Raw genomic sequence first — 57,671 nt, forward strand, 5'->3', positions numbered from 1 at the left:
TCGCCAGGATCAGCGCTTTGATCTCGGCGTCGAGCCAGGCAATATGATCCTCGATACCCTGGCGTACCGCCGCGCGCGCCACTTCAAGCCGGTTGCTTTCCTGCTGGCGCATCGCTTGCAAGGCATCCAGGCGCAGCACCAGCGCGCGCAGCGATTGCTCGGCCGGCGATGGCGCCTGCCAGGGCTCTGGCTGGCGTTCATGGGCGAAGTCGGCGATCAGCTGTGCGTCGGCCTTGTCGGTCTTGGTGCGCACCAGGCGCGAAGCGCTGAAGGCCTTGATCTGGGCCGGATTGATGACACTGACCACCATGCCAAGTCCAGCGAGATATTCGGCAACCCCTTCCCAATACGTGCCCGTCGCTTCCATGCACACCTTGGGGCTGCCGGCAGCATGCTTCAGCAGCCATGCGTGGAGCGCGGTGAATCCTTGGTGGTTGTTCTCGACAACCTTGTTACGATGCTTGCCGTTGGGCAGGCGCAGCGCGCAGTCGAGCTTGGCCTTGGCAACGTCGATTCCTAAATTAAACATGCTGTGGTCCTCTTGCGATCTACCTTGCAAATGCGGGCTAACCGGCATGCCGGTGCCAAAGATACTGTCCGATCTTGACATGGAGGATGGGTAACTGGTGCGAGATCTACGGAGCTGGCTCGGGGCCTAAGGGCGGATACGGCATCCAGTTACCCGGTCTTGATATGCCTACCAAGATTTTGACAGCGGTCGATACCGTTCGCAATACCACGAACGGCATGAGGGGAATAATACAAGGTCGGATTAGCGGGGCATCGCCCCGCGTAATCCGACAACATTGTTAGCGCCGGCGGTGGTGTCGGATTACGCGGCGTAGCCGCTAATCCGACCTACCTCGTTGATTCAAATCGCCATGATGCGTTTCAGGTCGACGAATGCCGTCTCGTACAGGTGCTGGAACGCGCCCACCATGACCTCTTCCACGCCTTCGGCCGCGTCGAACTCGCTCGACCATTCGGCCACACAGGAAGCGGCGCCCGGTTCGCCCGTGACGCGCAATGTGGAACGGTAGTTCTTGACGGGGATCGGGCCCGAGACGATGGTGTAGCTGTAGCTCTTGTCCGCTTCGCTGTAGCTTTGCAGGCGTTCGGCGATGATGGCGCCGTCCGTGGTTTTCAGGCGGCGCACGCGGCCGCCATGCTCGGACAAACTGGTCTTGATGGAGCTCGACCATTCAGCAAGCGACTGGAAGCCGCCGATAAAATCCCACACTCTTTCGGCGCTTGCCGCCAATGTTACAGAAACAATTACTTGGGCCATCTTTAATTCGGTTCCTCATCCAGGTTTGCCGGGCGCCGCGCCCGGCCGGCCGGAGTTGCCCGGCACAGCCGCTATTTTAGCGCCCATGCGGCTTTGCTGCTGAGCAAACCATGGCCACTGGCCAGGCTGGGATGGCTGCCTTATAGATTTTCCGCCAAGAAAATCAGCGAATTACCGTGCGCGTGGGCAGCGGCGCGCTGCTGGTAGCTGTCGCGGTGGGTGCAATTGAAACCGTGCTCGGCACCCGGGTAGATATGGATTTCCACGTCTTGCCGGTCTTCGAAGCGCTCGGCGATCTTTTGCACGGCTTCCGGCGGGATATGGCTGTCCTGGCCGCCGAAATGCATGAGCAGCGGCACCTGGATCTTGTCGGCCAGGTCCAGCTTGTTCTGGATGCCGCCGCCGTAATAGGCGATGGCGGCATCGACCAGGCCGGCCGCGGCCGCCTGGAACGACAGGCGGCCGCCGAAGCAGTAGCCGACCGAAGCGAGCTTGCCCGTCGCTTCCGGACGCGCGCGCAGGACGGCGACGGTGGCGGCGATATCGGCGTCGGCGTGCGGATTGTCGGTGGCCTGCATCAGTTCGACGGCGCGCTTCCAGCCATCCGCGTCATAGCCGAGTTCAATGTGCGCGCCGGCGCGCCAGAACAGGTCCGGCACCAGCACCACATAGCCATCGGCCGCGTACTGGTCGGCCACGGCACGGATGTGCTCGTTGACGCCGAAAATTTCCTGCAACAGGATGATGGCGGGGCCCTTGCCCACGTGCGGCACGGCCAGGTAAGCCTGGAAGCTGCCGTCCGGGCCGGCGATATCGATCCACTGCGAAGTTGTGCTCATAGAAACTCCAGTCTGAGGTTGGGGAGGATGTCACAAGCAGGCATGTTACTGGTTTTTCGCCGTGTCTGCGCCCGCCCTTGGTCCAGGCTCAATACATCTCGCGCAGGTAAATCACGGGACCCGATCTGAGGATGCCAAAGACGACGTGCCCCAGGGTGCTGGGCAGGTAATGCAAGCCGCTGACAGACACGTCGACGCTACCCGCCACGCCGGGTGCCAGCAAGACCAGTTGCCCATTGGGTGGAGGCAAGGCGCCTTGCTTGAATGCATAGGTGCCGCCCTGCACTTTCAGAACGCCATTGCACGCGCCAGCGCCTGAGGTAAATCCCTTGCCGCAGTTGGCTAGCGTGACCCCGGCACTCCCGAACTGCGTGACGCTATCGGACACATTGCCCAGCCAGCCGCTATTCCAGTATTGCACCTGTACGGGCAGGCGTATCGGCAGGCGCTCGGAACCGTAGCTATGGGGCACCATGATGCGGCCCGTAAGCACGGTCAGCTTCGCTTCCGTGCCGGCATCGGACGGCGCCGACGTCACGGCGGTGCCGCCGGCATAGGTAGTGGTGGCACGGAACAGCACGTCGGTCGGCGGCGCCAGCGCGACCGTACCGGCCGGTACCGCAAATGCGCCGGGAAAGCGGTAGGCGATCTGGCTGCTGGCCACGCCCGCCGTGAAGCTGGAGGGCGCGATGCCCGTCACGCTGGTTTGCGCGGCGCTCCCGTCGCTCAGCCGGCTGCCCGACGGCGCCGCCGGCGGAAAGGCCGTCAGGCCCGTGGCGGCATCGTAGGCGCGCAAGGCCACCTGGGCCGTCAAGTCCGTGTCGCGCCCGTCGAAGTTGAGCGTCGTCCCGTTCGCGGCATTCTGCGCCGTGACGCGCAGCTTGAACGGCTGCTGCGCATAGATGAAACTGCCCGCCGCGCAGGACAATGGCGCCTTGCAAGGCATGGGCTCAGTGCCAGGCACCTCCGTGACGAAGTGGTGCGGGATGAATTGCACGCTGTTGCTGGCGCCCGTGGTGAACGGCGGGATGACGCCGTTGACGGCGGGCGGCGGGGCCCCGAGGTAGGTGGCCATCGTCGCCGTAAATTGGACGGTGCCCGCTTCCGCCCAGCTCAGGTTGCTGGCGGTGCCGATGCCGTTGTTAAAAGCCAGGCTGCCCGCGACTGCGGGGTTGGCGGCGCCGGAAAAGGTGGGCGCGACGAGACTACTGCCCAGCAGCACCGTCTGCGCCGTCGTTTCCCTGCCAAAATTGGCCGTCACGGCGTCGGCCACGTTCACGGCCGATACGCTGATGCGGGTGGCGGGCGCCACGGGCAACGCGGCCAGGCCCGCCCGCTGCGGCGTGGCGATGGCGCTGAACACGAAACGCAGGGGCCCCACGATGACAGTGCCGCTGCCCGTCATGGTCAGGCCGCTGTCGCTGCCGCTGGCCGAGGCATACGTGGCCGTCAGGCCCAGCGCGCCCGCATCGGCGTACAGCATGTTCGGCGTGGCCAGGCCGTTGGCATCGAAGGCCAGCTGCACGGCGGTACCGTTCGCGCTGCAGGCGCTGCCCGCGTTGGCGGCCAGGGGTTTATACGTGCCATCCTTGTCCTGTATGCGCGCGGGCAAGGTGCCCGTGCCGGGATTGGCGTAGTTGCAGCGCAGCTGCAAGGTCTTGTTCTGGTTGGAAAACAGGGGCACGCAGGCGCGCGGGTTCGATGCCGACGCCTGCAGCGCGCTGATGGCGATGGGGCCCTCGGCCTCGGCATAACGGGGGAGGCCGCTCACCTGCAGCGCGCTGCTGACAAATGCCATCTGACAATTGGTCACGCTGCCGTCGATGCTGCTCTTGCAGACCAGCGCCCCCGTCGTCGCCGGCGTGCTGCTCAGGCCCAAGGGAACGTTGCTGGCCGGCGTGGTCTGCGCCACGCTGGACGCGGCCGTGCCTGTCGCCGGTAGGGTCGCGTTGAGTTGTGCCACGGCGCCGCCCGGCGTCAGCGTGACCTGGGCCGCGCCCGTGTAGACGGTGCTGCAGGCCGCGTCGGCGCAGGCCGTCACGGTCACGGGCGCGGGCGCACAGCTGAGCGCCGAGGGCGGATGCGTGATCTGGAAGTGATCCGGCCCGGCCTGGGTGCCCGGGCCGCACTTCGGCCCCATCGGCTCATTGAAAGCCCAGCCGCTGTTGTTCGTCACGCAACTGCACGGGTTCGACGGCGTGTAGGCCTTGCAGGTGATCGTCTGCTGCACGCGGCCCTGCCAGCCCAGGGTGATGTGGTCGACCTTGGCGTTGCCCGTGATATAGGCGTTGGACGAGTCGAGCGTCACCTCGCCGGCGTCCACATTGCCCTTGATGCCATTGCCGGAAGCGATCGACAAGGAATTGCTGGCGTCCACGTCGCCCGTGACGAGCAGGCCCGATGCCTTCAAGTCGATCGTCGGCGATTTCAGATTGCCCGTCACCTGGCTGCCGGAACCGATGGTCAGCGAGGTGGTCGCCGTGATATCGCCCTGGATGCGGGTACTGGCAGCCAGGATATTGACGACGGTGCCGCTGATGGGACCGTTGATGACGGAACCCGAGGCGATTTCCACCGGGCCCTTGGCGCTGATCTTGCCCGTCACCTTGACGTTGTTCGAGCCCATCTTGATGGTGGTGGCGGAAATATTCGCCGTAATGGTCTGTTCCTGCGCGCCCATGAGGAAAGTGCCGCCCTCGGCGCTCAAGCTGCCCCCCGTCACTTTCAGGTTCGACGGATTGATGTCCTTGATGTCGAGATTGCCCTTGACCGTCAGCGCGGCATTGCCGCTCATCGTCAAGCCCTGGTTGTAGCTCATCGCCAGGGAACTGTTGACCGTCACGCCATACGCGCTGCCGATGACGATGACGTCGGTGGAGCCCGGCGCCAGCGAGGCGCACGTGTATTGCAAGCCGTCCGTGCTCAGGCTGCAGCCGCTGACGGCGCCGCCATTGAAGTTGAGCGTGGCCGCGTGGGCAAGCGAGGAGCCCAGCAGCAATGTCAGGGCGGAAAAAAAGTGAAGTAAGCGCACGATATCGAGGAATCCGGTGGGTGGGGAGCCAGCGGGCGCGCGGATTATTCCATGCTAATCTACGCCATCGCTGTTATTGCATTATGGCAGTATTTATCTCCTTCACGCATATCGCATGATCAAGCAAAGCCCCAAAGAATTCCCCCTGCGTACCGTCGACATCATCGTCTATCCCGGCTTCAAGGCGCTCGAAGCCATCGGCGCCATGAAAGTGTTTGATTACGCCAACACGCATTTGCGCCTGCGTAATCTGCCTGGCGGCTACGACGTGCGCATCGCCTCGACGGCCATCGGCCCCGTCGAGTCGGACACCCTGATGTCGCTGCACGCGAGCAAGGCGCTCGATGCGCACCGCTTGCCCGACCTGGCCGTCATCGTCGGCTGCCACCACGTCGAGCAGGTGCTGCAGGACATTCCCGCTCTCGCCGCCTGGGTGGCCGAGGCGGCGCCCCGCATCGATACGCTGGCGGCCCTGTGCACGGGCTGCTTCTTCCTGGCCGAGGCCGGTGTACTCGACGGCAAGAGCGCCGCCACGCACTGGAGCGCCGTGGACAGCCTGCGCCAGCGCTATCCATTAATACAGGTCAATGCCGACGCGATTTTCGTGCGGGAAGGGAAATTCTGGACGTCGGCCGGCGTGACGGCCGGCATCGATCTGGCGCTGGCCCTGGTGGAAGACGATTTCAGCCGCGATATCGCGCTCGAAGTGGCGCGCGACCTGGTCGTGTATCTGAAGCGGCCCGGCGGCCAGTCGCAGTTTTCCGTGCACCTGTCGAGCCAGATGACGACGCATCCCACCATCCGGCAATTGCAGGGCTGGATCATGGAACACCTGGCCGACGAGCTCACGGTGCCGCTGCTGGCAGCCAGGCTGGCCATGAGCGAGCGCAATTTTACACGCGTCTTCCAGCGCGAAACGGGCACCAGTCCCACGGAATTCATCGACACGGCGCGCTTCGAAGTGGCGCGCCGTTTACTGGAAGACAATGTGTCTTCCTTAAAACAGGTGGCCGTGCAGGCGGGTCTGCACAGCGAGGACAGGCTGCGGCGCCTGTTTCAAAAGAAACTCGCCATCACGCCGCGCGATTACCGCGAACGCTTTTCCAGCACGGCGCGTTAAGTAATCCTCAGGAAATTATTGTGAATTTATGACGAACAGAACCGGATGCTATGCAAGGCGCCTGCTGCGACGCAGTGCGAGCACTGCTAGCAGAGGGCAACGCCGCAGAGGGCCGGTTATGGAAGTCAGAAATCACAATAATTTATTGGGGGTTACTTAGGATTTCAGCGCGGCTTGCCGTGCCGCACGTGGCGCGTGGCCACTTGGCGGCTTTGCCGGGCCAGCGGCGTAAACAGGAGTGCGCACAGCAGATAGGTGGCCAGCAGCGCCAGCCAGATGGCGGGCGTGGCGAGGATGGCGACATTGCTCCACCACAAGGCCAGCAAGGAAGACAGGGCCGCGCCGAGGAAGACGGGCAGCATGCGGCGCAAGGTCGCGAGATAGGCAGTGGCAAACATGGACGGCTCCCAAAGCAAGACATGATGTCTTCACACTAGCAGGGGCAGGCAGCGAAGTACAGCCTGCCGCCCAGCCCCGTCCGTCAAGTGTTGCGCAATGAGTACATCCGATAAGATTAGTACAACACGACGGAACGGATCGATTCGCCGCTCTTCATCAGGTCGAAGCCTTCGTTGATGCGTTCGAGCGGCAAGCGGTGCGTGATCAGGTCGTCAATGTTGAGCTTGCCTTCCATATACCAGTCGACGATCTTCGGCACGTCCGTGCGGCCGCGTGCACCGCCGAAGGCCGAACCGCGCCATTCGCGCCCCGTCACCAGCTGGAACGGACGCGTGGAGATTTCCTGGCCCGCTGCCGCCACGCCGATGATGAACGATTTGCCCCAGCCCTTGTGCGTGCACTCGAGCGCCTGGCGCATCAGGGTCGTGTTGCCCACGCATTCGAACGAATAATCGGCGCCGCCATCCGTCAGCTGCACGATGGCGTCGACCACGTTGTCCACTTCGTTCGGGTTGATGAAATGCGTCATGCCGAACTTGCGCGCGATGGCCTGGCGCGCCGGGTTGATGTCGATGCCGATGATCTTGTCGGCGCCGACCATCTTCGCGGCCTGGATCACGTTCAGGCCGATGCCGCCCAGGCCGAACACGGCCACGTTGGCGCCCGCTTCCACCTTGGCCGAGAACAGCACGGCGCCCACGCCCGTCGTCACGCCGCAGCCGATATAGCAGACCTTGTCGAACGGCGCGTCTTCGCGGATCTTGGCCAGGGCGATTTCCGGCACGACGATGTAATTGGAAAAGGTGGACGTGCCCATGTAATGGAACAGCGGCTGGCCATTCAGCGAAAAGCGGCTGGTGGCGTCCGGCATCAGGCCGCGGCCCTGGGTCGAACGGATGGCCTGGCACAGATTCGTCTTTTGCGACAGGCAGAATTTGCACTGGCGGCATTCCGGCGTGTACAGGGGAATGACGTGGTCGTCCTTTTTCAGGGTCGTCACGCCCGGGCCCACGTCGACGACGACGCCGGCGCCCTCATGGCCGAGGATGGCAGGAAAAATACCTTCCGGATCGGCGCCGGACAAGGTGTAGTAATCGGTATGGCAAATGCCCGTGGCTTTCAGCTCGACCAGTACTTCGCCGGCGCGCGGGCCGGCCAGGTCGACTTCTTCGATGGTCAGCGGGGCGCCCGCCTTCCAGGCAATCGCGGCTTTGGTTTTCATGGGGTGTCTTCCTGCTCGGTTTCAGATGCGCCATTATCGGACGCCGGCGAGCGTGGCGGCGCAAGGGACCCCGCGCTTGTCTGAAAACGCGGCGCATTTGTCCGATGGCGCCGCACGTTTGTGCCAGCTCAATCTTCCCGCCCTACAGACGCGCATTCTTGGCACAAGCCCAGCACCGATCGAGCAGCCATTGCCGCGTTCCCGCAGGAGACTGACATGCGCCCTTTCCTTCACCGCTCTGCCCGCCCCTGGCTGGCCCTGCTGCTGACCTGCTGCCTGGCCCTGCTGGCCGCCTGCGGCGGCGGCCATCACCACCCTGTGCCCGGCGCGACCACGGGCGATCTGACCGTCGCCATCGGCGGCTTGCCGGCCGGCGTGGCGGGCGCCGTCACGGTCACGGGGCCTGCGTCGTACAGCAAGACGCTGACGGCCACCACCACGCTCACCAGCCTGGCGCCCGGCGCCTACGCCATCAATGCCGCCAGCGTGGCGCAAGGCACGGGAAGCCTGGCGCCCACGCCCGTCACGCAACAGGTGCAAGTCAATGCGGGCACCACGGCCAGCGCCAGCGTCCTGTATGCGGCGGCCGCGCCGCTGGCCCTGCGCCTGCAGGAAGTGGCCAGCGGCTTGAGCGCGCCCATCTTCCTCACGGCACCGCCCGGCGACAGCCGCCTTTTCATCGTGGAGCGTCCCGGCCGCATCCGCGTGGTGCAGAACGGCAACCTGCTGGCCACGCCCTTCCTCGACATCAGCACGCTCACCACCACCAGCGGCGAACGGGGCTTGCTGTCGATGGCCTTCCATCCGCAGTACGCCAGCAATGGCTATTTTTTCATCTACTACACCAACCTGGCCGGCGATATCGTCATCGAGCGCAGGCAAGTGTCGGCCGGCAACGCCAACGTGGCCGATCCCCTGTCCGCGCTGACCATCCTCACGATTGCCCACCCCACGTTCAGCAACCACTATGGCGGCTTGCTCAGTTTTGGGCCGGACGGCTATCTGTATGCGGGCACGGGCGACGGCGGCGGTGGCGGCGACCCGCCCCGCAATGCGCAAAACACGAATGTGCTGCTGGGCAAGCTGCTGCGCCTGGATGTCAACGCCAGCACGGTAGCCCAGCCTTACGCCATTCCGCCCGGCAACCCATTTGCCGGCACGGCGGGCGGGCGCGGGGAAATCTGGGCCTACGGCTTGCGCAACCCCTGGCGCTACGCCTTCGACGTGCCGGCCCAGCTGCTGTACATCGCCGACGTGGGCCAGGCCAACTGGGAGGAAGTCGACGTGCGTCCCGTGGGCCAGGCGGGCAACAACTATGGCTGGAACACCATGGAAGGCGCGCACTGTTACAACAGCGCCAGTTGCAACCAGGCGGGTCTGGTATTGCCCGTTATCGAATACGACACCGGCAGTGCGGGCAACTGTTCCATCACGGGCGGCTATGTGTACCGGGGCATGGCCTTGCCGGAACTGGCGGGACAATACCTGTATTCCGACTACTGCGGCGGCTGGCTGAAAAGTTTCAGCTACAGCAATGGCGCCGCCTCCGCTGTGACGGACTGGGGCATCACGAACGTGGGCAACATCCTGTCCTTTGGCCAGGATGCGCAAAACGAGCTGTACATGCTGAGCGGCACGGGCAAGGTGTACCGGATTGTCCGTAAATAAGCATAGGCCAGTCAGCGTGCGCAAGCAGTCATGGCAGCGCACGCCTGAGGCGGCGTTTTTCGACGGGGCACGGCGAACCGGCTAGAATTGGATTTTTTCGCCGCGCCCTGCGCACCAGCCCAAGAGAACACCATGGCCCGTTTGAAACTTGAATTCCCCGAAGACCAGTACTGCTATTCCTCGCAACTGACGGTACGCACGACGGACATCAACGCCGGCAACCATCTCGGCAACGATTCCATGATTTCCATGATTTCCGAGGCGCGCGCCCGCTTCCTGTTCGAATATGGCGTGCGCGACATCGAAGCGGACGGCACCGGCATCATCGTCACCGACCTGGCCACCACCTACCGCGCCGAAGCCCATGCGCGCGACCAGCTGCTGTTCGAAGTGGGCGTCATGGATTTCAACAAGTATGGCGGCGACATCACCTTCCGCATCACTCGTCCGCGCGACAACACCCTGATCGCGATGGCCAAGTCCGGCTTTGTCTTCTTCAACTACAAGCGCAGCCAGGTCGTGCCCATGGCGGAAGAGTTCGCAAGCAAGTTTCCACAGGTAAACTGGATCGATTGAAGGATCGATTAAACGGGCCGTCATGCCGCCATGCTGTATGCTTATCAGGAAGACATTAAATCTGGAGCGGCATGCAATCAGCAATCACGGCAAGACTGTGCCTGGCCTTGGCGCTGCTGGGCATGTTGCCGCCCGTCCTGGCCGCGCCGCAAACCGTCATCCTGTACGGCGACGATGACTATGCGCCGTACAGCTATGTGGAAAACGGCGCCTTCAAGGGCATGTACATCGATATCCTGCGCCAGGCGGCCAGCCGGATGCCCGGGTACCGGCTGGAACTGCAGCCGCGCCCCTGGAAACGGGGGCTCGATGCGCTGGAAAAAGGCAAGGTTTTCGGCTTGTTCCCGCCCGGACGCAAGACGGAACGGCCATACGTGCAGCCGTACTCGGCCATGCTGCACCGCGAATCGGTGGTGCTGTTTTGCCATGACGCCGTCATGCGCACGCCGCGCACGCACTTCCCGGCCGACTTTGCGGGCCTGACCATCGGCGTCAACACAGGATTTTTACTGTCGGAAAAGTTAATGGCGCCCGCCCGCCAGGGGCTGCTGCGCCTGGATGCGGCCAAGGGCAATGAGGCGAATCTAAAGAAACTGGCCCTGCGGCGCATCGATTGCTACGCCAGCGACCGCGGCGCGGCACGCCATACGGCGCGCCGGCTGCAAGGCGAACTGGCGGGCTACGGTTTTCACTTGCGCGAAGTGCTGGAACTGTCGTCCGAAGCCACCTACATCGCCTACAGCGCGCACAACACGCCTTCCTACAAGACCGATTTCATCGAGAAAATGAATGCCGCCCTGCTTGCCATGCGGCAGAACGGCCAGCTGGCGCACATCGAAGACGCTTATTTGCGTTGATTACCTGCGCTGAACGTCGCGCGGCTGCAAGGTCAGGACGGGACTGCTGCGGCCCTGGGGCTTGACGCCGAAGGTATTCTTGAACCACTCGTCGATCATGCGCTTTTCATAGCGCAAGGCATCGTTGCTGGAATAACGGTTGATATGTTGCAAATAAGACATATCCGACAGATAAGCGTTGCCGCTGGCAATGACTTTGCCATGCTGCTCGAGCGTATAGCGCAAGCGCAGACGGGGCCAGTCAGCACGGCCCGTCATCACGCGCACATCGAAGGCACCGCGGCGCGCCGGGTCTTCGCGTCCCGCCAGGTCGACATCGGTGATTTGGATCCTGAGGTCCTGACCGGGGGGCAAGCTCTTGCCCAGCCAGCTGAAGTGATCCGCCAGGCCCGCCAGCACCTGCTCCCGGTCGCGCGAGCTGAACGGCACGTCGGAATAGTCATCGGGTTTCTCGAACGTCACCTGGACGCCCGCCCAGGCACTGCTGCCCGCAGCCAGCGCCAAGGCGGCTATCCATGTTTTCGTCATCGTGGAAATACGCATATGCCTTCCCTCCAGAAAGTTCACGGCCCGGCGGCAGCTCCATGCCGGCCTCTGCCTACCCTGCCTGACTATAGCCTGAAGTGAACATTTCCGGAGCGCAATACGTTTCGCGTGGCGCCACGCGGCCGACCGGGCCGCTTACTTGCGCGCGTGGCGCTTTACCTTGATGCCAAAGGTATCGGCATACCAGTCATCGATCATCAACTTTTCATAGCGCAACTTTTCATTGCTGAAGTAAGGATTGAGACGGGTCAGGTACGACATGTCGGACAAGGCCGCATTGCCGCTGTTGATGACCTTGCCATCCTGTTCCAGCACATAGTGCAGGCGCATGCGCGGCCAGTCGACCCGGCCGTTCATGACGCGGATATCCTGGCCGGCACGCAGCGATGGATTTTCACGTCCCGCCAGGTCCACGTCCGTGACGTCGATTTTCAAGGTTTGCCCGGGCGGCAGCGAGGCGCCCAGTTTCTCGAAATGCCGGCTCAATTCCTTCAATACGTCGTCGCGGTCCTGCGGGTTGAACGGGACGTCCGTGAATTGATCCGGTTTGCTGAACCGCACTTCGGTTCCGGCCCAGGCCGCGCTGCTGGCCAGCAAGGCCAGGCCGGCGATCAGGGCGCGCGTCGTTTGCTTTTGCATGATGTACCCTTTCAGGAAATGTGAGTGGCATGGAGCCACCTCTTATGCCTGTCTAATATAGCGCGCTCCAGTCCATTCTGACGCGGAATTCATACCTTGTTACTTTTCTGCTTTTCCGCCGGGAAGGAAAGGCGCCGTCTTTTTTTGCAGATTCATTGGCAATATTAATTAAAACAAAGTATTGTCTTGAAAATATAGTTGCCTAAGCGATAAAGTATAGATAGTGTTGACAGCATGGATTTAAAGTGCTTTTTTAGCACGTGTGTTGCATGATTTTAGTCAATTGTTCTTGCTTATTGTTAATACTTAGCGGTCGGTCTACAATCGACAGAATGCGCCCGAAAAACGCGCAACGCCGGTCATGGCGCACAGGAATTCCTGGCGCGGGCGTCTCAGCATTGCGTCAGTTATGCCTTTTAGCGGAACTCGCCCTTATGTCATTTTTGTCATCTGCATCGCCCAAGTTACCTCCCTGGAAAGTCCTGCTCGTCGATGATGAACCCGACATCCACGACATCACCGAACTCACGCTGAGCCGTTTCCGTCTCGAGGGCCGCGCCCTGAGCTTTGTGCATGCGTACAGCGGCGCCGAGGCCAAGCAGGTGCTGGCGCGCGAAGAAGGCATCGCGCTCGTCTTCCTCGACGTGGTGATGGAACGCGAAGACAGCGGCCTGGAGGTGGCGCGCTGGATGCGCGAAGACCTGGGCAACCAGTTTACGCGCATCGTGCTGCGCACGGGGCAGCCGGGACAGGCGCCGGAAGAACGGGTGATCGTCAACTACGACATCAACGACTACAAGGAAAAAACCGAGCTCGACCGCACCAAGCTGTTTACCACCACCTTTGCCGCCCTGCGCGCCTACCGCGACATCATGAAGGTGGAAGAGGCGCGCCAGGCCCAGCTGCACTACCGCGAAGGCCTCGAGCGCGTCATCGCCGCCTCGGCGCACATTTTCAAGCAGCGCAACCTGCGCGACTTCGCCAGCGGCCTGCTGCAGCAAGTCGTCGCCCTGCTGCGCCTGGAAACGAGCATGCTGCTGCGCCTGCGCGGCGCCAGCGCCATCACGGGCGAGCAGGACTATGAAATCCTCGCGCAGATCGGCGACCATGAAGCCGATGGCGGCATCCTCAGCCCGTCCCTGCTGTCGCAGCTGGACGACGCCAAGAGCAATAAAATTTCGCGCCTGCATGGCGACACCTATGTCGGCTATTTCCCCAACAGCAGCGGCAAGGCCTCCCTGCTGGTGCTCAAGGGCGTGGAAGAGATTTCCGACCTCGACGCGCAATTGCTGGAAGTATTTTGTTCCGGCGTGGCGATCGCTTTCGACAACATCCTGCTGACGCAGGAAATCACCGACACCCAGGCCGAGCTGATCCTGCGCCTGGGCGACGTGGTCGAATCGCGCTCGCACGAAGGCGGCAACCACGTGCGCCGCATGGCCGAAGTGTGCCAGCTGCTGGCGCAGGCCTCCGGCATGTCGGAAGAGGAAACCATGGTGCTGCGCCACGCGGCGCCCATGCACGACATCGGCAAGATTTCCACGCCCGATGCCGTGCTGCTGAAACCTGGCAAGCTCGACGCGGCCGAGTGGGAAATCATGAAGCAGCATCCGACGGTGGGCATGTCCATCCTCGACGGCTCGCAGCGCCCGCTCTTGAAGGCGGCCGCCGTGATCGCCCACCAGCACCATGAAAAATTCGACGGCAGCGGCTACCCGCAAGGGCTGGTGGGCGAAAACATCCACAAATACGCGCGCATCGCCGCCGTCGCCGACGTCTTCGACGCCCTCATGCACAAGCGCTGCTACAAGGACGCCTGGCCCCTCGAGCGCGTGGTCAGCTACCTGCGCGAAGTGAGCGGCAGCCATTTGGACCCGCAGTATGTGGAGTTGCTGATTGCGAATCTCGATGAAGCGCTTGCGCTGAATCAACGTTTCCCCGATTAAAAGCTGGCGGTGGTGTCGGATTACGCGGCCTTGCCGCTAATCCGACCTACCTGGCATGCCTTGAACCAACGCTTCCCCGATTAAAAGCCGGCGGAGGTCGGATTAGGCCGCAGGCCGTAATCCGACACCACCACCGGCCACGCCAACGATGTTTTCGGATTACCCGATACGCACACCAACAAACCACGCGTCGGCCCAAGCCCCCAACACAGGTATTCCGGGCCAAGCGGGCCTGAAAAATGTCGAGGGCAAGGCGCAGCGACGCAGACAGTACGCACGTACGGCAAGGAGCTGCAACGCCGCCATCGGCATTTTCTCAGGCCCGCATCTCCGGCCCGCCGTTTTTAACCTAGCCGCCGGCGTCGGATTACGCGGCCTTGCCGCTAATCCGACCTACGTGGCTCCGGCGGGAAGCGGATCTTGTAGTGCAACCCCATCCCCGGCGCGCTGACCACCTTCACCGTGCCGCCCAGCGGCCCCGTCACCAGGTTGTACAGGATGTGCGCACCGAGGCCGCTGCCGCCCGAGCCCCGCTTGGTCGTGAAGAAGGGATCGAACAGCTGGCCCAGGGTAGCGCTGTCCATGCCCATGCCGTCGTCGCTGTAGTCGAGTTCCAGCATGTCGCCGGCCGTCCTGGCGGACAACTTGATCCTGCCCGGCTCGCCTTCCGCAAAGCCATGCACCAGTGAATTGACCACCATGTTCGTGACGATCTGCGAGACGGCGCCCGGATAGCTGCGCAGCTGCACCTCGGGCGCGCAGTCGATCTCCACCTTGACCGGCTTGCCCTTGAGCTTGGGTTGCAAGGACAGCAGGATTTCATCGAGGTATTTGCGCAAGTTAAAGCTGCGCAGCTCATCCGAGGACTGGTCCACGGCCACCTGCTTGAAGCTGCGCACCAGCGCCGCGGCGCGCTGCGTGTTGGTCGTCATGATGCGCAGGGTCTGGTCGATGATGTCGAAAAATTGCCGCAAGCCGTCTTCATCGAGCTGGCCGCCGTCCAGGTCTTCGCGCGTGAGCTTCAATTCCTGCACCAGGTGGCTGGTGGCCGTCACGCAGATGCCCAGCGGCGTATTGATTTCATGCGCCACGCCCGCCACCAGGCGTCCCAGGGATGCCAGCTTTTCCTGGCGCACCAGTTCCGACTGCGCTTCCTGCAAGGCGCTCAAGGCGCTGTTCAGGGCCGCATTCTGCTCTTCCAGCGCTTCCTTGGCCTGGCGCATGGCGCTGTCGGCCTGGATGCGGGCCATCGCCACGGCCACATGGCTGGCCATGAAGGCCAGCACGTCCAGTTCCGCCTGCCCATACACGACGGATTCGTCGTAGCTTTGCACGATGATCACGCCATACTTTCTCTCGCCCAGCAGCATGGGCGCGCCCATCCAACTGGCGATGCCCACATTGCCCAGCGGCTCGTCCATCTCGCCGCTGGCCACCAGCGCCGCATAGCTGTCCGCATCCAGCAGGCACGCCTGCCGGCGCGCCAGCACATAGGAACTCATGCCGATGCCGTAATGAAAGCGTTTTACGGGCGCCTGCGCATCTTTCTCGTCGACGAAATACGGGATCGTGATGTCCTTGTTGTCCGGGTGGTACAGGGCGATGAGGAAATTCTTTGCCGTCACCAGTTCGCTGATGATGGCGTGCAGGCGCGCATACAGGGTCGTCGCGTCGGCCGCCTGCGCCGACAGGTTGGCAATTTCATACAGCGCGTGCTGCAGATTTTCCGCGCGCCGGCGCTCGGCCACCTCGTGCGCCAGCAGGGCCGTGCGCTCCTGCACCGCCTTTTCCAGCCGGTCCATGCTTTGCATGCCTTGCAGGGCGCTCGACACGTGCGTGGCGATCAGCGCGAACAGGGCCTGGTCTTCCAGGCTGAAGCGGTGCTGGGCGTCGTAGCTCTGGATGACGATGGCGCCGAGCACCTGGTGCTGCTGGTCCAGCAGCGGGCAGCCTATCCAATGCTCGGCCGCCGTGCCGCCGCCCCAGGCGCCGCCGCCGATGGCGCGCATGGCGTCGTCGTCGGCCGTCATCACCAGCTGCTTGCGGTTGACGATGACCCATGCCGTGGGCGACTGCGCGGCGCTGGCCAGGCGCACGCCCTCGTCCGGATCGGGCGCGGCGTCGAATTCGTCGACAAAATACGGGAAGCGCACGAGGCCGTCGTCGCGGTCGCTGAGCGCCACGTAAAAGTTCGCCGCATACATGATGCGCCCCAGCGCCGCATGCACCGCCTGCAGGAATTCGCTGATATCGCTGCAGGTGCTCGAGCGCTGCCCGATTTCCAGCAACACGGTTTGAACGGCTTCCAGGCGGCTGAGACGGCTTTCCATGGGTGACTATGTACCTTGTGCAAGTATATGTTCTGAAAATCAATATTATCAGTTCAGCCCAGCCTTGGCACGGCATAAAACGCAGAATCTTGCCTTAAGCGATAGCAACACTCGCCACGCGCGCATTTGCCACCTGGCCGATACAGTGGCAGACTAGGCCCCTTCCTACAGACCAGACCGTCCTCATGACTGCCACGCTACGCGCCTCGCTTCGCCCCTACACCCTCGCCGGCCTGCTGGCCTTTGCCGCGCTGGGCATGCCGCCCCTGTGCGCCGCGCCAGCCAAGGTGCCGGCGGCGGAAACGGCCGATGGCGGACGCTATTTCGGCCCCCTCGTCGCGGGCAAGATGCACGGCCAGGGCCGGCTCGAATACGCGAGCGGCGCGTTTTACGAAGGGGGCTTCGCGCGCGGCGTGTTTTCCGGCCAGGGCAAGCTGCGCCAGGCGTCCGGCGTCGAATACACGGGCGCCTTCCGCCAGGGCGCCTTCGACGGCATCGGCCGCTACACCTCGCCCAAGGGCGAAATCTATGCGGGCAGCTTCGTCAACGGCAGCTTCGAGGGGCAAGGCCGCTTCCAGGGCGCCGACGGCGCCACCTTCGAGGGCCATTTCAAGCACTGGCGCCCGCACGGCGCCGGCAAGCTGACCGACACGGACGGCACCGTCTTCGAAGGCGAATTCGTCCAGGGCCAGGTGCAGGGCAAGGCGAAGGTCACCACCAGCGACGGCATCCATTACGAAGGCGAGCTGAAAGACTGGAAATTCGAGGGCGAAGGCGTGCTGCGCACGGCCGACGGCGACGAGTACCGGGGCGGCTTCAAGAATGGCCAGTTCGACGGCAAGGGCGTGCTGCGCTACGCCGTGGCGCAGCCGGACGGCCGGCGCGAAGACAGCGGCAACTGGACGGAAGGCCAGCTCGACGACCCGGCCGCAGACAAGCTCACGCGCGACAATATCGAGCTGGCCCTGTACAACCAGCGCAGCCTGCTCGACGGCGCCCTGGCACGGATCGCGCCGCGCGACGGGGCGAAAAAGATCAATCTCTATCTGCTGGGCGTGGCCGGCGACGGCGCGCAGGAAGTGTTTCACCGCGAAACGGCCTTCGTGCAGCGCCAGTTCGACCGCGATTACGGCACCGTGGGCCGCTCCTTGATGCTCGTCAATAGCCGCAACACGGTGGCGCAGCAGCCGATGGCCACGCGCACCAGCATCGCCGCCAGCCTCGACGCCCTGGGCGCGAAGATGGACAAGGCCAACGACATCCTGTTTTTATTTCTCACCAGCCACGGTTCGCCCGAGCACGAACTGGCGCTGGCGCAAAACGGCATGGATTTGCACAGCCTGCCCGCGCAGGAGCTGGCGGGCATGCTCAAGCACAGCGGCATCCGCTGGAAAGTCATCGTGATCTCGGCCTGCTACGCGGGCGGCTTCATTGCACCATTGAAAGATGACAATACCCTCATCATCGCGGCCGCGCGCAGCGACCGCACCTCGTTCGGCTGCGACGACCAGAACGATTTTACTTACTTCAGCGAAGCGTATTTCAAGGAAGCCTTGCCCAAGAGCGCCGGCTTTGCCGAGGCGTTCGACAAGGCCAAGGTGCTGGTGCAGGCGCGCGAGGCGGCCGATTTCCTCGAAGGCGGCATGGAGGCGGAAGAGCATTCCGAGCCGCAGCTATTCCAGGGCAAGGCCATCGCCGCGCAGCTGAAGGCGTGGCGCGCCCAGCCACGCTAAGCACGGCACGGCCGCCCGCCTTTCTGTACAATAGGCGTCACCATGCGTAAATTCTTCCTCATTTTGCTGCTGTTCGTGCTTCCGCTCCAGATGTCCTGGGCTGCGGCGAGCGCGTATTGCCTGCACGAGGAAGGCAAGGCGGCGCAGCACCTGGGCCACCACAGCCACCAGCACAAGGCCGATGCGGATAAAAAACCCGCCGGCGATAAAGCTGAGCAGCAGAAAAAAGGCCAGCCGCACAGCGATTGCAATGTCTGCCATGGCATCGGCCACGCATGGCTGCCGGCCGGCTCCAGCCTGCCCGTCGGCGACATGGCGTCCGTCAACGCGGACACGTCCCCCTTCTTTTACGCTTCCCACATCCCGGACGCTCCCAAGCGCCCTGACTGGTCGTCGGCCATCTAGGCCGACGGGACGTTTCTTTCACTGATCGCAATATGCGGGCCTGACTAAAGCAGGCGCCAGCCTGCGCGTCCCGTCGAATTCTTTTTCCATTCCCTGGAGAATTCGATGTACCAAATCATCTTGTTACTTTCCGCTGGCCTGCTGGCCGGCAACTTTGCCCATGCGCAAACACCTGCGGAACCCGCCGGTCCCCTGACCCTGCCCGCCGCGCTGCTGCTGGCCGAAGGCGGCAACGCCACCCTGTCGGCCGCCCGCCATGAACTGGCGGCGCAGGGAGGCGCCCTGCAGCAGGCGCGCGCCCTGCCCAACCCGGAACTGCAAACCGTGCTGGAAGACACGCGGCGCGCCACGCGCAGCACCACCGTGCAACTCAACCAGTTGATCGAGCTGGGCGGCAAACGCGGTGCGCGCGCCGCCGTCGCGCAGCAGGGCCAGGAACTGGCGCAGGCCGGCCTGTCACTGCAGCAAGCCGACACGCGCGCGCTAGTGACCACCGCCTTTGTCGACGTGCTGGCGGCGCAGGAAGGCTTGCGCCTGGCCGACAGCGCGCAAGCCTTGGCCGCGCGCGCCAGCGACATCACGGCGCGCCGGGTGACGGCCGGCAAGGCCTCGCCCGTCGAGGAAACCCGCGCCAGGGTTGCCGAAGCGAGCGTGCGGCTGGAACTGAACCTGGCCCGCAGCACGCTGACCAGCGCCCGCAAGCGCCTGGCCGCCCTGTGGGGCAATGCCGCGCCCCGCTTTAGCGTAGCCGAGGGTCGCCTGGAAACCTTGCCCGAGCTGCCGCCACGCAGCGAACTGGCGGCGCGCCTGGAGCAGGCGCCGGCCGTGCGCCAGGCGCGCAGCGCGCTGGCGCAACGGCAAGCCATGCTGGACGTGGAACAGCGGCGCGCCACGCCCGATGTCACGGTGAGCATCGGCATGAAGCGCTCGGAAGAACTGGGCCGCAACCAGGCCATCATCGGCCTGGCCCTGCCGCTGCCGTTGTTCGACCGCAATGCGGGCAACAAGCTCGACGCCCTGCGCCGCAGCGACAAGGCCAGCGACGAGCTGGCCGCCGCCCGCATCGCCGTGCAGACGGACGTGGCCGCCGCCAGCGAACGCCTGGCCACGGCCCGGCTCGACGTGGAAAGCTTGCGCCTGGACATCTTGCCCGGCGCGCAAAGCGCCTACGACGCGGCCAGCAAGGGCTTTGAGTTCGGCAAGTTCGCCTTCCTCGACGTGCTCGATGCCCAGCGCACCTTGCTGCAAGCCAAAAACCAATACCTGCGCGCGCTGACGGAAGCGCAGCACGCCGCCGCCGAGATCGAGCGCCTGCTGGGCACACCAGCTCCCCTGTAAGGAATACCCTCCATGAACATCACATTGAACAAAAAGCAGGCGATCGCCATCGCCTCCATCGCGGCCGCCGGCATTGTGCTGGCCATCCTCATCCTCGGCACGGGCAATTCCAAGACCGCGCCGTCCACCGCCGTCAAGGTGGAAGCACATGCTGAAAAGAAAGACGAACACGGCCACGAGGAAGTGGAAGGCAGGCTGGAATTGACGGCGGCGCAAAGCCGCGCGGCCGGCGTCGTCATCGCCACGGCCGCGCCCGGCCGCATCAAGACGACGGTCGCCCTGCCCGGCGAAATCCGTTTCAACGAAGACCGCACGGCCCACGTCGTGCCGCGCCTGGCCGGCGTGGTGGAAGCCGTGCAGGCGGACCTGGGCCAGCTGGTGAAAAAGGGGCAGGTACTGGCCGTCATCGCCAGCACGGAACTGTCGGAACAGCGCAGCGCACTGCTGTCGGCGCAGCGGCGGCTGTCGCTGGCCCGCTCTACATATGAGCGCGAAGAAAAACTGTGGCGCGAAAAGATTTCGGCCGAACAGGATTACCTGCAGGCGCAGCAGGCGTGGCGCGAGGCGGAAATCGCCGTGCAGAACGCGCAGCAAAAACTCAGCGCGCTGGGCGCCAGCGGCGCCGGGACCGGGGCCAGCAAAGGGCCGCTGAACCGCTACGAGATCCGCGCGCCGTTCGACGGCATGGTGCTGGAAAAGCACATCACCCTGGGTGAAGCCGTCAAGGAAGACGCGAACATCTTCGTCATTTCCGACCTGTCGACCGTGTGGGCGGAAATCGCCGTGCCGGCGAAGGACCTGGCCACCGTGCGCATGGGTGGCAAGGCAGAAGTCAAAGCCAGCGCTTTCGATGCCAGCGCGCAAGGCACGATCACCTACGTGGGCGCGCTGCTGGGCGAGCAGACGCGCACGGCCAAGGCACGCATCAGCTTGCAGAACCCGGACATGGCCTGGCGCCCGGGCCTGTTCGTCACGGTGGAAGTGGTGTCCGGCGAAGCGGACGCGCCCGTTACCGTGCAGAGCACGGCCATCCAGACGGTGGAAGACAAGCCCGTCGTCTTCGTGCAGGTCAAGGAGGGCTACCAGGCCACGCCCGTGGTGCTGGGCCGCAGCGATGGCAATCTGACGCACATCAAGCAGGGCCTGGCCGCCGGCACGCCGTACGCGGCGCAAGGCAGTTTTGTCCTGAAGTCCGAGCTGGGCAAAGATTCTGCCGGCCACGAACATTGATCACGTCAAAGCTAAGGAAACCATCATGTTTGAACGCTTGATCCGCTTTGCCATCGACCAGCGCTGGCTGGTGATGCTGGTCGTGGCCGCGATGGCCGGCCTGGGCATCTACAGCTATCAAAAGCTGCCCATCGACGCCGTGCCCGACATCACCAACGTGCAGGTGCAAATCAATACCCAGTCCGCCGGCTATTCGCCGCTGGAAACCGAGCAGCGAGTCACTTTCCCCATCGAGACGGCCATGGCCGGCTTGCCCAACCTGGAGCAGACGCGTTCGCTGTCGCGCTATGGTTTGTCGCAAGTGACCGTGATCTTCAAGGATGGCACGGACATCTATTTTGCCCGCCAGATGATCAACGAGCGCCTGCAGGAAGCCAAGGAAAGCTTGCCGGCTGGCATCACACCGAAGATGGGGCCCGTCTCCACGGGCCTCGGTGAAATCTATTTGTGGACGGTGGAAACGCAGGACGGCGCGAAAAAGCCGGACGGCACGCCCTACACGCCGACGGACTTGCGCGAAATCCAGGACTGGATCATCAAGCCGCAGTTGCGCAATGTCACGGGCGTCACGGAAATCAATGCCATCGGCGGTTACGCCAAGCAATACCAGGTGGCGCCGTACCCGGAAAAACTGGCCGCCTACGGCATCAGCCTGCAAGACGTGGTGACGGCGCTCGAGCGCAACAACAGCAACGTGGGCGCCGGCTACATCGAAAGGCAGGGCGAGCAGCTGCTGATACGCGCGCCGGGCCAGGTGGCGTCCAAGGACGATATCGGCAACATCGTCGTCGCCAATGTGCAGGGCGTGGCCATCCGCATCCGCGACGTGGCCGACGTGGTGCTGGGGCGCGAGCTGCGCACGGGCGCGGCCACGGAAAACGGCCGCGAAGTGGTGCTCGGTACCGTCTTCATGCTGATCGGGCAGAACAGCCGCGCCGTCTCGCAAGCCGTCGACAAAAAGATGATCGAGATCAACCGCAGCCTGCCGAAAGGCGTGCACGCCGTCACCGTGTATGACCGCACGGTGCTGGTCGACAAGGCCATCAATACGGTGAAGAAAAACCTGCTGGAAGGCGCCGTGCTGGTGATCGCCATTTTGTTTTTATTCCTCGGCAACATCCGCGCGGCCGTCATCACGGCCATGGTGATACCGCTGGCCATGCTGTTCACGTTTACGGGCATGGTGCAATACCATGTGAGCGCCAACCTGATGAGTCTGGGGGCGCTCGATTTCGGCATCATCATCGATGGCGCCGTGGTGATCGTGGAAAACTGCGTGCGTCGCCTGGCCCATGCGCAGCAGAAACTGGGACGGCCGCTGACCTTGCAGGAACGTTTTCATGAAGTGTTTGCGGCATCGCAAGAGGCGCGCCGGCCCCTGCTGTACGGGCAGCTGATCATCATGGTCGTGTACCTGCCCATCTTCGCGCTGACGGGCGTGGAGGGCCGCATGTTTACGCCGATGGCCCTGACGGTGGTGATTGCCTTGCTGGGTGCCATGCTGCTGTCGATCACCTTCATTCCCGCCGCCGTCGCGCTGTTTATCGGCGACAAGGTGGCGGAGAAGGAAAACGCCATCATGCGCGCCGCCAAGCGCTGGTATGCGCCGCTGCTGGACCAGGTGATGCGCAACACGCCCGTCGTGTTGACGGGCGCGGCGGTAGCCGTCGTGCTGTCCGGCTTGCTGGCCACGCGCATGGGCAGCGAATTCGTGCCCAGCCTGAACGAGGGCGACATCGCCATCCAGGCCCTGCGCATCCCCGGCACCAGCTTGACGCAATCGCTGGCCATGCAGCAGCAGCTGGAAAGCAAGCTGATGGCAAACCACAAGGAAATCGCACGCGTGTTCGCCCGCACTGGAACGGCCGAGATCGCCTCTGACCCCATGCCGCCGAATATCTCCGACGGTTACATCATGCTGAAACCCCGCGACGCATGGCCGGAACCGAAGAAGTCGCGCGAGCAATTGCTGGCGGAAATCGAAGCGACGGCCACGAGCTTGCCGGGCAATAACTATGAGTTTTCGCAGCCGATCCAGCTGCGCTTCAATGAACTGATTTCCGGCGTGCGCAGCGACGTGGCCGTGAAACTGTTCGGCGACGATATGAGCGTGCTCGACAGCACGGCGGCGAAGATTGCGGGCGTGCTGGGCAAGATTCCGGGCGCAACAGAGGTAAAAGTCGAGCAGACGACGGGCCTGCCCATGCTGACGGTGCAGATCGACCGCGAGCAGACGGCCCGCTACGGCCTCAATATTGCCGACGTGCAAGCGGCGATCGCCACGGCCATCGGCGGGCAAGAGGCGGGCACCCTGTTCCAGGGCGACCGCCGCTTCGACATCGTCGTGCGCCTGCCCGACAGCCTGCGCAGCGACCTGGAGCAACTCAAACGCCTGCCCATCGCCCTGCCCCTGGGCGCGGCGGCGGAAGGCCGTGCCCGCTTCATCCCGCTCGGTGAAGTGGCCAGCCTGCAAGTGGCGCCGGGGCCGAACCAGATCAGCCGCGAAGACGGCAAGCGCCGCATCGTCATCAGCGCCAACGTGCGCGGGCGCGATATCGGCTCGTTTGTTGCGGACGCCACGCAGCAGCTGCAGGCGCAGGTGGCCATTCCCGCAGGCTACTGGACCAGCTGGGGCGGCCAGTTCGAGCAGCTGCAATCGGCCACGAAACGCCTGGAACTGGTCGTGCCCGTAGCCTTGGCCCTCGTGTTTGTGTTGCTGTTCGCCATGTTCGGCAACGTGAAGGATGGACTATTGGTCTTCAGCGGCATCCCGTTCGCCTTGACGGGCGGCATCGTCGCCCTGTGGCTGCGCGACATTCCCATGTCGATTTCGGCCGCAGTCGGCTTCATCGCCCTGTCCGGCGTGGCCGTGCTGAACGGCCTGGTGATGATCGCCTACATCCGCCAGCTGCGCGAACAAGGCATGCCCTTGCAGGATGCGATACGCGAGGGGGCCATCACGCGTTTGCGGCCCGTCTTGATGACGGCGTTGGTGGCGTCGCTCGGTTTCGTGCCGATGGCCATTGCCACGGGCACGGGCGCCGAAGTGCAGCGTCCGCTGGCCACCGTGGTGATCGGCGGCATTTTATCGTCGACAGCATTGACGCTGCTGGTGCTGCCGCTGTTGTACCGGCTGGCGTATGCCGTAAGAGGCAGGTCGGATTAGCGGGGGCCGCCGAGGTCGCAAGCGCGTCATCCGACACATTATTGACGCTGGCGGTAACGTCGGATGACGGCCTTTCAGGCCTGATCCGACCTACCTGGCCATGCGTCGGTTCCACGGACGCAGGTCGGATTAGCTCCGAAGGAGCGTCATCCGACACCAGCACCGGCGCCAACAATATGCAGCTTAGGGCCGGCGGTAGCCGCCTTCGATCCAGTTCGCGGCGGACGTGGCGTTGAACTTGAACGCGGCCGAGGTGCGCACCTTGGCGATCTGTTCGCCGTCGGCGTCGTAGGCGCTCAGTTCCGCGTACGGGTGGTCTTCGTCGGGCACGATGTCGAACATCACCTTGATCTGCCCCTCGTCGGTGGCGACGAACACATTCTTGTGCAGTTGCGCATGCAGCTGCTGCTCGTGGCGGCGCAGCACCTCGGACGCCGTCTTGACCAGGGTATTGAAGGCGTTGACGTCGAGCGGCTTCGGGTTTTTCTTGTCGCGGCCCATGGTCCACGGGCCCACGAGGGCCGGCTCCGGTTCGCCATCCTTGATCATGGCCACGGCCCAGCCTTCATCTTCCTCGTTCTTGATCACGCGCGCCGTCCAGCCATTGCCTACCCACAGGCGCGGCTCCTGGATCGGGGCGTCATTGTCCTGCTCGGCTGCTTCGTCGGGAAAGTCGGGGAAATCGGTACTCATGGCGGTGCTCGTGATGGAAGGTCGGGGCTAGCATGATAGTCGAAAACGCCCGCCCGTGCCGCCTTCACGGCGGCATGGGTGAACGTTCAATGCTTCCGTCCGGCATCTTCCCAGGCAACTGTCAGCACATGGACATGGCAGGCCGGTTGGGCCAGGTCAGCGGCGGGCCGGGCGGTATCCAGCGCGGGTCGATGGCCGGCAGCGGCGCATGATAATTAAAAGGATTGATGATGATCGGCGGTATCGCCGATGGCGCGCCGACAGGCTCGGCGCAGGACTGCGTGGCGCTACGCTGGCGCGTGGTTCGATGGTGAAAAAGGGATAGCGATTGATCCCCGGTATCTGCAAACAAAAGCATGTTGCCCTCCTTGCGAGACTGAGGTGTTCAGTATAGGACGGCTTGCGCACATTACAAGAAAAGAAATCTTGTTCCAAATCAGTGTTTTCTGGCCGCCAGCGCCTTCCATACCGTGAAAATGACGGCCTGTCGCACGCCGCTGGCGGCAAGCGGGGCGCGCGCCTACAGTGTGACCATGCAATACCCGATCACCCACACACCGAGGCTTACCATGAAAAAATTGCTCACCTTCGTCCTCATCGTCATGCTCGCCTGCCTGTTCCTCGACAAGATCGGCGGCAGCGACATGCACATGCAGCTCAACGGCGACGAGATCGACGGACCGCTGGAGTGGCTGTTCGGCCTGGTGTTTGCCGGCGGCGGCTTGCTGATCGCCGCCATTGCGCTGGTGTGCGGCGCCGTCGTCACGGGCGTGGTACTGGCCGGCGTGGGCGTGGTGCTGATCGCCGTCGTGGCCCTGTGCGTGGCGCTGGCACTGGCGCTGAGCACGCCCGTGCTGCTGCCGCTCTTGATTCCCGTCGCCATCGTCTGGCTGATCGTCAGCCGCAACCGCAAGCAGGCGCAGACGCGTCAGCACAGCCTGTAATCACTGCGCCATGAACTTGCTGAGCACGCCGTCGCCGCCGCCGTCATTCTGTTCGATGCGGTTGCGCCCGCCCCGCTTGGCTCGGTACAGCGCCTCGTCGGCGCGCGCCAGCACGGCGTCGCAATCGGCATCGGTACCGACCATGGCGGCCATGCCGATGCTCACCGTGATGGTGAGCACAATGCCGCCATCGATGGTCAGCGAACTTTCCGCCACGCGCCGGCGCAGCCGTTCGGCAAACACGGCGGCGGCGCTCAGATCCGTGCCCGGCAGCAAGATGGCGAATTCCTCGCCGCCCACGCGGCCCGGCACGTCGACCTTGCGCAGCGCCTGGCACATCAGCGCGCCCAGGTGGCGCAGCACGGCATCGCCCACGGCGTGGCCATGCTCGTCGTTGACGCGCTTGAAGTGATCGATGTCGAGCATCAGCACGCTGGCGCAGCTGGCCAGCTCGCGCTGCAAGCGGGCATGTTCGTTTTCCAGCGACGCCATGAAGTGACGGCGGTTCGGCAAGCCGGTCAGGAAATCCGTGGTGGCCAGCTGCAGCAGTTCCGCGTTCATGCGCTTGCGCTCGGTGATATCGAGCGAAGACACCATGACGAAATCGAGGCTGTCCGCATGCCCGGGCATCACCAGCAGGCTCAATTCATTTTGCCGCGCCGCGCCGTCGAGACGCACGAAGCTGCTTTCGCACTCGTACAGGTGGGCGCCGCCAGCCAGCGCCAGCAACGCATCGCCGAAACGGGGCAAGGCGCTGTCATCGAAATTCTGTGCCAGGCTCAGCGCGCCGCGGCGCTGGTCGTCCTCGTTGGCGCGCACCTGCGCCAGCGCGGCGCCGTTCGCATCGATGATGCGCACCAGGCCCGCCAGCTTCCGCAGCGCATCCGGATTGGCCTGGAAATGGGCGCCCAGGTCGCGCACGCCCGCCTGCTCGAGCGCGTCGAGCGCGGCGCGCACGGCCGACCAGTCCTGTTCCCACAGGGCCACGGGCGCATGGTCGTACAGGCTGCGGAAACGCGCTTCGCCGGCGCGCAGGGCCAGCGCCACCTGCGCCTGCTCGATGGCCATGCCGGCCAGGTGCGCCGCCTCGCTGAGCCGCGCCAGATGCGCCGCTCCCGGCAAGGCCGGCTGGCGGTGATACGCCATCAGCACGCCGAGCAGCTTGCCCGAGCCGCCACGCACGGGCTCGGCCCAGCATGATTGCAGCTGGGCCCGGTACGCCAGTTCCATCGTTTCCTGCACATTGGCATGCAAGTCGCCCACGATCACGCGCTGGCCGTCGCGCACGGCTTGCGCGGCGATGCCATGCACGCCCTGCAGGGTGTCGAGGTCGTGGCCATGGCTGGACAGGTTGAAGAACGCGGGCAAGCTCGGCGCCGCGCCCAGCACCAGGCGGTGGCGGCTTTCATCGAGCAGCAAGATGCTGCACAGCATGGCCGGATGGTCGGCTTGCACGCTGAGCACGACGCTTTCCAGCACCCGTTCCAGCGGCGCGCCCGTGGCCAGCATTTCCAGCACTTGCCGCCGCGTATGCTCGCGCCGTTCCATCTGGCTGCGCTCGCTGATATCGCGGAAGGTCCACAGGCGCGCCTGCTCATTGCCCAGCTGCATGCTGCGCACATATTGTTCGACCACCCGTCCATCGCGCAGATGCAGCACGTCGCGCCGCTCGCGATGGCCGTGCGGCGCATGGGCGCGTGCTCCCAGGAAAGGTGCAGCCTGCTCCAGCTGGCTTTCCACATGGCGCACCAGCGCCGCGCCATCGGCTTGCCAGTCGAGCGCGTCGGGCACTTGCCACAGGTCGCGGAAACGCCGGTTCGAGGTAAAGATACGGCCATTGATGTTGTCGACCAGAATGCCGTCGATGGTCGAATCGAGGATGCTGCGCAGCATGGCCTGGCTCCGTTGCGCCGCCTCGGCCATCGCCAGCACGCTCGCCTGCCCCTGCTCCAGCTGGCCGGTCAGCTCGCTCGAGCGCGCCAGCGCCGCCTGGGCGCGGGCGCGGCCCGCCGCCAGCAGCCAGGCCGCCAGCGCCAGCACGATGCTGGCCAGCAAACCGGTCCAGGCCACCAGACGGGGCCGCGCCAGCAGCTCGCCATCGAAGCCCGGCATGGCGCGCACGCGCAAGGTCCAGGCGCGCCCGGCGATGGTGATCGCCTGCAGCGACACCAGGCTGTCCGAGGCGGCAGAGGACAAGCCGCCCGGCAGGCTGTCATACATCAGGGCCGCCTCGGCCAGTTGCGCGCCGTCATAGATTTCCAGGTCCAGCTGGCGCGCCGCCTCGCCGCCCACGCCCGCCATCAGATCGCCCATGCGGAACGGCGCAAACACCCAGGCGCGCAAGGCGGCGCGCCGCTGCTCCACGCTGGCATGCGGCAAGCCGTTGTCATACACGGGCAGCACAACCAGGAAACCATGCGCCTGGTCGCTGCCGCCATCTTGCACCAGGTGGATCTTGCCCGTCATGGCGGCCTGGCCCGTGTCGCGCGCCTGCTCGAGCGCGGTGCGGCGCACGGATTCGGACCAGATGTCATAGCCGAATGCCAGCAGGTTGCTGTCGCTTAAAGGTTCCAGATACGTGATGGGCGCATGCCAGGCCCGCTGGCCGAACGGACGCACGGCATAGCCGGGATAGCCTTCCGCGCGTACGCTGGCCTCGTGCCGCGCCAGGGCGGCGCCGGGCACCAGCGGCAGGTAGCCGATGCCGTGAATGCCGGGAAAGTTTCGGTCGACCTGCTGCACCGCCAGATAGGCATGGAATTCGCGGCGCGTGACTTCCTGCGAACTGGCATACAGTCCCTGCACCCCGTGCAGCACCTGGATATAGGTCCGCATGCGGCCGGCGATGTTGTTCACCAGTTCGCGCACGCGGAAATCGAAATCGGCCTGCACCTGCTGTTCGCTGGCGTCGTGGGCATTGCGCCAGGCGCCATACGTCAATCCCAGGCACAGCGCCAGCACCAGCGTGGCCAAGGCACGCGGCCCCACCCAGTGCGACACTGGCCGGGCAAACCACGACGAAGACGCGCGTGTAGACATGGCAGGCTGACAGGCAGGACGACATCAAACCGCGACACTGCCGGCAACATGGCTGGCAGCGGGCTGCACGATTACCATCGGTAGTCGATGAGAATGATAGTACGTTACAGCGGGCGCCCTTGCAATGCCGAATATTGTATTAAAAAGACCACATATTTCATCGATGCAATGATGTGTACTCCAGGAAAATTCAATGCCATGAAAACCATTCCCGCCGGCTGCTATGATCGCCCCGTCATCCATCATCAGGGAGCCGCGTTTGCAGCACGATAGCTGGCAGGGAACACTATGGCTGGCGCCGGATTTTGCCATCTTGCATGGCGCAGCGGGCGCCACGGACAATCACGCCCATTATGCGCACCAGCTGATGCTGAGCACGGGCGCGCCCTTCACGGTCGAGCTCGACGGCATCGTCCACACGGCGCGGCACTTGCTGGTCGAGAGCCTGCGCCCGCACGCCATCGTCGCCGCACCGGCGCCCATGCTGACCATCTATGCGGAACCGCAGCGCCTGTGCGGTGGAGCTTTGCTGGCCGCCGCCGCCCATGCTGGCGCGCCCACGCTGGAGCATGTCGCCGCCGCATTGCAGGCCCAGCCGCGCGAGCCCTTGCCCGATCCCCGCTTGCGGCGCGCGCTGGAACAGGTCGACATATTGTTGTCGGGCAAGGTCAGCGCGGCGGCCGTGGCCGGGGCCGCGCATTTGTCGCTGAGCCAGCTGGAACGCCTGTTCAGCGCCCAGCTGGGCTTGCCCGTGCGGCGGCTGGTGCTGTGGCGCCGCTTGCGCCTGGCCATCCGTTTCATCTTGCTCGGCAGCACTCTGACGGACGCGGCCCACGGCGCCGGCTTTGCCGATGCCGCGCATTTTTCGCGCACCATGCGCAGCCTGTTCGGCGTGCGCGCCGACCGCAGCTTGCGCCAGCTCGACGTCAAGCTGCTCGATTGACCTGCCGGCTACGACCCGTTGCGCAAGCCGGCCGGCAGCTCGGGCGCGCGCACGCCCTCTTCCGCGCGGAACGGCTCGATCAATTGCGCCCCATATGCGACGGGGTAGTCGGGCCGGCTGCCGATGCCCAGGTCCTCGCCCCGCATGCGGTAGCCCGGGGCGTCGAAACAGGTGCCCAGCAGGCGGTCCCAGCACGTAAAAAACAGGCCGAAATTCACGTCGCCGGCCGTGCCGTATTTCATGTGATGAAAACGGTGCAGCGGCGCCCAGGCAAACACGTGGCGCAGCGGCCCCATGCGCATGTCGACATTCGCGTGCTGCAGCAACAGCTGGATCGCCACGGCAAACGCCAGCACGGCCATGACACGCTCAGGTATGCCCAGCAGCAGCAAGGGCAGCATGCCGCCCGCCGCTTCCAGCAGAAGATGCAAGGGGTGTTTCATCCAGCCATTGAAACCATACAGGCGCTGCACGCTGTGGTGCACGGCATGCAGTTTCCACAGAAAATAAAAACGGTGGCTCAGGTAATGCACCAGGGTAATGCCGCAGTCGGCGATAAGGATGGCCAGCAGCAGTTGCGCCCCGAACGGCAGCTGGACTGGCCAGAATGCACCCAGCGCCAGGTGTCCTGCCAGCAAGGGAAAGGCAGCCAGGCCCAGCAGGTACAGCGCCTCGTTGACGAGCGCATGCACGACATCGCGCCAGCCGTCGCCGTGCGCGTGGTTCCACGCGCCGTCATACGGCAGGTAGCGTTCGGCAAGAAAGGAAGTGAGCAGCGCCAGCAGCAAGGGCGGCAAGACCCAGAGGGAGTAGTGGCACGCCGCGATCAGGCAAGCGGCGGCGCCGATGAAGCCGGCCCAGAAGACGGGGCCGTACAGCGCGGCAAAGAGGGATGTCATGGCAAGGCGCTCCTGTGGCAAAAACCACAGCATGGCTTGTCCTCCTGCCGCGCCGCTTGAAGAAACGGCGCAACTGACTTACAACGTGCTTACTTTGCAGCTTTCCTCGCCGCGTATTGCTGGTAGCCGTTCGCGCGCAGGGCGCAGGCGGGGCAAGTGCCGCAGCCATAGCCCCAGTCGTGCAATTCGCCACGCTCACCCAGGTAGCAGGTGTGTGTGCCGCTGCGGATCAGGTCGACCAGCGGCTGGCCGCCCAGGTCTTCCGCCAGGTCCCAGCTTTGCGCCTTGTCCAGCCACATCAGCGGTGTTTCCAGTTTCAAACGCGTGTTCATGCCCAGGTTCAGGGCCACTTGCAGCGCCTTCATCGTGTCGTCGCGGCAATCCGGGTAGCCGGAAAAATCCGTCTCGCACATGCCGCCCACCAGCACCGTCAAGCCGCGGCGGTAAGCCACGGTGGCGGCTACCGTCATGAACAGCAAGTTGCGGCCGGGCACGAAGGTGTTCGGCAAGCCGTTTTCCTGCATGACGATCTCGACGTTCTGCGTCATGGCCGTATCGGAAATGGCGGAAATCAGGGACAGATCGATCATGTGATCCTGACCCAGGCGGCTGTCCCACTCGGGCGACTGCCGGCGCATCTGTTCCAGCACGCCGGGACGCACGGTCAGTTCGATCGCATGGCGCTGTCCATAGTCAAAACCGATGGTTTCGACGCGGCTATAGTGCTTGAGAGCCCAGGCCAGGCAGGTGGTGGAATCTTGTCCACCGCTAAAGAGCACCAGTGCGGAGTCCGTTGCTAGCATAATTTCTTTCTTTTCAGTTTGATTCTGTTCCAATTGTGCGCGGAGAAACATGATTCCCAGCGCAAAAAATACTTATTCGTCCGCCATCAGTTTACCTATTCCGGTAACATGCAGTCAGCATTTACTCATCTGGAGCACCATGTTTTCTGCACGACCCATACGGCATACGGCTGCCGGCAAGGCGATACGACCACGAATTTTGGCACAAGTAGTGACAAAAGCAATGGGTCAACTGACACTGGCGGCCGCCGGCAGTGTCATCTCGCTGTTTCCCATCGCCCATGCCGGCGCGCAGGAGGGTACGCAGGAACGCACGCAAGATGCCGTTGCGGACAGCCCCGCCACGGAAACGGCGCCCGCCCCGCTGCAGTACGAGGTCAAGGTCAACGCGCCCGGCGACCTCGATGAGTTGCTGGAAAAAAACCTGGACCTGGAACGCTTCCGCGGCAACCCGCGCATGGACCGCGAGCAATTGCAGCGCCTCGTGCGCGATACGCCCGAGCAAGCCAAAAACCTCATCGCCACGGCCGGCTACTACACGCCCGTCGTCACGGTGCGCGTCGACACGACGGGCGCCAAACCCGTCGTCATCGTCGACGTCGATCCGGGCCAGCCGGTGACCATCGACAAGGTCGAGCTGGAATTGCGCGGCTTCGATCCCACGCCGCCGCTGGCCGCTTCCGAACCCTACGATACGGAAGCGCTGAAACGCAGCTGGGCCCTGAAGACGGGCAGCGTGTTCCGCCAGGCGGAATGGGAAGCGGCCAAGCGCGCGCTACTGCGCGAAGTGGTGCAGACGCGCTACCCGCGCGCCCAGCTGGTCGATACGCAAGCCGTGGTCGACCCGGAAACACACAAGGTCTCCTTGCTGGTGGTGCTCGACAGCGGCCCCGAGCTGCGCTTCGGCGAGCTGCGCATCGAAGGCTTGAAACGCTACGATGCCAGCATCATCCGCAACCTCGACAAGATACGCCCGGGCGACTATTACAGCGAATCGGCGCTGCAATCGTTCCAGGCGCGCCTGCAGGACACGGGCTACTTTGCCAGCGTGGAAGTCAGTGCCGACATGAGCAGCATCCTGGGCGAGCAGATCGAGGCAGGCCAGGAAAGCCAGCAAGCCGAGGCCGCCGGCGCCGCGCCAGAAGCCAGGCCCGCCAACCGCGGCCCCGCGCCGCTGTTGCCGCTGGTGGTGCGCGTGACGGAAAACAAGCAGCAGAACGTCAGCGCCGGTCTCGGTTTCAGTACGAATACGGGGAACCGTGCCCAGCTCAACTATGACAACCTCAACGTGTGGGGCACGCGCTTCAAGAGCGCGATCACCATGGAAACGAAAAAACAGGCGGCGCACGCCAATTTTTACTTTCCGACCACCGAGCGCGGCTACAACGACAGCGCGGGCGCCTCGTTCGAGCGCAGCGACATTTCCAACGAAATCACGGCCGTCACCACCATCTCGGCCAAGCGCAACTGGGGCGGTACCAACCTCGAGCGCAGCCTGACGTTCGAGTTCCTCAGCGAAGACAAGACGGTGGTGGGCCTGGAACAGACGCGCAGCAAGAGCTTGCCGCTGACCTATGCCATCACCAAGCGCAGCCTCGACAGCCTGCTGTTCCCCACCAAGGGCTATGTCATCAATGCCCAGGTGGGCGGCGCCCTGCTGCCCCTGCTGACGGACGAGCGCTTCGTGCGCGTGGCCGGCAAGGCCGTGTATTACCGTCCGCTCGGCGAAAAGGGCGAGCTGATCGTGCGCGGCGAAATGGGCGCGCTGGGCTCGAAGGAAAAACGCGGCGTGCCGGCCGTCTACCTGTTCCGCGCGGGCGGCGACCAGTCGGTGCGCGGCTATGGCTACCAGGAGCTGGGCGTGAAGGAAGGCGACGCCACCATCGGCGGGCGCTACATGCTCACCGGCAGCGCCGAATACCAGTACTGGTTCAAGCCGAAGTGGGCCGTTGCCGCCTTCTATGACGCCGGCAACGCGGCCGACACGGTCAAAGCGGCCATGACGCCGAAATCGGGCTATGGCCTGGGCGGGCGCTACAAGAGCCCCGTCGGCCCCATCAATGTCGACGTGGCGTATGGCCACGCCGTCCACGCCTACCGTTTGCACTTTTCTCTGGGATTCACTTTCTGATGTCCGATATTTCTACCGAGTCCCCCAACGGCGCCGCGCCGCCACCGCCGGCGAAAAAACCGCGCCGCTGGGTGCGCTATGTGCTGATCGCCGTCGCCAGCCTGGCCGTGCTGCTGGGCGCCGGCTTCTGGTTCCTGGGCCGCGAATCGACCTTGCAGATGCTGGTGCAAAAAGTGGCCAGCGCCAGCGGCGGCGACATCGCAGTGTCGGGCGTGTCCGGCTCGCTGTACAACCGCATGCACCTGGGCCACGTCAGCTACCGCAGCAAGACGCAGCACATCACGGCCGACAACATCGACATCAACTGGTCGCCGTTCCAGTTCTTCTCGGAAGGCATCGCCATCAGCGAACTGCACGTGGCCAGCCTGGCCGTGGAAAGCACGGCGCCGTCCGAGGAACCGTCGACCATGCCCGCCAGCCTGGCCTCGCCGTTCAAGATCGGCATTGCCGACGCGCGCCTGGACAAGGTGACCCTCGTCAGCGCGGGCGGCAACACGGTATTTGAAAAGATCCATTTCACCTTGTCGGGCGACAAGTCGCAATGGCAGCTGGAAGACGCCTCGGCCCTGACGCCGTTCGGCCAGGCCACGGCCAGCGCGACGATTGCCGCCACGCAGCCGTTCAAGCTCAGCGGCAAGGCGGGCTTGACGCAGATCAACCCTGCCGCCGGCGAAAAACCAGCCGCCCTGGCGCTGCAGCTGGGCGGCGACCTGAACGTGCTGAACGTCACGGCCAAGGGCAGCGCGGGCGCGGCCACGGCCGACGCCCAGCTGGCGCTGGCGCCGTTCGACCCCGTCATCATCCTGCACTCGGCCAACATCCGTGGCCGCAACATCAATCCGGGCAAGTTCGACGCTACCCTGCCGCAGGCGGACCTGAGCCTGGAACTCGATGCCGCCATCGATACGCGGCCCAACGCGCAAACCGTGTCGGGCAAGCTGGCCATCCTCAACCACGCCACGCCTGGCCCCATCGACCAGCAAAAGCTGCCGCTGCGCCAGTTCGAAGCGCGCCTGGGCGGCACCCTGACGGCCACGACTTTGGAGTCGGCCATCATCGATTTCGGCAACGCGGGCAAGTTCACGGGCGGCGGCAAGCTCAACCGCGACGCCGTCGATGGCCCCATCGGCAATGCGCAATTGACCTTGCACACGGACAAGATCGACTTGCAGCACATTTACAGCAGCATCAACAGCACCAAGATCGTCGGTGACATCGTGCTCGACAGCGACGGCAAGACGCAAACCCTGCGCGCCAAGCTGGGCGAAGCGAAACTGCGCCTGGACATGGAAGCCACGCTGGCCGATTCCCTGGTGCAATTGCGCAAGGCAACCTTGCAGGCAGGCAAGAGCAGCGTCAACGCGACGGGCCAGATCAGCCTGAAGGATGAGCAACCGTTCAAGGCCGTGGCCAGCACCAGCCGCCTCAATCCCGCCGACTTCGGCGCCTTCCCCGTGGCCGACCTGAACCTCGACGTGCGCGCCCATGGCCACGTGGCCCCCAAGTGGCTGGCGAACGCGGACTTCACCGTGCGCCCCAGCAAGCTGCTCGACCAGCCCCTGTCCGGCAAGGGCAAGCTGACGGCCGATGCGGCCCATTTCAGCGGCATCGACGTGCAATTGGCGCTGGGCAAGAACAACGTGACGGCCAAGGGCAACTTTGGCGGCGCCGGCGAAAAGCTCAACTGGAATGTCGATGCACGGCAGCTCTCCGCCCTGCAGGGCGACTTGCTGGGCACGGTGCTGGCCAGCGGCGTGGTGCAGGGCACGCTGCAACAGCCGCGCACGAGCTTTGTGGCCGACGCGAAAGGACTGGGCCTCACCAGCGGCAAGCGCCCCGCACCCGACAGCGCCATCCACGCCAGCGGCGAAGTGGGCTTGACGGGGCCGAAGCAGCAAGCGGAATTGAAAATGACGGGTTCCTTGCAAAAGATCAACCCGGCCGCGTTTGGCGCTTCACTGCCCAACGGCAACGTGAATGCGGATTTCAACGGCAGCGGCCGCCTGACGAGCGACTGGCAAGTGGCCCTCAACCTGGCCTTGCGCGAATCGACCTTACAAAATGCGCCGCTGGCCGGCTATGCCAAGCTGTCGGCCAACGCGAAACGCATCGACAGCGTGGATACGGAACTGCGCCTGGGGCCGAACAGCCTGCTGGCCAAGGGCGCGCTGGGCGGCGCCTCCGACCATCTGACGTGGAAACTCGATGCGCCGCAACTGTCGACCCTGGGCCCCAAGTTTGCCGGCGTGCTGCATGCGGCCGGTTCCGTCTCGGGCAAGATGGACGCGCCCGCCGCGCAGCTGACGCTCGATGGCAAGGATCTGACCTTCTTTGGCGACCAGCAATTGAAAGCCGTGAAAGGCAGCGCCAGCGTGGGCGCCGGCCAAGGCGCGCTCGACCCCATGGTCAGCAGCCTGGAGATCACGGACTACAGCACGCCCACCTTCAAGCTGGCCAGCGCCCGCCTGGGCACGACGGGCACGCGCGGCAGCCATACGGTCAGTTTGACGGCGCGCAATGACGATTTCGATGCTACCGTGCAAATCCGCGGCAGCCAGAGCGGCGCCGCCTGGACGGGCAGCATCGACAGCCTGCAAAACAAGGGGCGCTATGCGCTCGTGCTGCAAGCGCCCGTGCCCGTGAAAGTGGCGGGACCGGCCGGCAGCGGCGTGGCGGGCCTGGGCCAGCCCGAGCAGATCAGCGTGGGCAACACCGTCATCAAATTGCCGGCAGGCAGCATCACCATGCAAAACCTGGTCAAGAACGGCCCCCGCTGGACCAGTTCCGGCCAGGCGGCCGGCGTGGCCCTGACCTATCTGGCGCAAGTGATCCCGTCGCTGCAAGCCAATGCGCGCAGCGACCTGACCCTGGGCGCGCAATGGTCGCTCGACATGCAGGTGCCGACGGCGAAACAGAAAGATCCCTCGCTGGCCGGCATGCTGCACATCTACCGCGAAAAAGGCGACGTGACGGTGGGCGTGGAACAGCCGCTGGCGCTGGGCTTGCGCACCTTCGATGCCCGCATCGATGTGGCCAACCAGCAGCTGCGCCTGGCCGTGAAACTCGATGGCGCACGCGCGGGCCAGAGCGATATCAATGCCACCGTGCAAATGCTGAACGGACGCATCAGCAACGACAGCGCCCTCTCCCTGACGGGCACCACCAGCATCGATTCGCTGGCGTGGCTGGCGCCGCTGACGGGGCAGCCGGGCCTGGAACTGGGCGGCGCCTTGAAGGTGGCCCTGTCCGGCAGCGGCACCATCGGCGCGCCGCAATTGAATGGCGACATCAACGGCAGCAAGCTGCTGGTGAACTGGGCCGACCAGGGCTTGAAATTGCGCAATGGCGTGCTGCAAGCCAAGCTGGCCGGCGATCAATTGCAATTGCAGCGTTTGAGCTTTGACGGCGGCGACGGCAAGGTGCAGGCCGATGGCTGGGTACGCTTTGCGAATGGCGAAGCGAGCCTGGAACTGAAACTGATGGCCGACCGCCTGCAGGCGCTGTCGCGTCCGGACCGCACTTTGGTCCTGTCGGGCAACAGCACCCTGGTGCGCAACGACAAGCGCTTCAGCTTCGAGGGCAAGTTCAAGGCCAACCGCGCGCTGATCGAACTGGCGCCGCAGGATACCCCCACACAAAGCAGCGACGTGGTGGTGTTGGGCAAGGAAATCAAGGGCAGCAAGGAAGCGCCTTCGCTGCCCCTGAATATCGACCTCGAGTTTGACCTGGGCAACGCTTTCCACCTGCGCGGCATGGGGCTCGATGCCGACCTGGCGGGCAATGTGCGCGCCAGAGTCATCAACCGCGCCGCGCCGCGCGTGACGGGCAGCATCAAGGTTGTCACAGGTCAATACGCGGCCTACGGGCAGAAACTGTCGATCGAGCGTGGCCTGATCGCCTTCACGGGCGCCTACGACAACCCGTCACTGAATATCCTGGCCGTGCGCAAGCGTCCCGAAGGCGAAGCGCTGTCGGAAACAAACGTGGAAGCGGGCGTGGAAGTGCGCGGCACGGCACAGGCGCCGACGGCCAAGCTGGTGTCCACGCCGAGCGTGTCAGACAGCGACAAGCTGGCCTGGCTGATCCTCGGTCACGGCGCGGAAACGGCGGCCGGCGATGAAATGGCGCTCTTGACGACGGCCGCAGGCGCCCTCTTCGGCGGCTCCGGCGGCGGCTTGCAGGGCAAGCTGGCCAATTCGCTGGGCCTCGACGAAGTGGGCCTGTCGCAGGCGCAAGGACTGGAAAGCACGGTCGTCACCGTCGGCAAGCGGCTGTCGTCGCGCGCCTACCTGACGTTCGAGCAAGGCACGAGCACGGCGACGAGCCTGGTCAAGCTGCGCTACAAACTGAACCGCCGCATCACTTTGCAGTTCCAGACGGGCACGAACAATGCGCTGGACGTGTTGTATACGTGGGCGTTTGATTAGAGTGGCGGCCAACAATGTTGTCGGATTACGCGGGGCGTGCCCCCGCTAATCCGACCTACGGCCCATGTGCCTCCACGTAGGTCGGATTAGCGGCGCAGCCGCGTAATCCGACACCACCAGAAACAGCAAAGGGCGCCTCGGCGCCCTTTTTCTTGATCTGCCGCAAAGGCGATCTTACTCGGCCACGTCGAGCCCCCGCTCGATCATGCCTTCGACATACGCGCGCAGATATTGCTCCAGCGCGGGGCCGGACAGCACATTGGCCGTCAGCGCGCCGTGCGGCGAGCCTTTCAGCACGCCGTCGTGGTACACGCGCGCAATCCAGGCCACGTCCGCGCCCTGGGTGTAATCGAGTTCATAGTCGAACGATTCTCCGCTGACTTTGCGTGTGTAGACTTCCTTGACAATTGCCATCTAAAACAGCCTTTCTTGACGAGATTAGGATGCGGGTGCGGCACGGGATCGTCCTGCGGCACCGGGTGCACGGGCCCCGGATGGTGCCCGGGCGCTTCTTGCGGCTCCGGCGCCGGCATGGGTTCATCGACGGGCGCCGGGTCGGGCGCGCGGTGGGCATGGATGACGGTCATGGCTGGCCTCCCTGCAGACAAAAGAAGACCATACCACGAGTTGCGCACCGCCGCCCTTATTTGCCGGCAGGCTTGACGTCGGCGGCCGGCGGCGCCGCGTTCTTCACATATTTCTCCAGCCAGTTGTTGCTTTCATACAGCATCTGCATGATCGATTCGCGCGCGCGGTAGCCGTGGCTCTCGTTCGGCAGCATCACCAGGCGCGCCGTGCCGCCCAGTCCCTTGACGGCCTGGAACATGCGCTCGCTCTGGATGGGGAAGGTCCCCGAATTATTGTCCTGCTCGCCATGGATCATCAACAGCGCATCCTTGATCTTGTCCGCGTAATTAAACGGCGACATGGTCTGGTAGACGGCCGGCGCCTGCCAGAACGGGCGCTCTTCGGCCTGGAAGCCGAATGGCGTCAAGGTCCGGTTGTAGGCGCCGCTGCGGGCGATGCCGGCGCGGAACAGCCGCGTGTGGGCCAGCAGGTTGCCCGTCATAAAGGCGCCATACGAGTGGCCGCCGATGGCGATGCGGTTGCGGTCCGACACGCCCCGCTTGACCACTTCCTCGACGGCCGCCTCGGCATCGGCCACCAGCTGCGGCAGATACGTGTCGTTCGGCTCCTGCTCGCCATTGCCGACGATGGGGAACGATGGATTGTCGAGCACGGCGTAGCCCATGGACAGGAAGGCGGCCGGGCCCCAGTAGCTGACGGCATTGAATTTGTAGGGCGAGCCCTTGGTCTGGCTGGCGGCGCTGGCCGTCTTAAATTCCTGCGGATACGCCCACATCAGGGTCGGCAGCGGGCCGTCGCGCTTGACGTCGTAGTTCGGCGGCAGCATCAATGTCGCCGTCAAGTCCACGCCGTCGGCGCGCTTGTAGCGGATCAGCTCTTTCTGCACGTCCTTCAGTTGCGGCAGCGGATGGGGGAAATGCGTGAGCGCCGTCAATTGCGCCGCGCCCTGCTGCTTCAAGTTGCGCACATAGTAATTCGGCTGCTCGGTCGGCGATTCGCGCGTGGACAGCAAACGGCTGCCCTCCTCGTCCAGCACGGCCACCACGTTTTCATAGTAGGGGGCGGCGCTCTGGAACAGGCGCTCCTTCTGCTTCGTCGCCAGGTTCAGGCGGTCGATGAACGGCCGGTCGCCCTCCTTCGATGCGCCCTGGCCGTCGAGCAGGATGGAACCGTCAGCGGCGATGAGCAAACGCGGCAAGCCGGCCGCGTCCGCGCGCATGACGGGCTGGCCCGGATCGTTGTAGCGGTCTTCGAAGGAGCCAGCGTACACGAGGTCGGCCGGTGTGGACGGTTGATCTGGCGCAATCTTCCACTGCTTGACGGCGCGCGTCTTGTACCACGCTTCGCTGAGCAGGGCCAGGTCGCCGCGGCCCCAGGCCACGCCCGCGTAGCGCGAACCGAGCTTGGCCAGCACGGCCGGTTTGTTGCTAAACGGCGCCGCCTGCGTGTAGACGATGTCGCGGATTTCGGCCGCCCTGGCCGGATCGCCGCCGTCCTGCGCTTCGGCCCACACCAAAGTAGCGGGCGCATCGACGCGCCAGCTGACGGAACGCACGCCGGCGGACACGGCATCATTGCCTGGCGGCAGCCCTTCCTCCAGCGGCAGGGCCGCCACCGCGTGCTCCACCTTGCCATTGAGGTCGCGCACGTCGATCTTGTGGCCGAAATCATGCGCCGGCACGATGTAGGAATACGGACGCACGATGCTGGTCGTCAGCAGGTGCTTGCCATCGGGTGAGGCCGACACGCGCGAGAACTGGCCCGGCTGGCCGACCAGGCGCTGCTTGCCCGCCACGTCCAGCAAGGCCAGCTGCACCGTGATGTAGTGTTCGAACAGCTGCGCATCCTGTTCGTTTTTCAGCAAGTCCGGATAGGTGCGCAATTGCTTGACGCCGCCGCCCGGCACGCTGTCCTGGATGGACGGGCCCGTCGGGATGCCGCTGGCCACGGGCGCCGCGCCGAGCTTGGCCGGCTTCAGCTGCACCAGCAAGGTCTTGCTGTCTGGCATCCAGGAAAAGCCGCGGCCATACACGGCCGACAGGGGGGTGCTGGACAGCTTGCGCGCCGCCTTCGTCTGCACGTCGAGCAGCCACAGTTCCACGCCCGACTCCTTCACGCCCCTGGCGGGATCGGCAAAGGCGATGTGCGTAAAGGCCAGGTAGCGCTGGTCAGGCGACCAGGCCAGATCGGCGATGCGGGGTGCCGCCGGCAGGCCGCTGACCTTGATTTCCTTCTGCGTATCGATGTCGAGCAAGCCCAGCCCCGTGTGGAAACTGAAGCGGCTGGCCGAATACGTGCGCGGATTGATGCGCAAGCCCGCCAGCTTCAGTTCCGGCTGCGCCACTTCGCCGATACCGGGCAGGGATGGCGTGGGCAGCACGGCGGCCAGGTTGCGTTTCGGGCTCAGGCTCAGGGTCGGCGCGCGCGGCGCATCGACGATGGCTTGCAGGGGCGCGGGCGGGGCTTGATAAGCGCCATCTTGCGCCATGGCCAGGGAAGACGAGGCCATCAAGCCGACAGTGATGGGCAGCAAAGGCAAACGTGTAGACATGGAACTCCAGTGTATGAAGGTGGTGACAACAAGCGAGCGCACCGCGCCGCTCATGGCGGCGCTTTGTGACAGGGCATAGTGCGTTCAGGCCAAGTAAATGTCAACCAGCAACTTTTACCGTTTGACAAGCATCGCCGCCCATCCCCATCTGGCTTACAATCGCTGTTTTACCCGCACCCGATTGCCTACATGGAAACCACTACCCTCGCCCTGCTGTTCCTGGTCCCGCTGCTGGTCTGGCGCATTTATTCGCGCCTGAAGAAACTGGTGGCGCGCCAGAAGTCGCAGCTGTGGCGGCACTGGAGCGTGGCGGTCGCGTTTCCCGCGCTGCTGCTGTTCCTGGCGACGACGACGAAATTCGAGCTGCTGCCCCTGTCGAGCCTGGGCGCGGCCGCGCTGGGCGGCGGCTGGCTCGGTGTGCTGGGCCTGAAGCTGACGCGTTTCGAGCAAGTCGGCAAGGATTTCTTTTTTACCCAGCACCGCTATCTGGGCCTGGCCATCACGATGCTGTTCATCGCCCGTTTGCTGTACCGCGGCATGGAAATCTACCTGAACACGCGCCTGGACGTGCCCGTGCCGCCGCCGCCGTTCGGACAGAGCCCGCTGACCATGGCCGCCTACGGCCTCGTCATCGGCTACTACGCCGTGTATGCGTGGGGCCTCGTGCGCTGGCGCCAGCGCAACAAGCCGCTGCAAGCCGCCGAATAACTCAGTAGTACTGGCACAGGCCAGTACACGTCGTCACCGACAGCGCCTGGCGTATCGTCGCCAGCACCGGCGCCAGGACCGGATCGATATCCTTGTCCGCATCGGCCAGGCTGGCCAGCAAACGCTCGCGCAAGGGCGGCGCCATCAGATTGGCATTCGCCGTGGCGTGCTGGGCCGCCGCTTCCAGCATCCGCTTCTTTTGCGCCACGTTCCAGAACGGCACTTGCACGAACTGCACCACGCTCGTGAAAACAATGGCCGTGTTCTTGCTGAACGCCCGCGCGCGCAGACGCTCGGGCCCGCTCACCGCATCGGCCGGCTGGGCGCTGAATTCCTGCTCCATCAGTCCGATCAAATGGCCATGGCAATGCATGCTGAAAGCAAACAAGCTGCTCATTTCATCACCATAATTGGCCAGGTTCTGCGTCACTTGTTCCTTGCGCGCCTGCTGCAGCTCGGCGCCGGACAGCGGCAACGGCCGTTCCAGGCCAAACGCATAGTATGTTTTGCCCAGCCGCATGGCCTTTTCGCACACGGCCACGCTTTCGTTCACGTCCTGCAGCGCCGCGACGGGCGCCTGGAACAGGCGCGGGCCGTCGGCGATCTGCGCAAACAGCTGCGCCACGCCAGGGTCGCCCAGGCGCGGCAAGCCGCTGTGCGGCGTCGCCTTGGCCATCAGCGTTTCCAGCTGGCCGCTGGCCTGCTGGAAATCGGTGTAGCTGTCGGCCCAGGCGGCGGGCGCCACGAGGGCGGAGGAAAGGCAGAACAGGCGGCCGAGGCGGCCGAGGCGGCGCAGCGGCATGGAAATCAAGAAGGACATGGGATCAGGAAAGCACTATTGGAAAATTGGCAATTATAGGCAATTTGTATCCACAGTGCATTTAATTGCTTTTTACACCACATTTCTCCAGGCGATGATGGTGACGCGCGGCCAGCGCGCCGCATAATCCTTGCTGGCCAGGCGCTGCGCATAGCCGTCTTCGCTGATGCGCGCCGGGTTGCGCCGGATCACCATATTGAACAAGTCATCGAGGCCATGCGGCGCGACGATGCCGATCTCGCCGTCAGGCTGCAGATAGATGCCGACAGCCGTGGCGAACTCGGGCCAGGAAGCGATGGCGTCATCGAGCGACAGCAAGGGCGGCACGGCGTAGCCAAACTCGTCTTCAAACCACAGGTGCACCCGGGCCTGGTTGCACACTTCCCACGGCACGCCGGGCAGCGCCGTTTCCAGGCGCTGGCGCAGCCGCACCTCGCTTTCCGCAAGCACATCGTGCGCGTCGAAATACGCCACATCGACGTCGTTCAATGCCGACGGTTGGGTGAAACCGTGCAAGGCGTCCCACACGAGCTTGCGCACGGCGCCGGCGCCGATGCAGCAGTGGGGCAAGCCCAGTTGCGCCACGGCGTCCAGGGCCTGCATGCACCATGGCGTGGCGCGGGCGATGGCGCGCAGGCGCGCGGCCAGCGCTTCCTGCGTGCTCATTCCTATGGCCGGATCTGCGGCGCCACGCCGTCGTTGCTCACCGTGCCTTCGACATTGCCGAAGTACACATCCAGGTCCTGCTTCGGATGGAAGTTGCGCAGCTTCACTTGCAAGGTGGTGGGGTTGATCTTGGTGAACGTACCGGGAAAGCACAGGCTGACCAGCTCGTCCGGCTTGCCCTTGATCAAATTCATGGTGAAGTCTTCAATGCCATTCTTCCAGGTGTTACCCGTCGTCAAAATGTACGACACCCAGACGGCATTGACGAAGCCGCTTTCGCCCTGCTGGGCCGCCAGCCGGTTCCACGTCTTGTAGAAGGCCTTGTCGCCGCAGTATTTCTTTTCAAAGGTATTGCCATCGCCCAGGTAGGAGGCGCCGGGGCCGGCTGCGACGAACGGCGCATATTGATGACGCACGCGCACGACTTTACCGGCAGGGAATTTCTGCTGCCACAAGTAGATGACTTTCACGGTCCAGGCCGGTACCCACTCCTCGTCGTACAGCTGGGCCAGCAGACCCTCCTTGATCATGATCTTGCTCTGCGCGGCCGTCAGCGGCACCACTTTCTTGTCGAACGGCGTGTGCGAAGGGAAATACGCGATCTGCGCGTCGGACAAGCCCAGCTGGCGCAGGCGGGCCGTCACGTCGGAGCTGCCGAGCTTGGCGACAAACGTGGTTTTATACTCCTTGCGCTTGCCGTCCACGTCGACGGTAAACTGCTGCGGCTGGCCGTAATACGTGGGCGAGCCATGGTAGCCGGAAGAGTATTCGGGCAAGGGGAAGAAGATCGTCTCTTCCACATCCTTGGCCGATTCATTGAGGAATTCATACTCGACCTTGATCAAGTCCGTGCTCACGCTGAGCACTTCCTTTTTCATGGCCACGGCATCCGTCTTGCCGAACAGGATGCCGCCCGCGCTGACGGAGCCGATGCCGTCGTTGGCCACGGCTGGCGCCGAACACGCCAGCGCCAGGGCCGCGGCCAGAACAAGCTTGCGCACGGTCATCACGCCGCCTTGCCCGGTGCGGGTTCGATCCGGCGCTGCAGCACGAAAATCGGTTGTGCCCATTGGGTATCCTTCTTTTTCTTACTGGTGATCAAGGTCAGCTCCGAGGGATCATAGACATCCGTGTTGTGCGTCAACGGCGTCGTCATCAGGTATTGCGCTTCCGTATTTTTCAGGAATTCGCCGACCAATTGAATATTGCGGATATCAAGGTGGGCAAACGGTTCGTCGATGAAGACGAAGCCGCCGGAGCCGTCTTCCGATTTCAGCAAGCCGATCAAGAGCACCAGCGACTTCATGACCTGCTGGCCGCCCGACGCTTCGCCATCGTTCATGCCGATGACGCCCTTGCCGTCGAATTTGAAGCGCACGTGCAAGCCCGCCTGCGACAGCTGCACATCGTCGTTTTCCAGACGCACGGGGTCGGCATGCACTTCGATGCCGGCCAGTTCGCCCAGCTCCTTGATGTTCTTGCTGTAGGTCTTGATGGTGTAGCGCAAGCGCTCCATGTAGGCGCCGCGGGCATTGCCCGTCGCTTCGATGGCGCGGTTGTTCTGGTAGCGGCGCTCGTCCGTTTCCGACTGGCGGCCATGCAGCTGCTCCGACAGGCGATGATGCTGGTCGATGACGGTGGCGTCGAGTTCCCAGTCGTCGCGCGCGAGGCTGTTTTGCAGGCTGGCCACGCGCAAGTCGACCTGGTGCGCATTCTGGTGTTCGGCCACGAGGGCCGCGCGGCGCGCGGGACGGCGCCAGCTTTTCGGCAAGTGGCGCCACGCATGGCGCAAGGCCAGCAAGGCGCGCGCATGCTCGGCGCGCTGTTCAATTTGTTTCTTGTAGCCAAGGCGCGAACCCGCTTCCGCTTCGGACAGGGCCAGGCGTGCGTTTTGCCACACGGTATCGGCACGCGTGCGCGCCACAGTGGCGTTCTTGGTGAGATTTTGCAACTCGCCCAGGCGGCCGCCCACTTCCAGACGCTCTTCCTTCAGCGGCTTCGAATTGCGCAGCGCTTCGGCGAATTCTTCCTGGCGCGCACTGAGTTCCTTGGCCGCATCGACGCCGGCGATGCGCGCTTTCAAGGCGCCCACTTCCGCCGCCAGCTTCGAGATCGCCAGGGTCAAGGTGTCTTCCTGCCCTTCCAGACCCGGCAAGGAGCGCAGCAGCGCTTCCAGGCGGCCGCTGCGGCCAGCCTGGCCGAAACGGTAGCGCGACGCTTCCACAAACAGCGAGCGTCCGCCGCGGCGTTCGCGGTGGTACGCCTCGGGCGTGATCCACTCTTCGTGGTTGCCCAGCTTGAAGCCTGCTTCGACGGAGTCGACGCGTGCAATGCGCGACAGCTGCTCGATCAGCCAGCTGGGCACGGGCGCGGAAAATTTCACCACCGCCAGCAAGCTCTCGTCTTTGGCGACAGGCGCCGTGACCAGGTCCGGCACGATGAAGTGGCGGTAGCGCTCCTTCTCGGCCAGGCGGTAGGCGGCGGCCGCATCCTTGGCCTTGTCGAGCAGCACCACCGAGGCGTAACCGCCCAGTACGCCTTCGACGGCGCCCTGCCAGCGGCTGTCCGTCACTTCGACGATGTCCGACAGCATGGCGTGTGCAATGCCCGCGTCGCGCAGCGCGCGGCGCATGCCGCGTACATTGTCCGGCTCCGGCATGGCCGTCTTGCCTTGCAGCGCGGCAATCGTCGCCTGCTCGCCCGCGATGCGGGCCGACAAGGCGTCGCGCTGCTGGCGCTGCTGCAGCAATTGCGCTTCCTTCTGCTCCAGCTGGGCCGCCACTTCGGCGATGTCGCTGCCCGAATCGGCCGCCAGCTTGTGCAAGCGGTCCTTCTGCTCCAGCAGGCTGTCCAGCGGTTTCAGCTTGGCATTGATCAAGGACAAACGGCTCTGCAAGCCGATCGATTCCTGCTCCAGCAGAGTTTCGTTCATCTGCGCGTCGGACAGGGCCTTCGCCTGCGCCGCCAGCGCATTGCGTTTATCCGTCAGTTGCTGGTCCGCCTGCGCCATCGGTTTGCGCGCATCGCGCAATTGCCGGCTGGCGATGGCCGCCTTTTCGCGCGCCTCGTGGTATTGCAGGCTGGGCAGCACTTCTTCCAGCAGGTTGCGGCGTTCCTTATGTAAACCTTCCCACTGGTGGTAATTGGCCACGCGCAGGCGCAGGCCTTCCAGGTTGGTCTTCGACGCTTCGAGTTCCGTTTCGAAGCGTTTCAGCTCCACTTCCGTATCGCGCTGGTGGCGCTTGGCTTCGTCGTAGGCATCGAGCACTTCCTTGTCGCCGAACACCTGGAACACCAGGTCGAGCAGCTGGCGCGGCGCGTATTCGCACAATTTGTCCGTCTCGCCCTGCTCCAGCGCCAGCACTTTCGACATGGCCGGCGACAGGCCCGCATTGGCCAGGCGCTTGCGGTAGTTTTCCACGCCGAGCCAGTCGTTGGCGTCCGTGATGTCCTCGATCTGCACATTGCCCGGGCGCATCAAATACTGGCGTTTCCAGTCGCCGCCATTCTTCTGGATCTGGCAAAACAGCGTTACTTCATCGTCGCTGAAGAAGCCCGAGCTACGGAACGGCCGGTTCGACAGCTGCTTGCCCACGTTCTTGTTGTCGACCACGGCGCGCAGCCAGGCCGTCTGCTGGCCCGAATGGCGCGCATAGTGTTTATACGTGCGCCCCATCGAGCAGTCGAGGCCGAACAGGGTGCGCAAGGCATCGAGCAAGGTGGTCTTGCCCGAGCCGTTCTGCCCCGCGATGGTGATGATCTTCGCGTCGAGCGGAATATTCTTGATGCGCTGCCAGTAATCCCAGTGCACCAGTTCAAGTGATTTGATATGAAACATGGGCGCTTTCAGTGAGGGAGATCGGACACGGGCTCGTCGCCCGCGTCAGGCAGGTCGCCGATGTCGGCGGACAGGTCGTCTGTCAGGTCGGCGTCAAGCAGTGAATCGCCGCTGACGGCCACCAGGCGCGCGGGCGCCCGCTTGAACACGTCGGCCAGGGCGCCGTTGATGATGCGTTCTTTCAAGACGTCCGTATCCATCATCAGGTCCAGCAGCGGGCCTTCCAGGATGACATCGCCGCGCCGCTCGATGAAGCCCAGCTTGGCCAGGGTGCCCAGATTCATGTCCATGCGCGTCTTCTTGCCCAGCTTGTCGCCGAAGTCCGACAGCAGCGCCTTGTAGGAAATACCGATCGACGCGTCTTCCGCGCGCGGCAGCGGTTTTTCCGTGCCGAACATGTCATTTTGGTCGTCGTCCGCGTGCTGGTGCGTTTCCTGGCGTTCGCGCTTGGGCAGGATGATCTGCGCCCACAGCACCACCAGCAAGGCCACGCCATCGCGCGCCAGACCGAAATTATTGTTTTGCCACACGTCGCGCGCGCCGAAGATCTTCGGCTCGATGGTGCGCGTCAGGGCCAGGGTCACATGGTCGGCATACACGTTGTCGAGCAGCTTCAAGCCGCAGGCCAGCAGGCGCGCATCGATCTCGGCGCGGAACAGCTCGTCGGACAGCACGCGCTTGACGAGCTTGTCGTCGCGGCGCAGGGTTTGATGCGTGAGCAGGCGCGCAATCAGGATTTGGGAATCGTCATTCATCGGCGGTGCCGCTATCTAAATCAAGTGAAACATTCAGTGAAAGCGAGGCGATCGACATGGCCGCCACATGGGGGTCGGACAGTTGGACCATCTCGTCGGTCGGTGTAAAGGTGATCGGCAGACGGGCCAGTTCGGCCGTCGAGCCTTGCAAGCTCGCTTCGGACACGTCGCCGAGCAGCGGCAGCATCGAGGCGCGGTAGGACGCCACGGCAAAGCTGGCCGGCAGCAGCGAATCCTGCACGGGAACCGATTTCGGTCCTTCTTCGCCGATACTGGGGAAATTGCCCAGGCTGGCAAAGTTCGACAGGCGTTCGAGCAAATCATCGAGTTCAAGCTGCATGGCGGGACCGTCGCTGATGGTGGTGGGCGCGTCCTCTCCGCTGGGCAGGCCCGTGTTGATGACGCCTGCCGCCCGTTCGGACAGCAGTTCCGTTTCCGCCACGTCGATCATTTCGGCCGGCGTGGAGAACAGGGGGACGACGGGCTGGTCGATGGCGCCTTCGGCCAGGCTGGCCAGGTCGTCGTGCAGCAAGAGCCAGCGCTTGATGTCGGTGGTCGACAGGCCCGACTGGCCCAGGTGCACGCGCTGGCGCTCGATCTGGTTCAGGGCGCGCGAAAACATGCCTTGCATGTTGAGCAACTTGCTTTGCGCCCGGCCGATCGCCTGCGCCGCCTTGTGCGTGGCGCTGTCCGCGTTTTCATCGGAGGTGATGGCCACGAGAATCTCGGAACCCTTTTCCACCCAGTCGCAAGCCATGTTCCACTTCGCCTGCGCCGTGCGCAGCCGGAATTCGGAGCCGGAAGCGATGGCGTCGGAAAACTCTTCCGTCAAGTCTACCAGGCGGCCCAGCAAATGCTGGAGTTGTTCGACCGATACGCCGCCCACGGCTTGCGCGCCCGCCACCTGCGACAGCAGAAAGCCCATTTCCGCCTCGTCTTCCGTCAGGCCCAGGCCCAGCAAGCTGTCGATGGCGGACAGCACATTGCGCGCCATCGGCGTGACGCGGTACACGCCCTGCTGCGCATCCCAGGCCAGCAGCTGGTTCGAACGCAGGCGCAGCAAGACCGTTTCCAGGCTTTCCGGCAACAGATAAGCAAGCTTGGTGTTGATATCGGCGCGCGTATAGGCGGACGTGGCGGCATCGGACGCCAGCTCGCGCAACACCAGCAGACGCACCAGCACGCCATCGAAACCGCCGTGAAACAGGGCCGTAAACACTTGCAGCAAGGGCTGCGCCCGCTTCAAGTGAAATACTTGCTCGATTTCATCGGCCGAAATATTGGGCTGGAAATGCGCCTGCAAGGAATCGTGATGCTCTTGCTCTGTCTGATTTGCATCCGTAGCCACGGCTGCACTTGCCATTATATCAATCATTCTTTTCCGGATGAGTGTTCAGCGGGCGGCGCGGCGGGCTAACGCAGCGCTGCGGGGCGGGGGCGTCAGTATATCAGTTCTGACATGCAATTTAGCGCGTGGGAGGGGGCGGTGCGGACACGGCGCAACACGACCGGCGCACGGTACCGGGCCAGCATGATGAAATGGGGGGCCAAACATGGCCTGCCTGGCCCCGGACCATTAGTGAACACTTACTTCTTGACGATCTTCTGCAAGGTTTGCTCGACGTAATCGCCGCCGTCCGCGTCGGCGAATGTCACCTTCACGGGATACCATTCCAGCGACGGCGCCAGCCACAGGTCCACTTGCTGGCCCTTCTTGTCCGGCGGCGGCGCCTTGACCAGATGGATGGCGGCGACCTCCCCCATGCCCGTGGCGACCGTCTCTTCCTTGACCACCTTGAAGGTCCACGGCTCGGCATCATGCGCGCCGGCGACGAAGAAGGCCCATTCCGAGCCGGGGACGAATTTCTCGGGCGCGGCGCGCGCCACGCTGGCCAGTTGCCAGACGGCGCTATTGCGGTCCTGTTCGCCGCCTTTCAGCGGATAGGTTTCATCGCCTTCGCCAAAGACGATGGTCTTGCTGTCGCGCTTGAAGGTGGTCGTGACGGCATCCTTGCGGAAGCGCTTTTCCACGAATTGAACGGGCGCCAGGCCGTAATCGTCGACCGCGCCTTCGCTGCGCTGTTCGAGGATCTTGCCGAACAGGGCCGCCTTGGTTTCGGCCAGCAGCGAGTACTTGCCATCGCCCACGCGCCAGTTGCTGAGCGATTCGCCGGACAGCGCAATGCCGCGCTGCCTGGCCTTGATCGAATAGACGAGGTCAGCCGACGGCGCCAGCTTGTACGGGCGCTTGACGACAGGATGGTCCACGGGCTCGTTCGCCGCCATGGCGGGACTCAGGGTGGCGGCCAGCAGGCTGGCGATCAGAACGCGTTTCAAAGTTATTAAAGTAGTCATTTATTTTCCTGTAGCGTCATTGACGCGAATTTGGGTCACGGTTTGCGTGGTCAGCGCCCCGTTCGCTTCGGTATTGCGTATTTGTACCGGATACCATTGCATGGACGGCGCCAGCCAGATATCAAGCTGCGACGAATATGTGCCCGGCTTCGGCGGCCGGCGCAAATGCCAGGTCACCAGGCGGCCCATCTTGGTGTCCAGCTCTTCCTCGCCCACCAGCTGGAAGCGGAACACGGTCGCTTCCTTTTCCTCGCCGACAAGGATGTCGATATTGCCCGCCAGCTGGTTGACGTCGGCGCGGCCGATGGCGGCCAGCTGGAACGGCACGGTCGCCTTGTCCTGCGCCCCCTCCTGCCATGGCACCGTCGCCGTCGTGGCTGAAAACGTGATGGTCTTGGCGTCGCGGTTGAAATGCGTGGCCGTTTGCGCGCGGCCCTTGCGTTTTTCCGTGGCCGTGACGGGCACGATGCCGCTGCCGCCGATCAGGCCCTCGCTGGTCAGCACCAGCAGGTTGATGCGTGTGATCAGCATGCTCAAGCCCACTTCCAGTTTCAGCTGGTACGTGTCGCCCCGGTTTTCCCACGCCATGCCGGCCACGCCCTGCCACTTGGTGCCGTCCGCATCGCGCCGGTCCACGTGCAGGTCGAACTGGGCCGATGCGGGCGCATTCGTCTTGTAGCGCCGCGCCTGCTCGACGGGCGGTGGCGGCGGCGCGGGAGCCGCCGCGGCAGCTTCCGCCACGGCGGGCGCGGGCGCCGTGATGGCTGGCGCGCTGGCCGCCGGTGCCGCGGGCGTCACCGACCCTTCCGGCGCGTCGCTGGCAGGCGCCGTCAACTGGGCCGACTCGCTCGACGGCAGCTCCGTCGGCGGCGGTGGCGGCGGCAAGCGGGGCTCGGGCAAGGGCCGCAGCGTCGGCGGCGGCGCCACCGGCACGGGTTTGGGTGGCTCGGCGATCAATGCCATGCTCACCACCTGCGCATGATCCTGCCCCAGCGGCACCATGCTGGCATGCGAGGTGAGCCATTCCAGCGCCACGTAATGCAGTGCGCCGATGACCGCGACAAAAATGACGGTGCGGCGGCGCGGTGGCGAAAAGAAGGAGTCAGGCATCATAGGCCGTAGTGTAACGCCTTCCCCCCACTTCCTGCTTCTTGCCTGTGCTCAACTCCTGCTGTTTTATGTAAGAAAATGTTGGCGGCTTTGCGTCAGTTGCAAGCTGATATCTGCTACGCTAGGCACATCCACCTACCAGGAGATTTCGCATGGCAAACCCGCAAATGCCCCAAATGCCGGGCGCAGCAGTTGTGACCGACACCCTCGACTTCGTCAAAAACCTGTGGGGCAGCATGAGCGTGCCCGGCATGGGCGTGCCCGGCATCACTGCGCCCACCATGTCGGTGGAAGAGCTGGACAAGAAAATCAATGACTTGAAAGCCGTCGAAGCCTGGCTGAACCTCAATACCAGCATGCTGCGCGGCAGTATCCAGGCATTGGAAGTACAACGCGGCACCATCGCCACCCTGAAATCGATGGGCGCGTCCCTGGCCGCGGCCATCACCCAGCCAGGCGCCAGCGAGAAGTCCGTGTTTGATTCGGTGCCCTACGCTTCCGCGTTTTTCCAGCAAGCGGCACCCGCAGCGCCAGCGCCTGAACCGAAACCGGCGCCTGCACCCGCGCCCGAACCGGCTACGGCGGCGCCCAACGATGCCGGCAGCCAGGCGGCAGCCCAGCTGGCCAATCCAAGTGCCTGGTGGAATTTGTTACAAGATCAGTTCAAGCAGGCCGTGTCGACAGCGATGTCGCCCGATGCGGCCAGTGCGGCAGCGGCCAGTTTTGGCGGTGGAGCCACGGCCAGCAAGTCCGCCAAGCCGGCAGAAGCAGGCATGGCAGCCAAGGCCAAAGCCCCGCTGCGCAAGGCGCCGGCAAAGCGCGCGGCACCCAAGTCCAAGGCGCCAGGCAAATCCTGACGTCGCGGAGAGGCGATGTGATCAGGCGATACGATGAATGCGGATCGCCTCGATCTGATTGTCGGCCTGGCGTTTTACGTCACCGATCGTGATCAGGCCTTCGTCGGCCAGCGCCTTGGCGTGCTCATACGAAGACTGGAATGTTTCCAGCGTGTCTCCCTTGGCGGCCACCGGGCGTACCCAGGCAACGGCGCCGACTTTCATTTTTTTGTATACTTCATTGACCACATCACGCATAGTTTCTTCCTTATTGTTGTAGAGCAACTCAAGCGCAGGCGAACCCACGCTGGCCCCTAGTTTATCATCCGGCACGCTCCCGCACGGCTTTTCCCCCTTTTTCCGGCGCCGGCGGCGCTTTTTCCGCCACCTCGACGGCCTCTTCCGGCCCGGGCGGCGGCGTCAGCTGCACCAGTTGCTCCATCAATTGCGCAAAGCGCTGCTGGCCCGGTGCAATTTTGTCTACATACAACAACACTTCCATCGCCTCGGCCGCCAAGTCCGCCTGGTAGCCGCGCTGCTCCAGGAACGATACGATGATTTGCGCGGAATTGAACAGGATGCGCAGGTTGTTCGGCAGTTTTTCGCGCGCCGCGCGCATCCAGGCCACCGCTTCGTTGAGCTTGTCCGTCTTCCACAGCAGCACGCCCTTGTTCATCAAGTCCGACGCTTCCTTGCGCGAGGCGATGATCAGGCTCGTGCCTTCGTCGCCCATCTTCGCCTTGTCGAAGATCTTTTGCACCTCGTCCTGCACCACCTGGTTGTCGTGGTTGTTCTTCACCACGTAGCACAGCAGGCCGGACGGCGCATCCTTGACGCCGACGGCGAACAGCAGGGTCGCCAGTTCCATGCAGATGCTTTTCTCGGGCCGCGCCGGGTCTTCCAGCAGCATGGCTTCGAGTTCGTCGCCGCACTTGCGCGCGCGCCGGTAATCGCCCGTTTCGTGGTGCACCATGCCTTCCGTGATCTTCGCGCGCAAGCCGATCTGCTCAGGCGAGAATTCGCGCTGCGCCAGCAGCAGCCATTGCAGCGCCTCCTTGGCATCCTTCTTCAGGCCGCACACGCGCGCCAGTCCCAGATAGGCGTCCGGCGTCTTCATGACGGAAAACTCGCCGATGGAAATACACTTGCGAAAAGCCTTTTCCGCCATGCTGACATTGCCGATCTTTAGCGCCGCCAGCCCCAGGTTGCGCTGGCGCGGCACGGAATTGGGCGACAGGCGCGCCGCCTTTTCCAGCACGCCGCACGCTTCCTCGTGCTGGCCCATCAGCTGGTAGGCGACGGCCATCTGGTCGTAGGCGTCGATGTAGTACTTGTTCTCGACGATCACGCCCTGGAAGATCTGGCGCGCCGCCTCGTGCTCGCCGTTATTCATGCGGATCTTGCCCAGGCCTGCCTTGGCCCAGCTGTAATCGCGCTCGGCCAGCACTTTTTCGTACACGGCGCGGGCCTTTTCCGGCTCGCCGCTTTTCAGCAGCAACGACGCCTTCATGCGCAGCAATTCCAGCTCGTGCAGCTTGTTGACTTCGATCTGCGCATCGCACAACTTGGCCGCGCGCAGATAATCCTTTTCCATGCAGGCCTGGTCGATTTCACGGAACACCTGCTTCTTGTGCCACACGCGGTTCAAGCGCGTCAGCAGCACGCCTTCCGTGATCGGTTTGATCAGGTAGGCGTCGGGCTGGTGCTCGGCCGCGCCCATCACCGATTCCACGCTTTTCTCGGCCGACACCATCAGCCACACGCTCGACGGCGCCGTCAGGTTGCGCACGCGCGTCTCTTCCAGCACTTGCTGGCCATTCTTGCCTTCGCCCAGGTTGTAATCGCACAGCACCACGTCGTAGCGCGTCTTGGCCAGCAGCTTCATGGCTTCGCCGCCGCTGGCCGCCTGGTCGATATGGCGCGCGCCCAGGTTGCGCAGCGATTCGCGCAGCAGGATGCGGATGCCGATGAAGTCGTCGACCAGCAGATAATGTTTGTCGGCCCAGTCGGTGCTGCCCGCTTCGGCGGCGGTGGCGTGGCTGTCTGTCGTCATGGCATCCTCGTTCAGGGCAGGCGCAGGATGAAACAGCCGCCGCCTAGGGCGCCGCCATTTTCCAGGGCGATACTGCCGCTGCTGCCTCGGTGCTTGTGCATCTTTGCCACTTCGCTGGAAAAATACAGGCCCAGGCCCGTGCTGTTGGTGGAAAAATTCACGCCGGCGGTCATGCCATCCATGGCCGCGCTGCCCGCGTCGAGCAGCGCCTGGGTATAGCCGTCGCCATTGTCTTCCACGCGCAGCTCGAGCATATCGTCGTGCTCCCGCACCGACAGGCGTATCGTATCCTTCGTGTAGCGGATGGCGTTGTTGATGGCATGCGCGAGCACGCCGATGACCAGGTCTTCATCGAGGGTCCAGATCAGCTCGGGCGGGCAAGCCGTCTGCAGATGGATGCCTTTCGAGGCCAGCAGGATCTTTTCCTGGTCCACCACCTGGTCGATGACCTGGCTCACCAATTGCGGCTGTACGTCGAAGGGGTAGCCGGGCTTGCCCACTTCCTTGTACAGGGCCAGCAGCTGGATCAGGTTATCGTTGAGGCGCTTGGTCTGGTACAGCATCTGCGCCATCTGCAGATAGGCGGGGTCGGCCTGGGGCGTCGGCTTGGCCTGCTCGGCCGCCAGCAGCGACTCCAAAGTGCCGCTGACGACGCTGATCGAATTTTTCATGTCGTGCACGGTCGACGCCAGGAACAGGAATAGCTCGGGCGAGCTGTGTTGATCTTCCACCGGATATCTCCTTGGGCCGCAGCTTGAATATTGCCAAGGATAAATTATACCGCCAGCCTGCGGGCGCCAGCCAGCCGCGCGCAAAGTCCGTGATTTGACGCAACAATGCCGCCCCGCTTGCGCAGGGGCGGCATCAGCTTGACAAGCGGGCAAGATCAGCGGCGCGCGCCCGCCAGGCGTTTGACCACGACGATCATGCGGTCGATTTCCTCATACGTGTTGTAGAAGGCGAACGAGGGCCGCACGGTCGCTTCCACGCCGAAGCGGCGCAAAATCGGCTGGGCGCAGTGGTGGCCCGAGCGCACGGCGATGCCCTCGTCGTTCAGGGCGCGCCCCACTTCCGCCGGCTCGTAGCCGGCCAGCACGAACGACGCCACGCTGGCCTTGTCCAGCGCCGTGCCGATCAGGCGCACGCCGGGAATCGCTTGCAGCTGGTGCGTCGCGTATTCCAGCAGCGCGTGCTCGTAGGCGGCGATGTTTTCCAGGCCGATGCGCTGCACGTAATCGATGGCCGCGCCCAGACCGACGGCATCGGCGATATTGCCCGTGCCCGCCTCGAAACGGTTCGGCACGCCCTGGTAGACGGTGCGCTCGAACGTGACGTCGGCGATCATGTTGCCGCCGCCCTGCCATGGCGGCAACTGCTCGAGCAAGTCCGCCTTGCCATACACGGCGCCGATGCCCGTCGGGCCGAACACTTTATGCCCCGAAAATACATAGAAATCGGCGCCCAGCGCCTGCACGTCCACGCGCAAATGCGACACGGCTTGCGCCCCGTCGACCAGCACGCGCACGCCGGCCGCATGCGCGAGCGCGATGATCTGCGCCACCGGCGTGACCGTCCCCAGCGCATTCGACACCTGCGTCACGGACACCAGCTTGGTGCGCCCGTTGAGCAGCTTGCGGAATTCATCGAGGAGGATCTGGCCGCTGTCGTCGACGGGAATCACGCGCAGGGTAGCGCCCTTTTCCGCCGCCAGCTGCTGCCACGGCACGATGTTGGCGTGGTGCTCGAGCTGCGAGACGATGATCTCGTCGCCGCTGCCGATGTACTTGCGCCCGAACGTGTTGGCGATCAGATTGATGCCTTCCGTGGCGCCGCGCACGAAGATGATTTCATTGGCCGAGGCGGCGCCCAGAAAACTCGCCACCTTGGCGCGCGCCGCTTCATAGGCATCACTGGCGCGCGCCGCCAGCGCGTGCGCCGCGCGGTGGATGTTCGAATTCTCGTGCGCATAGAAATACGACACGCGGTCGATCACCGACTGCGGCTTGTGCGTAGTGGCCGCATTGTCGAACCAGGCCAGCGGCTTGCCGTTGACCCGTTCGGCCAGTACGGGAAAGTCGCGCCGCACGGCGTGCACGTCGAATGGCGCGGGGGTTTGGCCATGCCCTTGCGGCCGCGCAGGCAGCTCGGTCTGGAAATAGAACGCGGGCTGGCTGTCAGATGGCGATATGGGCAGCTGGCGCGCGGGCGTCCGCTGCGGCGTGGCAAACGCGTCGGGCGCGGCCTGTCCCAGTCCCTGGCCCGCCAGCCCGTCGAGATTATGGTTCGAGGCGGGATAGCCATGCGCGCCGCCGACAAAATAGTAGGGCGACGGCGCACCGAGGCTGGACGCGCGCGGCGTGGGTACCGATGCCGGCGCCGGCGCGATCGGTGCTTCCAGTGGCGCCGTCACGGGCGGCACTTGCGCCGTCGCCACACCGGGGGCGATGGCGGCAAACGACGGGCCGGGCTGGGGCGGCGGACGGTTCACATAACGGGGCGCCGCATCGAGCACGCTGCCGGAACCGCCAAGGCTGGGCGACTTGTCAAGCGCAGGCGCGAGGCCAGGCAAGCGCGCGAAAAACTCGCCGGCCAGGCGGTTCAGGGTCGCTTCGTCAGGCAGAAACGGGACGGCAGGCAAGCCCGCCGCGCCATCACTTGTAGGTGTCTGGGTAGTCATGGTATTTACCGATCTCCACGTCTTCCAGTACGGCCAGCGCATCGTCGGTCAGCACAGCCAGCGAGCAATACAGCGAAATCAAATAGGACGAAATCGCGTGGCGGTTGATGCCCATGAAGCGCACGGACAGGCCCGGGCTTTGCTCGCCCGCCAGGCCAGGCTGGAACAGGCCGATCACGCCTTGCCGCTGCTCACCCGCGCGCAGCAAAATGATCTTCGTCTTGCCGTCTTCGATGGGCAGCTTATCGGACGGCACCAGCGGCACGCCGCGCCACGTCAAAAACTGGGAGCCGAACAGGCTGACGGTGGGCGGCGGCACGCCACGGCGCGTACATTCGCGGCCAAAGGCGGCAATGGCCAGCGGGTGCGCCAGGAAAAAGCCCGGCTCCTTCCACACTTTCGTCAGCAGTTCGTCGAGGTCGTCCGGCGTGGGCGCGCCCGTCAGCGTAAAGATGCGCTGGTCGTCATGCACGCTGGCCAGCAGGCCGTAGTCGGGATTGTT

45 protein-coding genes (1 of these 45 running past the window's edge) are annotated in these 57,671 nt (G+C 64.1%); 16 read left to right on the top strand and 29 right to left on the bottom strand.

The genetic code is table 11. The annotated features are described in order from the left end of the window. The 4 genes from CSQ95_RS08645 to CSQ95_RS08660 form a co-directional block, all read right to left on the bottom strand. The coding region (locus tag CSQ95_RS08645; RefSeq protein WP_143449923.1) for a transposase at positions 1-529 on the bottom strand (529 nt) is incomplete at its 3' end. A gap of 342 nt (positions 530-871) precedes the next feature. Next, positions 872-1,288 (bottom strand): SRPBCC family protein, encoded by a 417-nt coding sequence (locus CSQ95_RS08650; protein WP_070217725.1) that lies wholly within the window; start codon positions 1,286-1,288, stop codon positions 872-874. Positions 1,289-1,428: 140 nt separating this feature from the next. Then, positions 1,429-2,127 carry a dienelactone hydrolase family protein gene (locus CSQ95_RS08655; protein ID WP_099409203.1) on the bottom strand — a complete coding sequence of 233 codons (699 nt, stop codon included), beginning with the start codon at positions 2,125-2,127 and terminating at the stop codon, positions 1,429-1,431. An 88-nt stretch (positions 2,128-2,215) separates the two neighbouring features. After that, positions 2,216-5,158: a polymer-forming cytoskeletal protein gene (locus tag CSQ95_RS08660; protein WP_143449924.1), complete on the bottom strand. Its 2,943-nt coding sequence runs from the start codon at positions 5,156-5,158 to the stop codon at positions 2,216-2,218. Positions 5,159-5,273: 115 nt separating this feature from the next. Here CSQ95_RS08660 and CSQ95_RS08665 point away from each other — a divergent pair, with 115 nt between their 5' ends. Then, the gene (locus tag CSQ95_RS08665; protein WP_099409205.1) at positions 5,274-6,278 is read left to right on the top strand and encodes a GlxA family transcriptional regulator; all 1,005 of its coding nucleotides are present in this window, start codon (positions 5,274-5,276) and stop codon (positions 6,276-6,278) included. Positions 6,279-6,442: 164 nt separating this feature from the next. Here CSQ95_RS08665 and CSQ95_RS08670 read toward each other — a convergent pair whose 3' ends face one another. Both CSQ95_RS08670 and CSQ95_RS08675 read right to left on the bottom strand, forming a co-directional pair. Continuing rightward, positions 6,443-6,676 (bottom strand): hypothetical protein, encoded by a 234-nt coding sequence (locus CSQ95_RS08670; RefSeq protein WP_070312575.1) that lies wholly within the window; start codon positions 6,674-6,676, stop codon positions 6,443-6,445. Positions 6,677-6,792: 116 nt separating this feature from the next. Further along, positions 6,793-7,899: an S-(hydroxymethyl)glutathione dehydrogenase/class III alcohol dehydrogenase gene (locus tag CSQ95_RS08675; protein WP_099409206.1), complete on the bottom strand. Its 1,107-nt coding sequence runs from the start codon at positions 7,897-7,899 to the stop codon at positions 6,793-6,795. Between the two features lie 216 nt (positions 7,900-8,115). Between CSQ95_RS08675 and CSQ95_RS08680 the strand changes: the two genes are divergently transcribed. From CSQ95_RS08680 to CSQ95_RS08690, 3 genes are all read left to right on the top strand, one after another. Beyond that, a complete protein-coding gene (locus CSQ95_RS08680) occupies positions 8,116-9,567 on the top strand; it encodes a sorbosone dehydrogenase family protein (RefSeq protein WP_099409207.1) in 1,452 nt (483 codons plus the stop codon). A gap of 132 nt (positions 9,568-9,699) precedes the next feature. Then, the gene (locus CSQ95_RS08685) at positions 9,700-10,143 is read left to right on the top strand and encodes a thioesterase family protein (RefSeq protein ID WP_099409329.1); all 444 of its coding nucleotides are present in this window, start codon (positions 9,700-9,702) and stop codon (positions 10,141-10,143) included. A 71-nt stretch (positions 10,144-10,214) separates the two neighbouring features. Further along, on the top strand, positions 10,215-11,000 hold the full coding sequence (locus CSQ95_RS08690) for an ABC transporter substrate-binding protein (RefSeq protein ID WP_099409208.1): 786 nt from the start codon (positions 10,215-10,217) through the stop codon (positions 10,998-11,000). Here the strand turns inward: CSQ95_RS08690 and CSQ95_RS08695 are convergent, their stop codons facing one another. Next, positions 11,001-11,543 carry a DUF3016 domain-containing protein gene (locus CSQ95_RS08695; RefSeq protein ID WP_099409209.1) on the bottom strand — a complete coding sequence of 181 codons (543 nt, stop codon included), beginning with the start codon at positions 11,541-11,543 and terminating at the stop codon, positions 11,001-11,003. Between the two features lie 138 nt (positions 11,544-11,681). Further along, positions 11,682-12,185, bottom strand: coding sequence for a DUF3016 domain-containing protein (locus CSQ95_RS08700; RefSeq protein ID WP_099409210.1), 504 nt, complete (start codon positions 12,183-12,185; stop codon positions 11,682-11,684). A 434-nt stretch (positions 12,186-12,619) separates the two neighbouring features. Between CSQ95_RS08700 and CSQ95_RS08705 the strand changes: the two genes are divergently transcribed. After that, complete coding sequence (locus CSQ95_RS08705) at positions 12,620-14,131, top strand: DUF3369 domain-containing protein (RefSeq protein WP_070292411.1); 1,512 nt, start codon at positions 12,620-12,622, stop codon at positions 14,129-14,131. Positions 14,132-14,514: 383 nt separating this feature from the next. Here the strand turns inward: CSQ95_RS08705 and CSQ95_RS08710 are convergent, their stop codons facing one another. Further along, positions 14,515-16,461: a GAF domain-containing sensor histidine kinase gene (locus CSQ95_RS08710; RefSeq protein WP_099409211.1), complete on the bottom strand. Its 1,947-nt coding sequence runs from the start codon at positions 16,459-16,461 to the stop codon at positions 14,515-14,517. 185 nt (positions 16,462-16,646) lie between these two features. Between CSQ95_RS08710 and CSQ95_RS08715 the strand changes: the two genes are divergently transcribed. The 5 genes from CSQ95_RS08715 (at position 16,647) to CSQ95_RS08735 (ending at position 24,333) form a co-directional block, all read left to right on the top strand. Next, the gene (locus tag CSQ95_RS08715; RefSeq protein WP_099409212.1) at positions 16,647-18,194 is read left to right on the top strand and encodes a C13 family peptidase; all 1,548 of its coding nucleotides are present in this window, start codon (positions 16,647-16,649) and stop codon (positions 18,192-18,194) included. Positions 18,195-18,236: 42 nt separating this feature from the next. After that, positions 18,237-18,599 (top strand): cation efflux protein, CzcI family, encoded by a 363-nt coding sequence (gene czcI, locus CSQ95_RS08720; protein WP_099409213.1) that lies wholly within the window; start codon positions 18,237-18,239, stop codon positions 18,597-18,599. A 105-nt stretch (positions 18,600-18,704) separates the two neighbouring features. Next, the gene (locus CSQ95_RS08725) at positions 18,705-19,937 is read left to right on the top strand and encodes a TolC family protein (RefSeq protein ID WP_143449925.1); all 1,233 of its coding nucleotides are present in this window, start codon (positions 18,705-18,707) and stop codon (positions 19,935-19,937) included. A 12-nt stretch (positions 19,938-19,949) separates the two neighbouring features. Continuing rightward, positions 19,950-21,167: an efflux RND transporter periplasmic adaptor subunit gene (locus CSQ95_RS08730; protein WP_099409214.1), complete on the top strand. Its 1,218-nt coding sequence runs from the start codon at positions 19,950-19,952 to the stop codon at positions 21,165-21,167. Between the two features lie 25 nt (positions 21,168-21,192). Next, positions 21,193-24,333, top strand: a complete 3,141-nt coding sequence (locus CSQ95_RS08735; protein ID WP_099409215.1) for an efflux RND transporter permease subunit — start codon at positions 21,193-21,195, stop codon at positions 24,331-24,333. A gap of 183 nt (positions 24,334-24,516) precedes the next feature. On the opposite strand, the gene CSQ95_RS08740 is transcribed toward CSQ95_RS08735, so the two are convergent. Together CSQ95_RS08740 and CSQ95_RS29040 are read right to left on the bottom strand one after the other, a co-directional pair. Beyond that, a complete protein-coding gene (locus CSQ95_RS08740; RefSeq protein ID WP_099409216.1) occupies positions 24,517-25,026 on the bottom strand; it encodes a hypothetical protein in 510 nt (169 codons plus the stop codon). A 121-nt stretch (positions 25,027-25,147) separates the two neighbouring features. Next, the gene (locus tag CSQ95_RS29040; protein ID WP_143449926.1) at positions 25,148-25,384 is read right to left on the bottom strand and encodes a hypothetical protein; all 237 of its coding nucleotides are present in this window, start codon (positions 25,382-25,384) and stop codon (positions 25,148-25,150) included. 211 nt (positions 25,385-25,595) lie between these two features. Between CSQ95_RS29040 and CSQ95_RS08750 the strand changes: the two genes are divergently transcribed. After that, entirely contained in the window at positions 25,596-25,970 is a 375-nt protein-coding gene (locus CSQ95_RS08750; protein ID WP_099409218.1) for a hypothetical protein, read from the top strand. Here CSQ95_RS08750 and CSQ95_RS08755 read toward each other — a convergent pair whose 3' ends face one another. Beyond that, entirely contained in the window at positions 25,971-29,009 is a 3,039-nt protein-coding gene (locus CSQ95_RS08755; RefSeq protein ID WP_257217996.1) for a CHASE domain-containing protein, read from the bottom strand. Between the two features lie 259 nt (positions 29,010-29,268). Between CSQ95_RS08755 and CSQ95_RS08760 the strand changes: the two genes are divergently transcribed. Then, entirely contained in the window at positions 29,269-29,952 is a 684-nt protein-coding gene (locus CSQ95_RS08760) for an AraC family transcriptional regulator (protein WP_218963593.1), read from the top strand. Positions 29,953-29,960: 8 nt separating this feature from the next. Here CSQ95_RS08760 and CSQ95_RS08765 read toward each other — a convergent pair whose 3' ends face one another. Both CSQ95_RS08765 and queC read right to left on the bottom strand, forming a co-directional pair. Continuing rightward, positions 29,961-30,851: a sterol desaturase family protein gene (locus CSQ95_RS08765; RefSeq protein ID WP_099409332.1), complete on the bottom strand. Its 891-nt coding sequence runs from the start codon at positions 30,849-30,851 to the stop codon at positions 29,961-29,963. A gap of 89 nt (positions 30,852-30,940) precedes the next feature. Further along, entirely contained in the window at positions 30,941-31,654 is a 714-nt protein-coding gene (queC, locus tag CSQ95_RS08770; protein ID WP_099409333.1) for a 7-cyano-7-deazaguanine synthase QueC, read from the bottom strand. A gap of 223 nt (positions 31,655-31,877) precedes the next feature. Here queC and CSQ95_RS08775 point away from each other — a divergent pair, with 223 nt between their 5' ends. Next, positions 31,878-33,785 (top strand): autotransporter assembly complex family protein, encoded by a 1,908-nt coding sequence (locus tag CSQ95_RS08775; protein ID WP_099409220.1) that lies wholly within the window; start codon positions 31,878-31,880, stop codon positions 33,783-33,785. After that, the gene (locus CSQ95_RS08780; RefSeq protein ID WP_099409221.1) at positions 33,785-38,212 is read left to right on the top strand and encodes a translocation/assembly module TamB domain-containing protein; all 4,428 of its coding nucleotides are present in this window, start codon (positions 33,785-33,787) and stop codon (positions 38,210-38,212) included. Before CSQ95_RS08775 ends, CSQ95_RS08780 begins: the two co-directional genes overlap by 1 nt. Positions 38,213-38,386: 174 nt before the next feature. On the opposite strand, the gene CSQ95_RS29640 is transcribed toward CSQ95_RS08780, so the two are convergent. Then, the gene (locus CSQ95_RS29640; protein ID WP_034753464.1) at positions 38,387-38,626 is read right to left on the bottom strand and encodes a hypothetical protein; all 240 of its coding nucleotides are present in this window, start codon (positions 38,624-38,626) and stop codon (positions 38,387-38,389) included. A 229-nt stretch (positions 38,627-38,855) separates the two neighbouring features. After that, positions 38,856-41,351, bottom strand: coding sequence for a S9 family peptidase (locus CSQ95_RS08790; protein WP_180279000.1), 2,496 nt, complete (start codon positions 41,349-41,351; stop codon positions 38,856-38,858). Positions 41,352-41,540: 189 nt separating this feature from the next. Here CSQ95_RS08790 and CSQ95_RS08795 point away from each other — a divergent pair, with 189 nt between their 5' ends. After that, positions 41,541-42,059 (top strand): hypothetical protein, encoded by a 519-nt coding sequence (locus tag CSQ95_RS08795; protein ID WP_099409223.1) that lies wholly within the window; start codon positions 41,541-41,543, stop codon positions 42,057-42,059. Position 42,060: 1 nt separating this feature from the next. Here CSQ95_RS08795 and CSQ95_RS08800 read toward each other — a convergent pair whose 3' ends face one another. From CSQ95_RS08800 to CSQ95_RS08835, 8 genes are all read right to left on the bottom strand, one after another. Beyond that, complete coding sequence (locus CSQ95_RS08800; protein WP_099409224.1) at positions 42,061-42,879, bottom strand: hypothetical protein; 819 nt, start codon at positions 42,877-42,879, stop codon at positions 42,061-42,063. A 72-nt stretch (positions 42,880-42,951) separates the two neighbouring features. Continuing rightward, on the bottom strand, positions 42,952-43,545 hold the full coding sequence (locus CSQ95_RS08805; protein ID WP_099409225.1) for a nucleotidyltransferase family protein: 594 nt from the start codon (positions 43,543-43,545) through the stop codon (positions 42,952-42,954). 2 nt (positions 43,546-43,547) lie between these two features. Beyond that, positions 43,548-44,552, bottom strand: coding sequence for a DUF4424 family protein (locus tag CSQ95_RS08810; RefSeq protein WP_180279001.1), 1,005 nt, complete (start codon positions 44,550-44,552; stop codon positions 43,548-43,550). Beyond that, entirely contained in the window at positions 44,552-47,383 is a 2,832-nt protein-coding gene (locus CSQ95_RS08815) for an ATP-binding protein (protein WP_099409227.1), read from the bottom strand. The genes CSQ95_RS08810 and CSQ95_RS08815 overlap by 1 nt, the downstream gene beginning before the upstream one ends. An 8-nt stretch (positions 47,384-47,391) precedes the next feature. Next, positions 47,392-48,138: a hypothetical protein gene (locus tag CSQ95_RS08820; protein ID WP_070292394.1), complete on the bottom strand. Its 747-nt coding sequence runs from the start codon at positions 48,136-48,138 to the stop codon at positions 47,392-47,394. Further along, entirely contained in the window at positions 48,131-49,501 is a 1,371-nt protein-coding gene (locus tag CSQ95_RS08825; RefSeq protein WP_099409228.1) for a hypothetical protein, read from the bottom strand. Before CSQ95_RS08825 ends, CSQ95_RS08820 begins: the two co-directional genes overlap by 8 nt. 224 nt (positions 49,502-49,725) lie before the next feature. Beyond that, positions 49,726-50,493 (bottom strand): DUF3108 domain-containing protein, encoded by a 768-nt coding sequence (locus tag CSQ95_RS08830; RefSeq protein ID WP_099409229.1) that lies wholly within the window; start codon positions 50,491-50,493, stop codon positions 49,726-49,728. Next, the gene (locus CSQ95_RS08835; protein ID WP_257217997.1) at positions 50,494-51,606 is read right to left on the bottom strand and encodes a DUF3108 domain-containing protein; all 1,113 of its coding nucleotides are present in this window, start codon (positions 51,604-51,606) and stop codon (positions 50,494-50,496) included. A 149-nt stretch (positions 51,607-51,755) separates the two neighbouring features. Between CSQ95_RS08835 and CSQ95_RS08840 the strand changes: the two genes are divergently transcribed. After that, positions 51,756-52,460 carry a PhaM family polyhydroxyalkanoate granule multifunctional regulatory protein gene (locus tag CSQ95_RS08840; protein ID WP_099409230.1) on the top strand — a complete coding sequence of 235 codons (705 nt, stop codon included), beginning with the start codon at positions 51,756-51,758 and terminating at the stop codon, positions 52,458-52,460. A 21-nt stretch (positions 52,461-52,481) separates the two neighbouring features. Here the strand turns inward: CSQ95_RS08840 and CSQ95_RS08845 are convergent, their stop codons facing one another. From CSQ95_RS08845 to CSQ95_RS08865, 5 genes are all read right to left on the bottom strand, one after another. Then, positions 52,482-52,745 carry a hypothetical protein gene (locus CSQ95_RS08845; RefSeq protein ID WP_230492232.1) on the bottom strand — a complete coding sequence of 88 codons (264 nt, stop codon included), beginning with the start codon at positions 52,743-52,745 and terminating at the stop codon, positions 52,482-52,484. 16 nt (positions 52,746-52,761) lie between these two features. Continuing rightward, entirely contained in the window at positions 52,762-54,492 is a 1,731-nt protein-coding gene (locus CSQ95_RS08850) for a tetratricopeptide repeat-containing response regulator (RefSeq protein WP_099409231.1), read from the bottom strand. Between the two features lie 11 nt (positions 54,493-54,503). After that, positions 54,504-55,223, bottom strand: a complete 720-nt coding sequence (locus CSQ95_RS08855; protein WP_070221596.1) for a sensor histidine kinase KdpD — start codon at positions 55,221-55,223, stop codon at positions 54,504-54,506. 155 nt (positions 55,224-55,378) lie between these two features. Continuing rightward, on the bottom strand, positions 55,379-57,169 hold the full coding sequence (locus tag CSQ95_RS08860; protein WP_070312557.1) for a family 2A encapsulin nanocompartment cargo protein cysteine desulfurase: 1,791 nt from the start codon (positions 57,167-57,169) through the stop codon (positions 55,379-55,381). Then, on the bottom strand, positions 57,144-57,671 hold the 3' portion of the coding sequence (locus CSQ95_RS08865; RefSeq protein WP_070292389.1) for a family 2A encapsulin nanocompartment shell protein. Its footprint extends 402 nt past the window's final position; 528 of the gene's 930 nt are visible here — the last part of the coding sequence; its start codon lies off the right edge, out of view — the gene reads right to left on this strand; it ends in the stop codon at positions 57,144-57,146. Before CSQ95_RS08865 ends, CSQ95_RS08860 begins: the two co-directional genes overlap by 26 nt.

Source organism: Janthinobacterium sp. BJB304, from assembly GCF_002735765.1.
Classification (GTDB): Bacteria; Pseudomonadota; Gammaproteobacteria; order Burkholderiales; family Burkholderiaceae_D; genus Janthinobacterium.

Bases quoted from the DNA above. Each gene is read 5' to 3' on its own strand.
- CSQ95_RS08825 (WP_099409228.1), bottom strand. From the start codon at position 49,501: ATGGCAAGTGCAGCCGTGGCTACGGATGCAAATCAGACAGAGCAAGAG.
- CSQ95_RS29640 (WP_034753464.1), bottom strand. From the start codon at position 38,626: ATGGCAATTGTCAAGGAAGTCTACACACGCAAAGTCAGCGGAGAATCG.
- czcI (WP_099409213.1), top strand. From the start codon at position 18,237: ATGCGTAAATTCTTCCTCATTTTGCTGCTGTTCGTGCTTCCGCTCCAG.
- CSQ95_RS08665 (WP_099409205.1), top strand. From the start codon at position 5,274: ATGATCAAGCAAAGCCCCAAAGAATTCCCCCTGCGTACCGTCGACATC.
- CSQ95_RS08750 (WP_099409218.1), top strand. From the start codon at position 25,596: ATGAAAAAATTGCTCACCTTCGTCCTCATCGTCATGCTCGCCTGCCTG.
- CSQ95_RS08730 (WP_099409214.1), top strand. From the start codon at position 19,950: ATGAACATCACATTGAACAAAAAGCAGGCGATCGCCATCGCCTCCATC.
- CSQ95_RS08805 (WP_099409225.1), bottom strand. From the start codon at position 43,545: ATGAGCACGCAGGAAGCGCTGGCCGCGCGCCTGCGCGCCATCGCCCGC.
- CSQ95_RS08800 (WP_099409224.1), bottom strand. From the start codon at position 42,879: ATGTCCTTCTTGATTTCCATGCCGCTGCGCCGCCTCGGCCGCCTCGGC.
- CSQ95_RS08795 (WP_099409223.1), top strand. From the start codon at position 41,541: ATGGAAACCACTACCCTCGCCCTGCTGTTCCTGGTCCCGCTGCTGGTC.
- CSQ95_RS08740 (WP_099409216.1), bottom strand. From the start codon at position 25,026: ATGAGTACCGATTTCCCCGACTTTCCCGACGAAGCAGCCGAGCAGGAC.
- CSQ95_RS08780 (WP_099409221.1), top strand. From the start codon at position 33,785: ATGTCCGATATTTCTACCGAGTCCCCCAACGGCGCCGCGCCGCCACCG.
- CSQ95_RS08765 (WP_099409332.1), bottom strand. From the start codon at position 30,851: ATGACATCCCTCTTTGCCGCGCTGTACGGCCCCGTCTTCTGGGCCGGC.
- CSQ95_RS08690 (WP_099409208.1), top strand. From the start codon at position 10,215: ATGCAATCAGCAATCACGGCAAGACTGTGCCTGGCCTTGGCGCTGCTG.
- CSQ95_RS08850 (WP_099409231.1), bottom strand. From the start codon at position 54,492: ATGACGACAGACAGCCACGCCACCGCCGCCGAAGCGGGCAGCACCGAC.
- queC (WP_099409333.1), bottom strand. From the start codon at position 31,654: ATGCTAGCAACGGACTCCGCACTGGTGCTCTTTAGCGGTGGACAAGAT.
- CSQ95_RS08810 (WP_180279001.1), bottom strand. From the start codon at position 44,552: ATGACCGTGCGCAAGCTTGTTCTGGCCGCGGCCCTGGCGCTGGCGTGT.
- CSQ95_RS08790 (WP_180279000.1), bottom strand. From the start codon at position 41,351: ATGTCTACACGTTTGCCTTTGCTGCCCATCACTGTCGGCTTGATGGCC.
- CSQ95_RS08735 (WP_099409215.1), top strand. From the start codon at position 21,193: ATGTTTGAACGCTTGATCCGCTTTGCCATCGACCAGCGCTGGCTGGTG.
- CSQ95_RS08710 (WP_099409211.1), bottom strand. From the start codon at position 16,461: ATGGAAAGCCGTCTCAGCCGCCTGGAAGCCGTTCAAACCGTGTTGCTG.
- CSQ95_RS08670 (WP_070312575.1), bottom strand. From the start codon at position 6,676: ATGTTTGCCACTGCCTATCTCGCGACCTTGCGCCGCATGCTGCCCGTC.
- CSQ95_RS08775 (WP_099409220.1), top strand. From the start codon at position 31,878: ATGGGTCAACTGACACTGGCGGCCGCCGGCAGTGTCATCTCGCTGTTT.
- CSQ95_RS08755 (WP_257217996.1), bottom strand. From the start codon at position 29,009: ATGTCTACACGCGCGTCTTCGTCGTGGTTTGCCCGGCCAGTGTCGCAC.
- CSQ95_RS08685 (WP_099409329.1), top strand. From the start codon at position 9,700: ATGGCCCGTTTGAAACTTGAATTCCCCGAAGACCAGTACTGCTATTCC.
- CSQ95_RS08835 (WP_257217997.1), bottom strand. From the start codon at position 51,606: ATGATGCCTGACTCCTTCTTTTCGCCACCGCGCCGCCGCACCGTCATT.
- CSQ95_RS08840 (WP_099409230.1), top strand. From the start codon at position 51,756: ATGGCAAACCCGCAAATGCCCCAAATGCCGGGCGCAGCAGTTGTGACC.
- CSQ95_RS29040 (WP_143449926.1), bottom strand. From the start codon at position 25,384: ATGCTTTTGTTTGCAGATACCGGGGATCAATCGCTATCCCTTTTTCAC.
- CSQ95_RS08860 (WP_070312557.1), bottom strand. From the start codon at position 57,169: ATGACTACCCAGACACCTACAAGTGATGGCGCGGCGGGCTTGCCTGCC.
- CSQ95_RS08700 (WP_099409210.1), bottom strand. From the start codon at position 12,185: ATGCAAAAGCAAACGACGCGCGCCCTGATCGCCGGCCTGGCCTTGCTG.
- CSQ95_RS08705 (WP_070292411.1), top strand. From the start codon at position 12,620: ATGTCATTTTTGTCATCTGCATCGCCCAAGTTACCTCCCTGGAAAGTC.
- CSQ95_RS08715 (WP_099409212.1), top strand. From the start codon at position 16,647: ATGACTGCCACGCTACGCGCCTCGCTTCGCCCCTACACCCTCGCCGGC.
- CSQ95_RS08725 (WP_143449925.1), top strand. From the start codon at position 18,705: ATGTACCAAATCATCTTGTTACTTTCCGCTGGCCTGCTGGCCGGCAAC.
- CSQ95_RS08650 (WP_070217725.1), bottom strand. From the start codon at position 1,288: ATGGCCCAAGTAATTGTTTCTGTAACATTGGCGGCAAGCGCCGAAAGA.
- CSQ95_RS08680 (WP_099409207.1), top strand. From the start codon at position 8,116: ATGCGCCCTTTCCTTCACCGCTCTGCCCGCCCCTGGCTGGCCCTGCTG.
- CSQ95_RS08820 (WP_070292394.1), bottom strand. From the start codon at position 48,138: ATGAATGACGATTCCCAAATCCTGATTGCGCGCCTGCTCACGCATCAA.
- CSQ95_RS08815 (WP_099409227.1), bottom strand. From the start codon at position 47,383: ATGTTTCATATCAAATCACTTGAACTGGTGCACTGGGATTACTGGCAG.
- CSQ95_RS08655 (WP_099409203.1), bottom strand. From the start codon at position 2,127: ATGAGCACAACTTCGCAGTGGATCGATATCGCCGGCCCGGACGGCAGC.
- CSQ95_RS08675 (WP_099409206.1), bottom strand. From the start codon at position 7,899: ATGAAAACCAAAGCCGCGATTGCCTGGAAGGCGGGCGCCCCGCTGACC.
- CSQ95_RS08695 (WP_099409209.1), bottom strand. From the start codon at position 11,543: ATGCGTATTTCCACGATGACGAAAACATGGATAGCCGCCTTGGCGCTG.
- CSQ95_RS08830 (WP_099409229.1), bottom strand. From the start codon at position 50,493: ATGACTACTTTAATAACTTTGAAACGCGTTCTGATCGCCAGCCTGCTG.